55 protein-coding genes are annotated in these 53,452 nt (G+C 72.4%); 17 read left to right on the forward strand and 38 right to left on the reverse strand.

Annotated features, from left to right (window positions below; translation table 11 throughout):
- Positions 1-248: 248 nt before the first annotated feature.
- Entirely contained in the window at positions 249-902 is a 654-nt protein-coding gene (locus ACZ4YL_RS39395; protein WP_468123150.1) for a helix-turn-helix domain-containing protein, read from the reverse strand.
- 278 nt (positions 903-1,180) lie between these two features.
- On the opposite strand from ACZ4YL_RS39395, the gene ACZ4YL_RS39400 reads away from it, so the two are divergent.
- Together ACZ4YL_RS39400 and ACZ4YL_RS39405 are read left to right on the forward strand one after the other, a co-directional pair.
- Positions 1,181-2,035: a hypothetical protein gene (locus tag ACZ4YL_RS39400; RefSeq protein ID WP_468123152.1), complete on the forward strand. Its 855-nt coding sequence runs from the start codon at positions 1,181-1,183 to the stop codon at positions 2,033-2,035.
- The gene (locus ACZ4YL_RS39405; RefSeq protein WP_468123154.1) at positions 2,032-2,370 is read left to right on the forward strand and encodes a hypothetical protein; all 339 of its coding nucleotides are present in this window, start codon (positions 2,032-2,034) and stop codon (positions 2,368-2,370) included. Before ACZ4YL_RS39400 ends, ACZ4YL_RS39405 begins: the two co-directional genes overlap by 4 nt.
- 108 nt (positions 2,371-2,478) lie before the next feature.
- On the opposite strand, the gene ACZ4YL_RS39410 is transcribed toward ACZ4YL_RS39405, so the two are convergent.
- Complete coding sequence (locus ACZ4YL_RS39410; RefSeq protein ID WP_468123156.1) at positions 2,479-3,075, reverse strand: hypothetical protein; 597 nt, start codon at positions 3,073-3,075, stop codon at positions 2,479-2,481.
- Positions 3,075-4,631 (reverse strand): helix-turn-helix domain-containing protein, encoded by a 1,557-nt coding sequence (locus ACZ4YL_RS39415; protein WP_468123158.1) that lies wholly within the window; start codon positions 4,629-4,631, stop codon positions 3,075-3,077. The genes ACZ4YL_RS39410 and ACZ4YL_RS39415 overlap by 1 nt, the downstream gene beginning before the upstream one ends.
- A 357-nt stretch (positions 4,632-4,988) precedes the next feature.
- On the opposite strand from ACZ4YL_RS39415, the gene mauJ reads away from it, so the two are divergent.
- Together mauJ and ACZ4YL_RS39425 are read left to right on the forward strand one after the other, a co-directional pair.
- The gene (mauJ, locus tag ACZ4YL_RS39420) at positions 4,989-5,879 is read left to right on the forward strand and encodes a methylamine utilization protein MauJ (protein WP_468123159.1); all 891 of its coding nucleotides are present in this window, start codon (positions 4,989-4,991) and stop codon (positions 5,877-5,879) included.
- Positions 5,880-6,176: 297 nt separating this feature from the next.
- Entirely contained in the window at positions 6,177-7,067 is an 891-nt protein-coding gene (locus ACZ4YL_RS39425) for a DUF4365 domain-containing protein (RefSeq protein ID WP_468123161.1), read from the forward strand.
- A 21-nt stretch (positions 7,068-7,088) separates the two neighbouring features.
- On the opposite strand, the gene ACZ4YL_RS39430 is transcribed toward ACZ4YL_RS39425, so the two are convergent.
- The 3 genes from ACZ4YL_RS39430 to ACZ4YL_RS39440 all read right to left on the reverse strand — a co-directional run bounded on the left by ACZ4YL_RS39430 (position 7,089) and on the right by ACZ4YL_RS39440 (position 10,085).
- On the reverse strand, positions 7,089-8,489 hold the full coding sequence (locus ACZ4YL_RS39430; RefSeq protein ID WP_468123163.1) for a hypothetical protein: 1,401 nt from the start codon (positions 8,487-8,489) through the stop codon (positions 7,089-7,091).
- Positions 8,490-8,727: 238 nt separating this feature from the next.
- Positions 8,728-8,925 (reverse strand): hypothetical protein, encoded by a 198-nt coding sequence (locus tag ACZ4YL_RS39435; RefSeq protein ID WP_468123165.1) that lies wholly within the window; start codon positions 8,923-8,925, stop codon positions 8,728-8,730.
- Between the two features lie 134 nt (positions 8,926-9,059).
- Positions 9,060-10,085, reverse strand: a complete 1,026-nt coding sequence (locus ACZ4YL_RS39440; RefSeq protein WP_468123167.1) for an ATP-dependent DNA ligase — start codon at positions 10,083-10,085, stop codon at positions 9,060-9,062.
- Between the two features lie 151 nt (positions 10,086-10,236).
- Here ACZ4YL_RS39440 and ACZ4YL_RS39445 point away from each other — a divergent pair, with 151 nt between their 5' ends.
- The 4 genes from ACZ4YL_RS39445 to ACZ4YL_RS39460 all read left to right on the forward strand — a co-directional run bounded on the left by ACZ4YL_RS39445 (position 10,237) and on the right by ACZ4YL_RS39460 (position 12,067).
- Positions 10,237-10,791, forward strand: coding sequence for a hypothetical protein (locus ACZ4YL_RS39445; RefSeq protein WP_468123168.1), 555 nt, complete (start codon positions 10,237-10,239; stop codon positions 10,789-10,791).
- A gap of 50 nt (positions 10,792-10,841) precedes the next feature.
- On the forward strand, positions 10,842-11,099 hold the full coding sequence (locus ACZ4YL_RS39450) for a hypothetical protein (protein WP_390802682.1): 258 nt from the start codon (positions 10,842-10,844) through the stop codon (positions 11,097-11,099).
- A gap of 167 nt (positions 11,100-11,266) precedes the next feature.
- Positions 11,267-11,599: a DUF6233 domain-containing protein gene (locus ACZ4YL_RS39455; RefSeq protein WP_327267190.1), complete on the forward strand. Its 333-nt coding sequence runs from the start codon at positions 11,267-11,269 to the stop codon at positions 11,597-11,599.
- A 276-nt stretch (positions 11,600-11,875) separates the two neighbouring features.
- Positions 11,876-12,067, forward strand: a complete 192-nt coding sequence (locus ACZ4YL_RS39460; protein ID WP_468123169.1) for a hypothetical protein — start codon at positions 11,876-11,878, stop codon at positions 12,065-12,067.
- A gap of 142 nt (positions 12,068-12,209) precedes the next feature.
- On the opposite strand, the gene ACZ4YL_RS39465 is transcribed toward ACZ4YL_RS39460, so the two are convergent.
- The 13 genes from ACZ4YL_RS39465 to ACZ4YL_RS39525 form a co-directional block, all read right to left on the reverse strand.
- The gene (locus tag ACZ4YL_RS39465; protein ID WP_468123170.1) at positions 12,210-12,740 is read right to left on the reverse strand and encodes a hypothetical protein; all 531 of its coding nucleotides are present in this window, start codon (positions 12,738-12,740) and stop codon (positions 12,210-12,212) included.
- A gap of 97 nt (positions 12,741-12,837) precedes the next feature.
- Positions 12,838-13,650, reverse strand: coding sequence for a hypothetical protein (locus tag ACZ4YL_RS39470; protein WP_468123172.1), 813 nt, complete (start codon positions 13,648-13,650; stop codon positions 12,838-12,840).
- Between the two features lie 3 nt (positions 13,651-13,653).
- Positions 13,654-14,823, reverse strand: a complete 1,170-nt coding sequence (locus ACZ4YL_RS39475; RefSeq protein WP_468123174.1) for an NlpC/P60 family protein — start codon at positions 14,821-14,823, stop codon at positions 13,654-13,656.
- Positions 14,824-15,561, reverse strand: coding sequence for a hypothetical protein (locus ACZ4YL_RS39480; RefSeq protein WP_468123176.1), 738 nt, complete (start codon positions 15,559-15,561; stop codon positions 14,824-14,826).
- 18 nt (positions 15,562-15,579) lie between these two features.
- Positions 15,580-17,580: a hypothetical protein gene (locus ACZ4YL_RS39485; RefSeq protein WP_468123177.1), complete on the reverse strand. Its 2,001-nt coding sequence runs from the start codon at positions 17,578-17,580 to the stop codon at positions 15,580-15,582.
- Positions 17,577-18,098, reverse strand: coding sequence for a hypothetical protein (locus tag ACZ4YL_RS39490; RefSeq protein ID WP_468123178.1), 522 nt, complete (start codon positions 18,096-18,098; stop codon positions 17,577-17,579). The genes ACZ4YL_RS39485 and ACZ4YL_RS39490 overlap by 4 nt, the downstream gene beginning before the upstream one ends.
- Positions 18,095-20,620: an ATP-binding protein gene (locus ACZ4YL_RS39495; RefSeq protein WP_468123180.1), complete on the reverse strand. Its 2,526-nt coding sequence runs from the start codon at positions 20,618-20,620 to the stop codon at positions 18,095-18,097. Before ACZ4YL_RS39495 ends, ACZ4YL_RS39490 begins: the two co-directional genes overlap by 4 nt.
- Complete coding sequence (locus ACZ4YL_RS39500; protein ID WP_468123182.1) at positions 20,617-21,171, reverse strand: hypothetical protein; 555 nt, start codon at positions 21,169-21,171, stop codon at positions 20,617-20,619. Before ACZ4YL_RS39500 ends, ACZ4YL_RS39495 begins: the two co-directional genes overlap by 4 nt.
- A gap of 11 nt (positions 21,172-21,182) precedes the next feature.
- Entirely contained in the window at positions 21,183-21,425 is a 243-nt protein-coding gene (locus ACZ4YL_RS39505; protein WP_399492460.1) for a hypothetical protein, read from the reverse strand.
- 20 nt (positions 21,426-21,445) lie between these two features.
- Positions 21,446-22,231 (reverse strand): conjugal transfer protein, encoded by a 786-nt coding sequence (locus ACZ4YL_RS39510; RefSeq protein ID WP_468123183.1) that lies wholly within the window; start codon positions 22,229-22,231, stop codon positions 21,446-21,448.
- 287 nt (positions 22,232-22,518) lie between these two features.
- The gene (locus ACZ4YL_RS39515; protein WP_468123185.1) at positions 22,519-24,618 is read right to left on the reverse strand and encodes a hypothetical protein; all 2,100 of its coding nucleotides are present in this window, start codon (positions 24,616-24,618) and stop codon (positions 22,519-22,521) included.
- A 147-nt stretch (positions 24,619-24,765) separates the two neighbouring features.
- Entirely contained in the window at positions 24,766-25,356 is a 591-nt protein-coding gene (locus ACZ4YL_RS39520) for a flavoprotein (protein ID WP_468123186.1), read from the reverse strand.
- Positions 25,353-26,591: a helix-turn-helix domain-containing protein gene (locus tag ACZ4YL_RS39525; RefSeq protein WP_468123187.1), complete on the reverse strand. Its 1,239-nt coding sequence runs from the start codon at positions 26,589-26,591 to the stop codon at positions 25,353-25,355. The genes ACZ4YL_RS39520 and ACZ4YL_RS39525 overlap by 4 nt, the downstream gene beginning before the upstream one ends.
- Before the next feature lie 79 nt (positions 26,592-26,670).
- On the opposite strand from ACZ4YL_RS39525, the gene ACZ4YL_RS39530 reads away from it, so the two are divergent.
- The 4 genes from ACZ4YL_RS39530 (at position 26,671) to ACZ4YL_RS39545 (ending at position 29,428) form a co-directional block, all read left to right on the forward strand.
- A complete protein-coding gene (locus tag ACZ4YL_RS39530) occupies positions 26,671-27,147 on the forward strand; it encodes a hypothetical protein (RefSeq protein WP_468123188.1) in 477 nt (158 codons plus the stop codon).
- Positions 27,148-27,308: 161 nt separating this feature from the next.
- Positions 27,309-27,737, forward strand: coding sequence for a hypothetical protein (locus tag ACZ4YL_RS39535; protein ID WP_468123190.1), 429 nt, complete (start codon positions 27,309-27,311; stop codon positions 27,735-27,737).
- Between the two features lie 126 nt (positions 27,738-27,863).
- Positions 27,864-28,502 (forward strand): hypothetical protein, encoded by a 639-nt coding sequence (locus ACZ4YL_RS39540; RefSeq protein WP_468123192.1) that lies wholly within the window; start codon positions 27,864-27,866, stop codon positions 28,500-28,502.
- Positions 28,499-29,428, forward strand: a complete 930-nt coding sequence (locus ACZ4YL_RS39545) for a hypothetical protein (RefSeq protein ID WP_468123193.1) — start codon at positions 28,499-28,501, stop codon at positions 29,426-29,428. The genes ACZ4YL_RS39540 and ACZ4YL_RS39545 overlap by 4 nt, the downstream gene beginning before the upstream one ends.
- 191 nt (positions 29,429-29,619) lie before the next feature.
- On the opposite strand, the gene ACZ4YL_RS39550 is transcribed toward ACZ4YL_RS39545, so the two are convergent.
- The 17 genes from ACZ4YL_RS39550 to ACZ4YL_RS39630 form a co-directional block, all read right to left on the reverse strand.
- The gene (locus ACZ4YL_RS39550) at positions 29,620-30,675 is read right to left on the reverse strand and encodes a hypothetical protein (RefSeq protein WP_468123194.1); all 1,056 of its coding nucleotides are present in this window, start codon (positions 30,673-30,675) and stop codon (positions 29,620-29,622) included.
- Between the two features lie 2 nt (positions 30,676-30,677).
- Entirely contained in the window at positions 30,678-30,845 is a 168-nt protein-coding gene (locus ACZ4YL_RS39555) for a hypothetical protein (RefSeq protein WP_468123196.1), read from the reverse strand.
- Between the two features lie 285 nt (positions 30,846-31,130).
- The gene (locus ACZ4YL_RS39560) at positions 31,131-31,550 is read right to left on the reverse strand and encodes a RapZ C-terminal domain-containing protein (protein ID WP_468123197.1); all 420 of its coding nucleotides are present in this window, start codon (positions 31,548-31,550) and stop codon (positions 31,131-31,133) included.
- A gap of 29 nt (positions 31,551-31,579) precedes the next feature.
- On the reverse strand, positions 31,580-32,164 hold the full coding sequence (locus ACZ4YL_RS39565; protein WP_468123199.1) for a hypothetical protein: 585 nt from the start codon (positions 32,162-32,164) through the stop codon (positions 31,580-31,582).
- Positions 32,165-32,250: 86 nt separating this feature from the next.
- The gene (locus ACZ4YL_RS39570; protein ID WP_468123201.1) at positions 32,251-32,673 is read right to left on the reverse strand and encodes a hypothetical protein; all 423 of its coding nucleotides are present in this window, start codon (positions 32,671-32,673) and stop codon (positions 32,251-32,253) included.
- On the reverse strand, positions 32,673-32,942 hold the full coding sequence (locus ACZ4YL_RS39575) for a hypothetical protein (protein WP_453419916.1): 270 nt from the start codon (positions 32,940-32,942) through the stop codon (positions 32,673-32,675). Before ACZ4YL_RS39575 ends, ACZ4YL_RS39570 begins: the two co-directional genes overlap by 1 nt.
- A gap of 97 nt (positions 32,943-33,039) precedes the next feature.
- Positions 33,040-35,352: a hypothetical protein gene (locus ACZ4YL_RS39580; RefSeq protein WP_468123203.1), complete on the reverse strand. Its 2,313-nt coding sequence runs from the start codon at positions 35,350-35,352 to the stop codon at positions 33,040-33,042.
- Positions 35,353-35,458: 106 nt separating this feature from the next.
- A complete protein-coding gene (locus ACZ4YL_RS39585) occupies positions 35,459-35,878 on the reverse strand; it encodes a conjugal transfer protein TraB (protein WP_468123205.1) in 420 nt (139 codons plus the stop codon).
- Positions 35,879-35,883: 5 nt separating this feature from the next.
- Positions 35,884-38,184, reverse strand: a complete 2,301-nt coding sequence (locus ACZ4YL_RS39590; protein WP_468123207.1) for a hypothetical protein — start codon at positions 38,182-38,184, stop codon at positions 35,884-35,886.
- Between the two features lie 589 nt (positions 38,185-38,773).
- On the reverse strand, positions 38,774-39,022 hold the full coding sequence (locus ACZ4YL_RS39595; protein WP_468123208.1) for a hypothetical protein: 249 nt from the start codon (positions 39,020-39,022) through the stop codon (positions 38,774-38,776).
- A gap of 68 nt (positions 39,023-39,090) precedes the next feature.
- Positions 39,091-39,621, reverse strand: coding sequence for a hypothetical protein (locus ACZ4YL_RS39600; protein ID WP_468123210.1), 531 nt, complete (start codon positions 39,619-39,621; stop codon positions 39,091-39,093).
- Between the two features lie 219 nt (positions 39,622-39,840).
- Complete coding sequence (locus ACZ4YL_RS39605; RefSeq protein WP_468123212.1) at positions 39,841-41,418, reverse strand: DUF2637 domain-containing protein; 1,578 nt, start codon at positions 41,416-41,418, stop codon at positions 39,841-39,843.
- 155 nt (positions 41,419-41,573) lie between these two features.
- Positions 41,574-42,113 carry a hypothetical protein gene (locus ACZ4YL_RS39610; protein WP_468123214.1) on the reverse strand — a complete coding sequence of 180 codons (540 nt, stop codon included), beginning with the start codon at positions 42,111-42,113 and terminating at the stop codon, positions 41,574-41,576.
- Between the two features lie 15 nt (positions 42,114-42,128).
- Positions 42,129-42,422: a hypothetical protein gene (locus tag ACZ4YL_RS39615; protein ID WP_468123215.1), complete on the reverse strand. Its 294-nt coding sequence runs from the start codon at positions 42,420-42,422 to the stop codon at positions 42,129-42,131.
- Entirely contained in the window at positions 42,419-42,949 is a 531-nt protein-coding gene (locus ACZ4YL_RS39620) for a hypothetical protein (RefSeq protein WP_468123216.1), read from the reverse strand. Before ACZ4YL_RS39620 ends, ACZ4YL_RS39615 begins: the two co-directional genes overlap by 4 nt.
- A 279-nt stretch (positions 42,950-43,228) precedes the next feature.
- On the reverse strand, positions 43,229-44,635 hold the full coding sequence (locus ACZ4YL_RS39625; protein WP_468123217.1) for a hypothetical protein: 1,407 nt from the start codon (positions 44,633-44,635) through the stop codon (positions 43,229-43,231).
- A gap of 105 nt (positions 44,636-44,740) precedes the next feature.
- The gene (locus ACZ4YL_RS39630; protein WP_468123219.1) at positions 44,741-44,935 is read right to left on the reverse strand and encodes a hypothetical protein; all 195 of its coding nucleotides are present in this window, start codon (positions 44,933-44,935) and stop codon (positions 44,741-44,743) included.
- A 649-nt stretch (positions 44,936-45,584) separates the two neighbouring features.
- On the opposite strand from ACZ4YL_RS39630, the gene ACZ4YL_RS39635 reads away from it, so the two are divergent.
- The 5 genes from ACZ4YL_RS39635 to ACZ4YL_RS39655 all read left to right on the forward strand — a co-directional run bounded on the left by ACZ4YL_RS39635 (position 45,585) and on the right by ACZ4YL_RS39655 (position 50,633).
- Positions 45,585-46,385: a GntR family transcriptional regulator gene (locus ACZ4YL_RS39635; RefSeq protein WP_468123220.1), complete on the forward strand. Its 801-nt coding sequence runs from the start codon at positions 45,585-45,587 to the stop codon at positions 46,383-46,385.
- A 45-nt stretch (positions 46,386-46,430) separates the two neighbouring features.
- Positions 46,431-46,985, forward strand: a complete 555-nt coding sequence (locus tag ACZ4YL_RS39640) for a UTRA domain-containing protein (RefSeq protein ID WP_468123222.1) — start codon at positions 46,431-46,433, stop codon at positions 46,983-46,985.
- A gap of 145 nt (positions 46,986-47,130) precedes the next feature.
- The gene (locus ACZ4YL_RS39645; protein WP_468123224.1) at positions 47,131-47,448 is read left to right on the forward strand and encodes an XRE family transcriptional regulator; all 318 of its coding nucleotides are present in this window, start codon (positions 47,131-47,133) and stop codon (positions 47,446-47,448) included.
- Positions 47,449-47,847: 399 nt separating this feature from the next.
- Positions 47,848-49,620 carry a hypothetical protein gene (locus ACZ4YL_RS39650; protein ID WP_468123225.1) on the forward strand — a complete coding sequence of 591 codons (1,773 nt, stop codon included), beginning with the start codon at positions 47,848-47,850 and terminating at the stop codon, positions 49,618-49,620.
- 785 nt (positions 49,621-50,405) lie between these two features.
- Positions 50,406-50,633: a hypothetical protein gene (locus ACZ4YL_RS39655; protein WP_468123227.1), complete on the forward strand. Its 228-nt coding sequence runs from the start codon at positions 50,406-50,408 to the stop codon at positions 50,631-50,633.
- Positions 50,634-50,711: 78 nt separating this feature from the next.
- Here ACZ4YL_RS39655 and ACZ4YL_RS39660 read toward each other — a convergent pair whose 3' ends face one another.
- Together ACZ4YL_RS39660 and ACZ4YL_RS39665 are read right to left on the reverse strand one after the other, a co-directional pair.
- Complete coding sequence (locus ACZ4YL_RS39660; RefSeq protein ID WP_468123229.1) at positions 50,712-51,101, reverse strand: hypothetical protein; 390 nt, start codon at positions 51,099-51,101, stop codon at positions 50,712-50,714.
- A gap of 61 nt (positions 51,102-51,162) precedes the next feature.
- Positions 51,163-53,301, reverse strand: a complete 2,139-nt coding sequence (locus ACZ4YL_RS39665) for a hypothetical protein (RefSeq protein ID WP_468123230.1) — start codon at positions 53,299-53,301, stop codon at positions 51,163-51,165.
- Between the last annotated feature and the right edge of the window lie 151 nt (positions 53,302-53,452).

The following is a 53,452-nucleotide window of genomic DNA, read 5'->3' on the forward strand; positions in this document are numbered from 1 at the left end:
ATCAGCCCCCGCCGAATACCAAAAATGCACGCCACCTGAACCGTCATCACAAACGATGCCTACACACGGCTGTGCCCCCGGCCTGTTGGGCGGGGGCACAGTTGTAGACAGCGGGAAAAATCAGGCTCCGATAGCGACAGAAGAAACGTATACGGAGTTCCGGGGAGCGGGAATAAGGTCACGTCCGCACAACGAAGGAGTGCGGGCGGGCAATGGCCGTGGGGGCCCGGTGTCGGTTTCTGCACGGTTCATGAGCTGGTGTCCTTCGCCGTGACCCGGTCGCGGGCCAGCCAGGCCAGCCGATAGGCAAGAACAGCAATCTGAAGAAGTGCGGCCGTGGAAGGGAGTTCTACCGGCTGTGCGCGGGACCCCACGTAGTGGTAATGCACCGTGTTCGCGACCGTCCTGGCTCCGGCGGGTAGCAACCCGTCCTGTTCGGCCCGGCCGTAGGTTGCCACGATGTTCGACGACCAGTCGCCCGGGGCGTCACCGTAGTACGCGTTCGAGATCTGCAACGCGCCCACGCGCAAGACCTCCCAGCTCTGGTGCAAGGTCTGCTCCGGGGCTGTCACGGCCACGGCGCACGCTTCTTCGAGCGTCCGCCCGATGACCAGGTCGGGGATGTTGGTGCGTACCGAGGTGAGCCAGTCGGCCACGGGGGCGGCCGCGGCGGGCCGGCCCTTCGCCATTGCCCATTGCTCGCGGACCTCGTCTTTGTCTGCATGGAGCGCTTCGGCGAGCTTCTCGACCAGTGGCCAGGTGGGGAGGCGGCGTCCGGCGAAGGCCTCGCTGATGGTGCTCTTGCCGTAGCCGGTCCGTGTCGACAGCTGGCGCACCGAGGGCGCTCCGGCCTTGGTGTGCAGCTGTTTGAGGTGGTGCGCGAAGTCCTCAACGACGGTCAACAGGGCCTCCGGTGGTGCGGCTTGGACCCGTTCATCGTAGGAGGCTTCTGACCTGCTGTCCGGCGCTGTCCGGTGTCTGTCCGGACATTGCCGCAACGGGTCCGGAGCCCTGTCCGGACACCTTCCGGACACGATTTCGTGTGACTGCCCGCCCTCAATCTTGAAAAGTCGGGCGGGAGTTAGAGAAATCAGCGGGTGCTCTGCATAAGGAGGGCGACCGACGTTAGGACCAGCATCCAGCGTGGACAGTTGCGCGGGGCGGACATACAGGGAAGAGCATGCGTAAGAGTCAGATAGGGGTCCCGGGCACCCAGAACCCGGGCCGCACCGGCCGCACGCGGGAGCTGCCGAGCCACATCCAGGAGGACGTGGACCGCGTCGCCGACGTGGTCGCGGCGGGCTTCCGAAGCCTGGCGTGGCATCAGATGGCGCGGGAGCTGTACCAGTACGCCTTCAGGACGCTGAACGCGGCGATGCGCAGGACCGACCAGCTGATGGAGCTGGTGGCGAAGTCGAACACGCCGCTGGAGCTGAGCGACGAGGACCGGTCGACGCTGCACCGCAACTCCGGGGACCGGGCGGTGATCGCCCTCATGACCATCAACGTGGCCATGGAGGAGTTCCCGAAGGTGCTGATGAGGGGTGGGTACAACCCCGCGGACAACCCGGGCAAGGGCGGCAAGTTCAAGGCGCTGAAGTCGTTCTTCGTCACCCGCTGCGGACTCGTCTTCCCCCGGATCTTCGACAACTGGAAGAAGGAGCGGACGGACCTCTTCCTGCGGCACGCCAAGGTGCACATGGAGGGCTGGCGCCTGGCCCAGGCCCTCGGCCAGTACGACCTCGGGCAGGCTCCCCCGGACATCGTCGCGCTGTGCGACACCGTCACGGGCATGATCGACGCCCTCAGGCCCCGCAACCGGGCCGTGTGGCACATGACCATCGAGGGTTACTCCCCCGGGCAGATAGCCGACGCCCTCGAGATCAAGCTCGGCGACGTCAACAACGCGCTGTACACCTTCCGCACCAAGGTCAAGACGCTGAGGCAGCGGGGCGAGCTGGTCGTCCCGCCCTCGCTCGAGGTCGAGTGGGCGCGGCGTCGTGAGCTGGACGCTCGCATGGCGGTGGCCCGATGACGACTCCGATGCAGCAGCCGGGGGCCTCCCCCGCGCCGAGGTCGCAGAGCGCCGCCCGTAAGGCGGTCGTCATGCTGAGCGCGGGCGCCGCCATCACCGCGCTCGCCCTTGTGGGCGCTCCGTGGTGGGCCGTGGCCGTCGTCGCCGCTCTCGGCATCGTGATGCCGGGCGTGATCCTTCTGGCCCAGGTCGTGCTGCCCGAGGACTCCGAGCACAAGAGGGATCTGTTGATGGCTGCGCTGCGGTACCTGGACCGGCGCGCCATGCGCAAGGTCCAGCAGGGCGAAGCGGCTGCTCTCAAGAAGGGACAGAGCCGCGGCCGGCGCCGGGGATAGGAATGGCGCTGCGGCGTCCGTCGGGCTCGGCCCGCGCCCTGGGGGAGGGGGCGCGGGCCGAGCCCGTTTCGCAGACACTGCGCCCCGGCACGGAAACAGCCGAGGGGGTCAGGCTCCGATGCCGACGGAGGAGACGTAGGCGTAGGCGGCGTAGTCGGAGTCGAGGTCGGTGATGACGTCGTCCCAGATCTCGTCCACCATCGCCTCGTCCCGCGCGGCCCATGCGTGGACGAGGTCGGTCCAGATGTACCGGACGGTGATAGACCGGTCGCTCAGGGGGCGGCTGAACTTGGAGTCGACCTGGCTTTGGTCGACGGGGTAGATCTCCATGCGGCGGCCCTGGCCGTTGTTGTCGAGGTGGCGGGCCAGCCAGCCGGAGCGAATCAGGTTCTCGCGCCGGCGCTCCCAGTACGCGGCGTCGATCCGCTCCCGGCTCGCCGGAGAGGGGTTGGCCTTGCCACGCGTCCAGGAGCGCAGCGTACGGGCCGTGACGCCCTGTTCGGCCAGTGCCGCGCGGCCGGCCGGGCTGTCCAGGTAGCGCAGGCGGGCGGCGAGGCCACGGTGGGAGGTGACGGGCGAGGCGATGCCGGAGGAGTGGACGATCCGGTTGAGCTCCAGGATCAGGGCTTCTCCGCCTTTCATGCCGCGGGCGTCGTGCTTGCGCCAGTCGCCCCAGCGGGCCCACAGGTCCTCGGATCCGGCCATCAGCGCTTACCCCCAAGAATGTAGGTGTTCTTTTCCTTCACCTGATTCAGGTCCCGGCCCTCGGAGAACACCGAACGCCAGTCACCCACGACGTGCAGTTCATCCGTTCCGGAAATCTCCACGACCTGAAGCCCCGCCTTGTGGGCCTTATTTGCCTTCATCCACAGATTCGCGAACGCTTTCGCGCGGATGATGTGCATCCAGTCCGGCCGGCGGAGTTCACGGTTCGCGGTCGATTCGCCCACCGTGGATACCAATTTAGAATACATGGCTTTCACGTAGTTCACGGTCAGTTCGTCGCCTTCGGCAATTGCGGTTTTCCGCGTTTCCGCCAGCGCGCGGCGCAGTTTCTCCAGCAGGCCCTCGGTCGCTCCGGAGACGAGCGAGCGGTGAATGGTCGGGGCGTCGGCGAGGCCCTCGCGGGCGCAGTCGAGGAGGAGGCGGAGGGTGGATTCGCTGACCCACAACTCCCCCGGCTCCATGCGGTTGCCCAACGGGTTGGGCAGATCTGCGTGTTCCCACTCCGCCGGGGTGACGAGGTGGACGCCGGACTTCTTCGGGTCGTGAACACCGCTGGTGTCCTCGCGGAGCTGACCGATCGGCAGCCAGCACTTGAGGGCGGACAGGTAGGCGGCGTTCATGTCCAGGGCCGTGACATCGAACTGCGCGCCGGCCTTCGCCGCCGCCATGGCCGAGGCGTTGCGCCACTTCGGGCGGCCTTCCCAGATCTCGTCCGCGCCCTTCTGGGACCGCTTCCGCAGGATCTCCGCGGTCGGCGGGAACTCGGAGTGCTCGTACCGGCCACCGACCCGGGACGCCTTCAACAGCGCCATCACGTCCGGGATCGCCGCCTTGATCAGTGCGGCCTGCGCGGCGTCGACGTCGCCGGAGTGCTCGGCGAAGACATCGTGGACGCGGCCGGTGATCTGGCCGATCAGGTCGTCCGAGGCGTACGCACGCGGGCTCCGCGGCCTCGCCGGGGCCGGGGCCTCCGGCGCCGGCTCCGCAGGCGCAGCAGGCGGCTGCTCGGGCTGGGGCGGCAGCACGGTCGGAGCCTCCGCCGGGGGCGCCGAGGCAGCAGCAGGGGCGGCAGCGGGGACGGGGTTCGCGGCGGCGACGGCGGCCGCGCATTCCTCGGCACTGAAGTGCTGCGGGAACCCGTCGATCTCGCCCGTGCACGGCTGCCCGCACAGCACACACAACCCCACCGGCGCCGCCACGGCGGCCACAACGGGCTCCACCGGGAACAGGGCGGCGGGAGCCGGCTGTGCGACGGCCGTGGGTGCGACGACATCGGAGGGCCGCAAGCCCGGGATCGCGCCGTGGAGCACGCCGACCGCGTGCGTGGGGCCGGCGAGCAGGTCGAGGACGTGCAGACCGAAGTGCTTGGCGAGCAGGTCGACGTCCTCCAGCGACCAGTGCTGACGCCCCGCCTGTTTACGCGAGACCTGCGCCTGGGACAGGCCGAGCCCTTCCGCGAGGTTGTTCTGGCGCTCACCGGTGCGCGTCATCAGCGCTGCAACCGTGAGCCTGAGGAGTTCCTCAACACCCATCATGATGCAAGTATAGCTCATTCAATACTAATCCCGCATACGGCATGCCTAAATCGACTCACACTGTGGGTGGGGGTGGGAGTGCGCCCGGCCTGCGGGTCGGTGAGCCAGGAGGCCCTGCGCAGCCCGGGCGCTATCGGGGGCCACGGGTCTCCGGTGCGTTCCGGACGTTGTACTGCGTGACCCGTTCGGCGACGTCGGAACAGTCCGCCGGCGGAAAGACGACGTCGGGCATGGGTCGGAGCGCCTCGGTGGCTTTGGCGGTGACTGGTGACTCCACCCGGAAGGCGAGTCCCCTGGCCTGACCCTCCGCGACGGCAGACGGATCCGCGCGGGCGGACCGGGCCTACCATCGGTGCCGTGATCAACTGGGAACGTGCCACATTCGGTATACGCGCTGTAGGCCTGAGCATCGGTGAAGGCTTCACGGCAGACGACCGGTGGGCCATCGTCGAAGACCCCTACGAGCACCTGTTCATGCCCATCCCCCTGTCGGCGGAGGGCCAGTACGAGCGGAACACCGAACACGCCTCCCTGGCACAGACCCTGTTCTTCGCGGACTGCCTCGCGTTCGATCACGACTGCCCCACCACCGTCCTCCCGTACAGGAGCGACACCCCGCCGCCGTATGAGGCGATCGGGCATCGGAGACCGTGGCAGGACCCCGGCCGCTACTACCGCGAGGTCCTCGAATCCGCCATCGAGCACGCGCACACGCTCCGCTACACCGGCACCGGCAGCCTCACCTTGCGATACGCGGTCGAGGGCGACCCCCTCACCCGGTTCGAGGACCGGTTCGAAGGCCGCCAGGAAGCCCTGTCCCTCTACACCGCGGCGATCCGGCAGGTTGACTTTCTCTCCGAGTACCTCGGCCTCTACCGGGTCCTCGAATGGCCGGGCAAGGACAACGGGAAGAAGTTCACCAAGGCCAACCTGGATGAACTCCACGACTACAACTTCGGATCCCTCCTGATGGTCGATCTGGACCCCCCGCTGGGAGAGTCGCGGTACCAGACCGAGGAGCCGATCGATGTGTTCGACACCCTCCGAGAACGGGCACTCGGACGGATCGAAGCGCTCCGGACAGCAGACATCGACGTCCCAGCACACCTCTACGCCCTCCGCAACGGACTGGCCCACGGGAAGCAAGACCTGATCCTTAATGACCTCGGCCCCAGCGTGGACGCGGTGGCCGCCGACCTGCCAGTGGTCAAGCTCCTCGCACGCATGGCCGTGGAAAAGGGGCGGTGACCCGGACCGGCCTCGCGGGCAACGTCCCGCCGGCACGGCCTGATACCGGCAGGCAGGGGTGGAGTCAGAACTCGCCTTCCGGGTGGAGTCACCAGTCACCGTCAAAGCCAGCAACCCGACGCCGCACGCGGCCCCCTGAGCGCCCTTCAGGTGTCCCGCGAGGAAGGGGCTGCGAGGTCCTGCGGGGTGCTCAGGGGGCGTACAGCGGCTAGAACGGGGCAGCTATAAGAGCTTCTCGCAGGAGGCTGGCTACTACGGTGTGCACCGCCTCCCATTCCTACGACACCGGGCGGGACCTTGCCGAACAGACCAGTTCAGCACCGAATTGCCTCGCTAGCCGTCGCCGCAGTACGACGGGAATGGAATCGTGGCGGCCACGCTGTGGACGAAATCCAGGAGGACTATGGCGAGGACTTGCTAGTCCAGATATGCCTAAACGGTCGCATGGACCCGGCCAGAATCTGGGTGCAAGTCAAAGGCACGGAAAGGGACACCGCAAAGAGGCTGCCAACTGTCCCGGTAGCGTCTAACCAGGTTCTTCGGTGGGCGCGGACCGCCGATCTGGTGGTGGTCGTACTTTGGGACGTCAACACGGAAAGCGGTTGGTTCATCCTGCCTCAGGAGCAGTTCGACCAAGCAGACTTGGCGTCGGGCGTGGGCGGCAGCAAGTTGAACCTGAAATTCTCACGGGACGGGAAATTCGATCAAGATTCGGTTGAACGCCTCGCATGGGCCGCACGAATTGAGCATGCAAACAGATCTGTTGTCTACGCTCGCGCGGGCCTTACCGAAGCAGTAGAAATGGACCTAGAATCCAATAAGCATTTCTACAAGGGAATTATTGCCTCAACGGTCTTTGATTTCGCCGTGTCGGCCAAGATGCTCACACCTGCCGGCCGCCTATCTGAGGAATTTATCCTGCTGGTCTGGGAACACTTCAAGAACGAAGACCCAACCGTCATAGAGGAAGCCACAGGCCGAGCCATGATGCTCGCAGTCTTCGAAATGATCGACCGTCATTGTGCAGGGAGTGGTACACCTCTCGGAATCGTGAAGGAAACTTGCGGAGGGCTCTATCCGCTCCTTTTCACTCCCGAGTTGCTAGCCACCCTCGCCGAGGGAGTCGAGAAGTACTATCCGAAGGGTCGGCAGGCGAGGGGTGGCTTCATTTGGCCTGAGGGTGGCTGAACCCCGAGTCGGCGGTGAAACTCACGTCCCGTTCCGTGAATCACGTGCCCGGGACAGGTAGGTGCAGCGGATCCCGCCCCCGGGGTGCCACTCCAACACCGGCCCCACGGCGTCGCCGTGCTCCTGGCACCAGGTGATGGGGACCACGCCGCCGCAGTCGTGGCGCTTGCACACGCACCCCTCACCCGGGCCGACATGGGCGACACCGTGACGGACCAGCCCGCCTCGCGCCCCTGAGGCGGTGGTGCCGCGCAGGCCGGCCGGCCAGGCCAGCGTGAGGCGCAGGCCTCCCGAGCCCGACCGGAACCGGTCGATCACGCGTGCCTCGCCGAGGACGGCCAGGGGCGGGGTCCCGGGCGCGGCCAGGTGCTTGACGGTCAGTCCGAACGTGCCGGCGGACAGGGCCGCGAGGGTGTCGGCGTCTTCGTCGGTGGACCAGCCGGACAGGCGGTCCTCGTCTGCGGCGTCGTCAGCCAGGAGCAGGTGTGGGTCCTCCAGTAGGAACCGGCGCGTCCCGCCGCCTGCTCCGGCGACGACCAGGGCGGCGGACGGTGCTTCCGTGGGGACGGCGATCTTGCCGTGGTCCAGGAGCCAGGCGACGGCCGCGGCCCGGTCGAACTCCGGGCTCGCCTCCGTACCGCCCACCGGCGCCGGGAAGTCGGGGTTTCGGCGGCGCCAGTTCGCCGCCGCGGCCCGGCCCACCCCGGCGATCTGCCCCACCTCCGCCAGCAGCACCCGGTCCTCGCCCGGGACGAGCGGGGTGAGGGCGGCGAGCGGAGAGCGGCGGCCGGTCCGGGCGGTGGCCACGGCCTGCCAGTCCACCAGCGGACGGACGATGGGGAGCAGGGCGACGTCCTGGGCGGAGTAGAGCGGAATCGTGGTCCACCCGCCGTGGGACTTGTAGTCGACGTCCACCGTGCCGATCGGGGAGAGGAACCCGAGCCGCACCGCGGCGTCAAAGTCGGTGCGGCGGACGCCGAGCCGGCGGGCGGCCTGGTCGGGGCCGAGGGGGACGTGCCGGTCGAGCAGGGCGGGCAGGTCCCGGCGGCGCGCCAGCGTGTTGACCTGGTCCGGGTGGACGTCGGGGAACTCGACCTCACCGCCGAGGTAGACGAGGAGCCCGGCACGGACCAGGTGACCGACCGCAGACGCCGTCACGCGCGGCCGGCACCGCGGCAGCGGCACCCCGAGCGCCTCCGTCAGCCGGTCCGCCGCCCACCCCGCCCCCACCGGACCCCGCAGCGCAGCGCGGACCGCTTCCGGGTCGGCGGCCTCCACCACCGCACGCGACCACCGACCCGGCGCGACGTCGCCGGCCGGGACCAGACCCGAACCAGTCGCCCACCGCCACGCCGCGACCGGCACCCGCAGCCGGCCCGCCGCCTGACCCTCGTCGAACACCTCACGCACCGAACGCACCACGAAACCGCACCCCAATCCACACACCGAGGCGGCCCGACGACCGGGCCGCGCCCGAAACATGCCGAAAGATCCTGTTTGCTGTCAATAGGCATGATTTAAGGGCGAGTTGAAGGCGCACCGCACAAGTCGCCTACGCGTACGCGAGGGCGAAAATCACCCCTGCGGGGGGGTGCGGACGGGCTCCGGACAGACGGGAGCGGGGGCCACCATCGCGGCCCCCGCTCCTCCCTCGGACGGCCTACAGGTAGTCGGTCCGCTCCGTGCCGTAGGTGCCCTCGTACGGGCCGTGCAGGCGGGTTTCCGTCAGACGGACCCGCACCATGCGTCCCCCGGGCAGCGGCACGGAGACCACGGTGCCCGGGGGCTCGGAACTGGGGAACGGCTTCGTGTATCCGTCGACGTCTGCGGGGGTGTACCAGCGGGTGATCTTCTTCATGAACCTGTGTCCTTCCGCGGCCAGGACCCCATCGGCCCTGCCTCACCCCTTTGGAGCGCTCACCGCCAGGAACACAGCACCCCTCTTCAAAGTCATCCGAAATTTGCCGTTACGCGAAGGATGTTCGGGGGGGGTCAGCCGGCTGCTGCGGTCGGGTCCGCCCCGAAGCGCGGAACGTCCTGCGTGGTCACGTCCAGGCGCAGCCGTTGGAATCGGAGCGGGTGGCGATAGACGCCGCCATGGTCGATGGCGCGGTCGGCGCTGACCTCGGCGACCAGGGTGGGGTGGACGAGGGTGGTGTCGAGGACGTCGCGGCTCCCCCACGTCGCGGAGAAGCGCACGCCCTCCCATGGGTGCCCGGGCGCGGCCGCGGTGAGGTGCTCGGCGACCTGCCGGGCGGCGTCCGGGCGCAGCGGTACGGTGCGGCCGACCGCGCGCAGCCGACCGTCGGCATCGTGGCGGCCGAGGACGAGGAGCTGCGGGCGGGTCAGGGTGCCGGTGATCGCGCCGACGATCGTCTCTGTGGTGTCCCGCCTTCTGATCTTGGTCCAGCCGCGATATCCGGTCAGATAGCGGCTGTTCAGGGGCTTGATCAGGATCCCCTCCACTCCGGACACGTCCGTCCAGGACTCCAGCCATTCCCGCGCCTTGGACAGGTCCGTCGTCATCGGGCAGAGCGTCCACGGGGCGCTCAGGGCGTGCTCGGAGAACAGTCCTTCCAGCAGTGCGCGCCGCTCGGCGTACGGACGCCTCAAAAGCTCCTGGCCGTCCTGCTGCAAGAGGTCGAAGGCGACGAAGTAGGCCGGCCACCGGGCGGCCAGGCCGGCGGCGCGGGCGCGGGTCGCGGCCCGGCGCTGCAACGCCTCGAAAGACAACCGGCCGGCCTCGGTGTCCCAGACGACCAGTTCGCCATCGAGGACCAGGCCGTGCGGCAACTGCGCCTCGGCGGCCGCCACCAGGTCCGGCCACCGGTCCTGTACCAGCGCCCCGCGGCGGGTCTGCACCAGGACCGTGCCGCCGGGGCCGGCTGCGGTGAACAGCAGTGCCCGGTGACCGTCCAGCTTCTGCTCGTACGCCACCCCCGCCCGCAGTGCCGCCGGGCCCGGCACGGCTTCCGCGGCCTGTGCCAGCATCGGCTCGACCGGCGGTCTGAGCGTCACGGGGCCTCCCTCGCGGCTTGCCTGCCCCTCTTCCAGGGTCCGCCAGACCAGCCGGAGGCGGCTCTGCAGGACGGCCGTCGCATCATCCATCCGAGGGGCGCAGCGGGCCCGTCGGAGGCGCCCTGCGGGGCTTGTGCGGCACGGTGGCGGCATGCGTCGCTGGTCCCTGCCTCTGCTCCTTGTCGCGCTGCTCGCGGCCCCGGGATGCGTCACCGTCCACCCCGCCCCCACCCGGCCCGCCGGGGCCTCGCCCGTCGCGGTAGCGGAGGACCACAAGCACCCCGTCGACCCCCGGCCCGCACGACCGGACACAGGGGCGGGCCTCCCCCTCTCCCCCCTGCCCGAGTCTGCGGCCGCGCCTTCGACCGGCGCCGTTCCCGAGGCCGGCCGTACTCCCGCGCCGGCCCGTCCCGCGCCCGCGGCCAGCGAGGCGTCCGCCGAGACTCGGCCCGCCCGGCGGGCTCCCGACCGCAGGGCCGAAGGCTCGGTACGGCCGCGCCGGACGCCCCCGCCCCGGCCCGCCGTGCGCCCCGCCGCCAAGCCCAAGCCCAGGAAGGCGAAGGGGCCGAGCCGTACGCCCGCACCGCCCCGTCCGGTACGCGCCCCTTGGACGGGGGCCGGGGACATGACGGAGCTGTGCCGCGCCGCGCACGGCGTCACCAGCCCTGCCGTGGCCGCGCTCTGCCACCAGACCTACGGCCGATGACCGGAGCGTGGTGTTCGCGCAGTAAATCGAACACGTGTTTCACTGGGGGTGTGCGACCACCGTTCCGCTTCTCCGAGGACCTGATCACGCTCCAAAGGGCGTGGCAGCAGACGTACGCCGAGCTCGCGCAGGCCCCCGCCGGGGCCGGTACGACCGTGCTGCGGCGCCGGCTGATCGCCCTCTCCGGAACCCTGTGCACCCATCCCTACTGGGCGGCCCCCACCGCCTGGCGGGCCGGCGGCGTCGAGCTGCGGCGCGCCGCCCGCACCCATACCTCCGCTCCGGCGGACGGGGAGGCAGCAGCATGAACGAGCAGACCACCACCAAGCCCCGCCCACAGGTCGTCACCTGGGCGCCCAGCCAGACCGGCCCCTGTGCCCGGTGCCACGCTCCGACGTGCCGGTACGGGGTGGGTGCCAGCCCCTTGTGCGAGGCGTGTAAGGCCGCGCGGCGGGCGCAGTACGGGAGCTGAACCGTGTCCGTCCTGCCGCCCGACCTGCCTCGTCTGCGGACGCTGGTCACCTACTTGCGCGGCGAACTCGGCCGGGCCGAACAGGCCCTTGCCACGGCCGAGGAGCGCGAGGCCCTCGCCTCGTCGCGACGGCCGCCGCCCGAGCTGCCCGCGTGGCTGGTCGAGCGCGGGATCGGAGGCGGCCGGCTTCCAGCCCGCGTGCACACCGGAGGCTGCTGGGACACCGGCAACCGCTGCGCCCCCGCCGCCGCAGATCAGATACGGCGGCTGCTGGCCGAGGGCGTGCCCGCATGTATCCACTGCCGGCCCGACACCGCCCTTGGAGTGCTGGAGTGACCAGCACCGGCAGGTGCGGGAATACGCCCTGACCTGCGGTTGGGTCGTCTATCCGCCCGCCGCCCAGGGCGAGCGCCGCGTCCGCTGCGACGGGGAGATTCTCGCCGCGCCCTCGGTCCCGCCATTACCGATCACTTCAGCAGGCGGGGCAGAAGCTCGCCTGGACCGCGGCGACGACGATGTCTGTCCGAGGGCTGATAGGGCCCTGCCCCTTTGACCGTGCACCCCCACGGTCACACCATGGATACAGGGGACCGAGAAGATCAGGTGAACGTCATGGCTGAAGACAAGATCTACCAGGAGCTTCGCGCCATTCACCAAGAGGTGCACCGGATACACGAAGAGAACGAGCAGGCTCGGCGCGAGGAGAAGGAACGGCAAGAGCGCATCGAGCGAAGCCAAAGGACCGGAGGGCAAGGCACGCGCGCATCCGAACGTGCGCAGAACGCCATTAAGGACTTCCTTTAGATCCAGGGCACGATGTAGACGCTCGACGCACTCGCCCGCCCCGGCACGACGGCGTGCAACGTGTGCGACGCCGCCGAGGCGCTGCTGCCGATCCTCGCCCACGGCCAGGACGGCGTGCCCGCCCCCGGCGGCTGATCACAGGTCAGACGGTCGGAGACCCGGTGTAGTCGTGGCGTTGGTAGCCCCGCCCGTCGCCGTGCCAGTCCAGGAACAGCACCGAGTCCCCCAGCGCTCCGCGGCCGGCCCGGTGGCTGATCGTCGGCGTTCGATAGTGGCCGTCATAGTTCGCGTTGGACGTGCTGTCCTCCAGCCGCTCCTCGAGCCCAGGGAAATCGCGCTCGACCACCACGGGGTCGGTGCCCTCCCGCGATTGCTTGATCTGCAACCGCAGCTTGGCCCCGTCGAAGATCGTCGGGTCGTCCACCTCGCGGAACGCCGGGCCGTCCCACTTCACCTCGGCGTACGCGTACACGGTGCCCCCTGACCGGGCCGCACACGTCCGTACCGTCACCTTCCAGTTGTCCGGCCACGGCCCGTCATAGCCGCTGTCGTCAATGTCCTTCGTGCTGCTGGCGCACTTGTAGGCCGGGGCCGCCGTGGCGGTGGGAGCGGCTGGCGCCGCCACCGCCACCACGGCCACCGCGGCCACCGCCGCGCGCTTGATGGTGCTCATGCCCGGTCAATGCCGGGACCGCGGAAGCGACACGGCCCCGCCCCGAAACCGCCTCGGACGAGCGACCCCGGCGCCCGGGCGTCGATCGCACGTCCGGTCAGCCGGAAGCGGGTACCGCGCCGGTCCAGGCGAGTACGTCGTCGCGGCGGTAGTCCTCGCCGAGAATGGCCAGCATGTCCGCCAGCCGGCCCGCGAGGTCGGCAGCTGCCTTCGGGGATTCCTTGCGGAGCAGGTGCCAGCAGGCATGCGCGTTGCGGGCTGTACGGATCGTGTCGGCCTCGGGGCGGTACCGGGCGGCCTGGCAGCGCAGGGCGGTCGTGATGAGCAGCTCCGTGGTCCCGTGCCAGTCGGTGCGCTGGCAGAGGGTGAGCCAGGCCCGGGCAGTGAGCACGGTGACGGTGGCGGCGTCCTCGCCGAACCAGCCGGCCAGGGCGGTCTCCAGCTTGTAGGCGAGGGCGACCGCGGTGGGCAGGTCCCCTTCCGCGTGCGCGGCCCACACGGCCGCCCACATCTCCCGGTACGCGTCGGATTCGAGGAGCGCGGGCAGGACGGCCGGGGCCGGGGGAGCCGTGGCGACAGCAGGGGTCGGGGGCGCTGGTGGTGCGGGGCGTTCCCTCACGGTGGCGGGTGCTGCGGGGTGCTCGGCGACGTCGACAACGGTCCCGTCCGGGCAAACGATCATGTTCCAGGGGGTGGGGCAGGCCGGCTCAACGGCGCGGGCGCGCACGGGTCGCCCCGCCAGGGCTGCCCGAACACGCAGCTCAGACAGCCCGCCTGCACGCAGTGCCTCGATGTCGGAGCCGGTGGCGATCTCCTCTCCGTCCAGGGTGAGGGCGAGCCCGTGTTCCTCGTCGGATCGGATCATCAGCGCGTACAGCGGTGTCGCGGGGACGGTGCTCGATTTCCGCATCTCTCATGCCCCTTTGGGGAAATAGGGGGGCGCCCAACCGACATAGCGGCCGCCCCATTTGGATTCAATGTCTGATGCCGGGATTACGTCGACGTATCCGGGGCGGGCCACATCGTTACTGATGATCATTCCGTCGCCGAGGTATACCGATACGTGGCCGTGGGGGTTTCTTGTCTCCCAGTACATGAGTGCGCCGGGCGGAACATCTCGGGATCCCGGGTGTTTCATGTGGGCGGGCATGACGTGATAGTGAGTGATTGCCGAGACCACGCCTGCGGCTCGCCATCCGTGGACTCGTGCAGCGAATTCAAGGCAGCGCCGGTACCAGATTTTCTGATTCAGGGCGGGTTGCTCTTTCGCCCATGCGATCGCGGCTTCCGTGCTGCGGCGGTTCTTCACCTCCTGGGGCCAGTCGGAGGCGGCGTCATGGAACGGTGCTCCAGCGGGCGTCTCGCCGGTGGGCGTGCACTCTCCTGGTGCCGTTTCGCCGGGGGCGGTCGGCTGTGCCCACTCCGGGAGCTGACCTGTCACGGATCCGAGCCGTTCCAGGTTGATGCCGGCGTTCCGGGCTACGCCTTCGGCCTGGCTGCGGCGGGTGGCGTAGAGCTGGGGGTAGAGGGAGCGCTGGACGCGTTGCGCCGCCGCGCCTGGCTCCAGCATCGGCCAGGCCGGGATGTCGACCAGGCCGGGCGGCCGGCCCTTGTTCCCGCCAAAGAACAGTCCCGCGGAGACGGGCGGGTTGGTGACCTCGGCCGGGGTTCCCCATCCTTGCGAGGGCCTTTGCTGAAACAGTCCGAGGGAATCCAGATCGCCGTGATTGAGGTTTTGAAGGCCGCTTTCCTGTAGGGCAGTCATGAGTGCAATCAGCGAGGCGCGGCCGGGAAGTCCCCTTTTCTGGGCCACTTCGTCAATGATTTTCGCGTGATAGATCTGCTGGGCGAGGATGGGGGCCGGAACCTTTCCGGGGTTCATATTGGGGAGGCCGGGAGACTCGCACCCGCCGCCGCTGTTCTTTCCGTCGGCCGCCTTCTTCGCTGCTCCTGCAATCAGGGTGGTGGTGCCAAGGCCGAGCATGCCGATCAGGGCGAGGGCCGCGCCGATGCAGCCGGCCTTGGCGAGGAACGGCGCACTCGCGCGGGCGGCAGCGGCCTCGGCGGCGTCGCGGACGTCCACTCAGACCCCCAGCACCCGGGACACCCGCCACCCTGCGGTCGTGCGCGTGAGCTCCACCCGCAACGTGTCCGTGCGCCGGCTGTTCTCGTCCCCGGCCACGTCCACCTCGGCGGCGGCGATCCGCCAGACCTGGGCCGCGTTGTCGGGCGGCAGATCGGGGCCAGCCGGCCGGACGGCGACACCGGTCACGCGGGTGGCCTCCCCGCGGCTGACCTGCTGCCCCCACCCGGCCGGGGTGTGCTCGGTGAGGTTGCGGGTCAGGTCCTCCGTCGCCCACGCGGCGGCCCGGCGGACGCTGGCCCGGTGCGTCTGGTCCTCCAGCGGGTCACGGGTGAGGTAGGCGCGCGTCCATGCCGCGGCGACGTCTTCCGGCTCGGTGTCGGCCGGGACGGACGGGGCCGGCGGCGGGGCGGGGGCGGGCGTCGGCGTGGCCGAGGGGGCAGTGGCGGGTGGGCGGTTGTCGCCACCGTCGGGCCCGCCCCCGCACCGGGCGAGGACGCCGAGGACCAGGACCAGGAGCACGACCAGGAGCAGCGCAGCCGGGTGCACCGGGCGTGCGCGTACGGCCGTGACGGCGGCCGCGCGCTGTCGGCGAGCGGTTCGGCGGCGAGTGCGGCGCCACCGCCGCCGGGACGTGCCCGGGGGCGGTTCATCGTCTGCGTCGGGCAGGGCGGCGAGGAGCGCCCGCCAGTCGGGGGCCGGCCCGTCAGGGTCATGGTCGGGGTGGCGCTTGGCCATGGGGTGTCACTCCTCCCTTCAGGTGTGCGGGGGCGGTTGGGGCAAGGGCGGCTGTGTCCATCCGCGGGGCGGGGGCGGGGGGACGCGGCGGCCGGTGCGCAGCCGTGGGGTACGCGGCTGCGGGGTCTGGGCGCGGCGGCTGCTGGGTGCCGGGGGCTGCGTCGCCTTCCGCGCCTTCTGGGGGCGGTTGGGGGTGCTCCCCGCCGTGGGCGACATCCGCATGGGCCCGCCGGGCAACTGCTGGCTGGCGGGGGTCGTCGGCGCGGGGATGGTCCGGGCCGTCGGCGAGTGCACCGGGGTCTGCTGCCCCTGCCCCTGTCCGGACGGAGGGGGAACGGTCACGGTCCGCGCGGTGGACGAGCGCACCGGGGTCTGCTGTCCCTGGCCGCGCTGCGCTCCGGCCGAGGTGGTGCGGGCGGTGCGGCGGCCGGCCGCGGCCAGGGTGGTGCCTGGTCCGGTGCCGCCCGGTCCGGTGCCGCGCCCGGGGCCCGTTCCCGTGCCGGGGCGGGGCGGGCGGCCGCCTGCCGGCGGGGGTGGGGGCGGCGGGGCGGGCGGGCGGGGCAGGCCGGTCCGCGGCGGAGCGGGGCGCCGGTGGCGGCGTTCCACCGCGTCGCCGAGCCGGCGCGAGAGGCGGCCCGGGGTCCGCAGGACGCGGCCGGCCTGCCGGCTGAGGCTGCGGGTTGCCAGTGCGCCGAGCAGCGCGCCCGCGCCGTTTCCGCCGGCGGGGCCGGCGCCTCCGACAATGCCGGTCAGAATGCCTCGGTACTTGAACGCCGAGATCGCGCCCGCGATGGAGAGGGCCGAGCATCCCAGCCACCCGTACGTCGGCATCGCGAGGGCGGTGACCATCTGAATGATCATTACTGCGCCGGCGGTCAGGGTGGTGATCGCGGATTGCATGACGACCCCGACAAGGGCGTCCGCCCACCGCACGCCCCACTGGCGGGGCCGGCCCGGGATCACCCACAGCGCTGCGAACAGCGGCCCCACCACCAGCAGGAACAGCGCGGCCATCATCGCCGCGATGCTGCCGAAGAGCAGGACGATCAAGAGCAGCCCGAAGAGCAACGCGACGGGGACGGCGATGACCAGGACTCCGGCCCGCTCCAGGGGGCGGTGCCCCTGGCGATAGGACTGCGACTCGGACCCGACGTCGCCGTCGTCCAGGTTCTCCTTCAGGTACTCCTTCCGCTTCTCCAAGTCAGTGCCGAGGTCGAGCACCTTGCGCCCGTGCTCCCGGCAGAGCTGCATCGACCCGAACTCCGCCAGACACCACGGGACGCCGACATAGACCCGCCACACGGTGTCGGTGGCTCGGCGGACCACCCGGTCCGACGCGTCACCGGGGTACGTCGTCGTGTGCCCGAGGGCGAATGGGGTCTTCTCGATCCCGCCGCCGGCCGAGCCGATCCCGGCGTCCGTGGCGGACATGGCCACCTCGGTTCCGAGCATGCGGCCGGAGTTCACCCCGTCCACCCATACCTGGGGAGTCGTGAGCAGGGTCGCCGCGGCCACTGCGGAGACCAGCACCCAGGACAGGTCTGTGAACCCGCCCCCGTCGCCGCGCTGCGCCCGCAGGAACGCCACCAGGCCGCCGACTGCGAGGGCGGAAGGGAACAGTCCGGCCATCACCGCGCCGGCGCTGCCGCTGATCGCCTGCGTCAGGGGGCCCTGCACCTCGGGCAGGTCGGTCATCCCGAAGGTCCAGCCGGCCAGCGTGGAGACGGCGGAGCCGATGGTGACCAGCAGCACGAGGAGGACGTCCGCGATCATGTGCAGGGCGGGGTCCAGGAAGTCGAACTGGCCGTAGTCCTTGTCGAGTCGCCAGGTCAGCAGGTGCGGATAGGTCTCGTACATGGTTCCGCCGCCCGTGGGGGCGAGCGGGGCGGGGAGCAGCCCGCCCACCCCGTCCGGGTCGACGGTTTCGGCGTGCGCGGCCCCGGTCGTGACGGCGAGGGTGGTGAGCACCGCCAGGACGGGGAGGGCGAGGGTCCGGCCGCGCGGCATGTGCCGGCTCATCCGGCCACCCGGCTCAGGGCGGAGGCGGCCGGGTCTGCGGAGTGCGTCAGGTCGGTGTCGGCGACGTCCTCGCGCTGCTCCACCCACCAGGTACCGCTGGCTTCGGTCATGCGCAGGGCCGTGAAGGATGTCCGGGCCGGCTTGCCGGGCCAGGTGACGGTGTGGGTGGTGATCACGCCCCATCCCGCCGGGTGGTCGGACGTCGCCGGTACGCGGGTGGGCGGCCGGTCGAGGAGGACGGGGCCGATCGCCGGGCCGGAAGGGTCCGGGGGTTCGGGGGTGGGGTGCCTGCCGTGGCAGGCGGGGCGGCGGGCGGCCGTCATCAGGTCGCAGGCCGTTGTCCAGTCGTCGGCGACCACGGCCCCCATGTAGGTGCGGGCGCGGTCGGCTGCGGCGGCGGACGGGTCCGCGGCCGGCGTGGGGGCGCTGTTCTTCTCGCTGGTGGTGCCGGAGCAGCCGGCGGCCAGGGCGGCGAGCAGGGCCAGGCCGAGGGCGGCGGTTCGCGGTCGGGCGGTCATACGTGCACTCCGTCGTGGGCGGCCTCGGCGTCCGTGTCCTCGGCGCGGGGGGAGGTGTCGAGCAGGTCGAGGAGTTCGGCCGTGGGCACGTCCCACTGGACGGTTGCGGCGCCGAATCTCTGGTCTCGGGTGATCGAGTGGCCGTGCCGGGTCTCGTCTCCGTGGCCGTCGGCCAGGGACCGGATCCGTTCGCGGGTCTCCTTGCAGACCGGGAGCCCCAGCAGCTCCGCAAGCGCGTCCTGCTGCGGCTGGCTCGTGAGTTGGAACCCGACGACCATGGCCAGCTGCTCGATGACGCCGGGGAGCATCAGCAGGCCTGTTGCGTCCTGCGTGTCGAGCCCGAACCTGACGCCCAGGGCGCGGCCGACCCTGGCGATGTAGTCGAGGAAGTGGCGGCCCTGGACTGTGCCGGTGAGCACGTGCACCTCGGGCACCATGATCACTTTTGCGAGGGTGCGCAGGTCGGGCCGGCCGGCGGTGGTGACCCCGTACGCCAGGAGCGAGTGCATCACCGCGACGGACAGAGCCTGTACGGACGTCCACCGTTCCCGCTCCTCACCGGGGCCGGGCAGGGACAGGCCGGGGAGTTGGACGACCCATACGCCCGGCTGTGTGGTCAGCGGCGGGACGGCGCCGGGCTGCGGGCGCCCCATGAACAGCGCCCCGTGCGGGGTCTGGGACAGCTCGTAGAGCGCTTCACCGGTCGCGGCGGCCACGGGGTCCGCCGAGTCGCGCAGGTGCTGGACGACCTGCCACGTCGCGGGGTTCGGGGAGCTGCTGATCACGGCATTGGTGGCGGCCTGCAGAGCTACCTCCGCGCCGGCAGCCCGCAGGTGTGCCGGGGTCACCAGCGACAGCTGCGCGGGTACTTCGGCGCGGGCGGCGTCGCGGCCGGCCTCGGCCAGGAGCGGGATCAGGTCGGCGGCCCCGGCGTGCGCGCGGCTCATCTGCACCAGCCGGGACGGCAGTCCGTACCGGTCCGCCGCGGCCGCCAGCCCGCCGAGGTCTCCCTTGAAGTCCAGGGCCAGGACCCACGCACCGGAGTGGGCGGCCTCCAGCGCCATCATCATGCCGGCGGTCGTTTTGCCCTTCCCGGACCGGCCGATGTAGGCGACGGTCGTCGCGTCGCGGCCGTCCGCCAGCGGTGGCAGGCGCACCACGCCCGGCGTCGAGCCGGTCAGGTAGCCGATCACGGGACCGTGGTCGGACCCGACCCGGGCCCCGCCCCACCACCAGGCCCCCGCCATGGCGGCCGTGTCGCGGACGTGCCCGAGGTCGGGCACCCGCACCCGGTCCCCGGGCCAGGTCTCCAGCCACAGGGCGGCCTGCTCGTCCACGCCGACCTGCACCGTGATCCCAAGGTCCGCGTAGTGGGCGGACACCGCGTCCACCCGGGCCCGCAGGTCCTCCAGGCCGATCGTGGACGTGACGACCAGCCGGGGGTGGTCCTCGACCAGCGACAGGTGCTCGCGCTCCAGATCGCCGCGCAGCTCCGCCATGGCCTCGCCCGCATCGGTGATGACCTGCCCGGGGTCACCGATGGCGTGCGTGGACGCGCTGCGGGTTTGTTCGCGCACCAGCTTCGCGGTCTCGTCGGTGCGCGCGATGGCCTGCCGTTTGGGCAGGACCCGCAGCCGTACAGACGCCTCCGGGCTCACCGGCGCCAGCCGGCCGACCATGTCGCCCTGGTCCTCGTCGTCGGGCGGAAGGTAGGAGACCTCCGCCAGGATGCGCAACCACTCCCCCGGCCCCGGACTCAGCATCCGCTCCGGGAAAGCAACCATCGGCAGCACCGCCACCCACGCCGCTACGTCGCCGGAGGCGTCGACCATCCGCAGGTGGTCGGGGTAGGGCAGAACGCGGCCGCGGGTCAGCGCGGCCAGAGCGGCACCCGTCACCAGAGATCGGCCGTCCACCGGGGCCGGCACGCCCCGATGCTGCTCCCGGGTGACCATCCAGGCCAGCAGTTCCACCGTGGCGGCCGAGCAGCGCCAGGGCGAGGACTCCAGCCGGCGGCCGAGGCGCCGCGCGGCAGCGTGCCAGGTCGCCAGTTCCCGCGCGGGCACCCCCGAGGACGAGACGCCGGCGGCCTCCGTGATGCGGCGGCCGGCCGGGCGCTGCCGGCCGCCGAGGCGGACGCCGAGCAGGACGTGGCGGATCGGCAGGGCGATCTGATCGAGGCGGGCGGCCCGGTCCTCCGCCCACTCCTCCCAGTTCCCTGCCCGGTACATCTCGGCGGCCTCGGCGCGGTAGTCGTCCGCCGAGTACGGCGACCACAGCACCCGCAGGTGCACGTCCATCCCGGCCAGCACGGACGTGAGCGCGGTCTCGGCGCGGGCCTGCTCGGCGTCGCGCTCGTCCTCGCCCAACAGGTCGGAATTGGACGTCTCGCACGTCCACCAGGCCCACACGTCGGTATCGGTGAGGACCAGGCCGTCAGTGATCCCCTCGTACCGCGGCGGCGGTGCGGACCGCTCCCCGCCGACCCCGAGCAGTGTCGTGATCTTCCCGAGCACGCTCACGTGCGCTTCCCCTTCCGGCCGCGCCCCGCGGCGATTTTGACCATGTGGTCCGGCCCGTACAGGCGGACCGTGTGCGCGAGTTCCACCGCCGGGCCGGCCGGCGGGACAGCCTCCGTGTCCGCCCCGCCTGCCAGCCGGCTCGCCAGCCGCGATCCGAGCGCCCGCGTCAGGATCGGGGCGTGGCGCTCCCACCGGGCGGAGCGCGGGATCCACTCCGACCGGTGCGCGACAACCCGGCCTCCGCAGATCACCGGGCGGTGCCCGTGGACCTGGTAGTACGCGCCGATCACCCACGTCGCCAGAACGGCGCGGCGGTCGCAGCTTTTCGACGGCTGCGCCCCCAGCACCGTGACGACCACGGGCGGGAGCAGGTAGAGGGTGAGCCACTGAACGGACGGGAACCCGATGGAGAGGAACAGCAGCCCGTCCCAGGAGGTGAATACGAGCACGCCGAGCAGCAGGGTCCTGCGGGAAACTCCCTGCCCGAGGTCTACGCCGAAGATTTCATGCTGTTTGGGTTCCAGTCGATTGAAGTAACTGGTGTACGTCATTCCTTGACGCATCAGCTCATGGCCGCCGTGGCGAGATCAGAAACAACTTTCATCGACGTCTCCGGGATGATCACAAAGAATGCGGAGAATGCTGCACCGCCGAAGAAGCTGAGTTTTTTATTGAAGTCGTCATCCCACGAAAGCCGCACCGCTTTGACTGCCAGACTGCACATCAGGACTGCTGCGCAGATAGGCAGCACAGTGCTTTTCAGACCAGCTCCGGTCACCACTGCCAGCACGAATTCCTCAGACACTCGCCTCTCCTCTTCTCTTGTCAGGTCAGGTCGTCGCCGGAGATACCGGCGACCTGCCAGCGGCCGGCGCGCGCACTTTCCACGCGCGTGAGCTGCACCCGGTATGCCTGCGTGATCTCGCCCCCGCCGGTCGCCCAGACCACCCGGGCTACCCCGTGCCGGTCGGATCCCGAGCCGGGGGCGGCCTCCCACCCCTGCACTGCCCGCAGCTCGACTCCGCCCGGGAGGGCCGGCACGACCGTGCCGGGGGCTGCGGCCTGGGCGGCCCCACCCGCCGCCCACGCCCGGAAGAAGCCATCGACTGCACCCCTTGTCGCTGTGGAGAACGCCAGGTCAGAACCCCGCGTCGAGGGTTCCGGGCCGGCGGCGGGTTCCTCGGGGACGCCGAGGAGCGCGGGCGGGCCGCTCACCGCCAGCCGCCCCGCGCCGACCACCACGACGGGGATGTCCAGGGCCACCCACCGGGCCGGCCCGGTCCCCGGGGACACCTGGGCGTCGATCCGGACCCGGGCGCGGCCGTCCTTGCCCACGACGACCGGGCCCGGGACGACCAGGCCGGCCGTCTGCGCTCCTCGCCTGTCCCACCCCAGCTGTGGGTCCACCCCGGAGGCCAGGACGGCCGACAGTTCCCGTGCCCGGTCGGCCGGCTTGGCTTCGTCCCAGGTCAGGTAGGCGCGGGCGGCCCGGACGGCGAGCGCTCGGGCGGCATCGTCCGGGTAGGCGGCCGCGGTCGGTCCGGGCGCGGGTACGGCCTGCGGGGCCGGGTCGTGGGGGGCGAGGATGCTGCGGGTTGCGGCAAAGGCCACCAGGGCGACCGTGCCCCAAAATGCGATGGGGCCGAGGCGGGCGAGGCCGGCGGGCCGCTCCTGAACGATGGCCCACGGCGGCGCGACACTCTTTGTCTGCGAATGCGCTGCTGTTTCTTTCTGAGACTCAGCGACGGATACCCATGGGTTTACCGGAGGTGGCTGCGGAGTCTCCTTCTTTTTCCTGTTCCACATGCTCGCGCAACGACTTAAACCCCCTCCAGGTGTGGCCATTGACGGTTTTCCACTCTTTCGATATGCCCTCGGGACGGTTTTTCGAAAATGAGTTAGGGACGACTCTGAGCGCTGGCCTGCCAACGCTCCAGCCAATACTCGATCTCGTCCCGGGTGTAGTAGGTGACGCGCCCGTCAGGAATCCCGGAAGGGAACTCAATGCCCTTCTTCGCGCTGCGCCCCTTGTAGACCTTGGCCGTGGCGTAGTCCCACGGCAGCAGCCCCGCCCCGCATGCCTCGGCGAGGCTGAACAGCTCCACCGCCGGCTGCGGAGAAGCCCCGCTTGCGCCGGTTACCCCGCCTGTTACCCCAGCCGTTACCGGAACCCCTGTTACCGCCCCTGACCTGGGAGGAACCACCCCAACCGCCCGGTTTGGGCGGAGGGTAACAGCCCCACCCATCACCGGGTGGGCGGGGCCGAGGCGGCCGCCGACGAGGAAGTCCGGGATCGCCAGCGACTCGGCCGTCTTCAGCGTCTCGGCAGTGATCCACGGGGCCCGCTCGCCGGCGTCGAACCAGGCCGGCGCAGAGGGTGCCCTATCAAGCCGGGTCGAAACTTCCGGAACGATGTATGCAGGCTGGAATTCACGCGCCCATAGTCCGTTTGTCTCCGGGTTGATTCGCCCATCCGCAAAAACCCCTCGCCCGGGAACGGTGGTGTCTGGGGACACCATGGGAGTGGACGCACCAAACGCGACAGCCCATGACGGGGAATCACAGAACCCGAGCTGAGCTTTCCATCCGATCTGCGCGCGCTCCATTGTCCCCCCGAAGTAGGCATTGGCCCACTGCTGCGCTCCGACGCCGAATCGGTGATCGGCCGAGCGCCCCTGGAGAAGCCCGATGGAGAACCACTCTGCGAACGGAGGGATCCCCCGGCCTTTGATCTGATATTTCCACCAGATCAGGGCCATTTTCATCATGGTGGGCAACTCGTCCGCCACCATGAGCCGAGGCACGAGCAATTGTCTTAGGGCGGGATCGCCGGTTTTACCGATGGCGGTTTCGGCGGCCATCATCGACATCAGATATTCGCCGAGCGCCGCCACACATTCGGCGGGAGTCTTGTGAACACGAACGCCGCTCATGCCCTCGGCTTCCGCCATGGAATTTTGCTTGGTATCCAAGATGTCCACCAACACCCCGTTTTCCCGAGCGTGTACCACCCCGAGGTAGAGCACCGTGGACTTACCCGATCCGGTCAAGCCGCCCACACCGAAATGCGGTGTCGCGGACTTGGTCCGGATTACCACATCCTCCAGGTCATAGCCCCGAACCGCTTGACCCACATACACCTGAAACGGGTCCCTGCTGGCCTTCCACTCCACCGATTCCGGAAGTGTCGGAACCTTCCGCGGAGGCTCCTTACGGATCCACTCAGCGAAAGGCGCGGAGTCCGCCCGGTGCCACTTTTCCGACCATTCACCGGGGAGCCGATCGGTCACCGCGGCGGTAATCGCTCGCTTACCGGCCTCTCCCCCGGGCCACCCCGCCGGCAGCCGCAGCACCACCCTGGCCCCGGGCACCGAGACGTCGTCGGACAGCACCAGCCACCGCTCCCGGCGCTGTGACTCGTCCACCCCCAGCGCGGGACGCAGGGCCGCCCACATCCCCGGACCGTGAACCAGGTCCGCGCCGGCCGGCCGCGGACGCCACCACCCGAGGACCGCCGGGCCCGTCACCGCGGCCGCGACCCCGGCGGCGGACAGGACACCGGTCCCGGCGGCCGCCACCGACCACCAGCCGCTCCAGCCCGCCACCACGGCCGCGGGGACGACCAGCCGAACCGATGCACGGGCAACACCCGGCCAGCAGGACCACCGTCCGGCGCCGGCCGCGATGGTGCGCAGCACCGTGTGCTGCTGCTTCCCAGGCTCCGCCGGGGCCCCCGCGGCGAGGTCGGCGGCCGTACGGTCCCGCACCACCTCCTCCCCCGCGCACCACCAGCTGGCCGACGAGGAGGGGTCACCTGGCTTGATGTCTCGGCCGGCCAGAAAGCGCACCAGCACCGTGTCCCCGGCCCGCCGCGGCGCCGACGCGTCGGACCGTCCAGAGCGGGCCCGGTCCTTCTGCCGCTGCTGCGCCAGCGCACCCGCCGCCGGAATGCCGATCATCACGGCCGCCGCTGCCGCCTTCGCCGGTTCCTCGGCCACCCACGCCCATAGATCCCCGTACAACCCACACACTCCTGAATCAGGACACACCAGCCCTCACCCAGACCAACGAGGCACCCGGCAGACGGAAACCCTCCTGCGTGGGACGCGGGAGGGCTCCGTGGAGGTATGCGGGCGGCGTGCGGGCTATCCCCGAAGGCCCGGTGCCGGGCAGTCCGTGAAGCCGTCCAGGACATCGAGGGCGAGGCCCCACGGGTAGGCCCCGACCCGGCCGTGCTTCGGGGGGTGCGGGGTGAACCCGCCGTCGTCCTGGCCGTCATCGAGGAGGTAGCGGACTCCGGCCTTGCGGAGGGTGGCCACGGCGGGGGCGAGGGCGGGGTGCTGGGCTTGGGCGGAGTTGATGTACGGCAGGGCGACCACGGGAAGCGGGAGTCCGAGGGCTTCCGTGATCAGGCCGAGGGCGAGCGTGTCCGCGTGACCGGCCGCCCACTTGGTCGTGGTGTTGAGGGTGGCGGGGGCGACGAGGAGGGCGTCCGGCGGGGGCAGGACGTCGCTCTGCGTGGGCAGCTTGTAGGTGTGGCGGACCGGGTGACCGGTCAGCTCGCGCAGCTCCTCAAGCTCGCGTTCGCCGCCGGCTTCTTCAACAGACCAGCGGTGTGCAGCGGGAGTCAGGACGAGGGCGACGTCCCAGCCCCGGGCCTGGGCGGCGCGAATGCCGGTGGTGACGAAGCGGGCGGGCGGAGCGGCGCAGGAGATCACGTACAGGGTCTTGGTCACCCGGGCAGTCCACAGCGCTCTGCCAGCGCCCGCAACCTCCCCTCGGCAGTTCCGGCCCCCAGCAGGCGCAGGTCCTCGACCAGTTGATGCGTCCGGGGCCGTCTTCGCACTTCCTCCTCCGCCTCCCGTTCTGCGTCCAGGAGTGCGTCCACCGCCTGCTCGCGGCTGCCGGCCTGCATGTGGGCATGGGCGAGGTCGGTCAGCAGGTGCGCGCGGCGCTCGCGCGGCAGGGCGGCGCGGGCCTCGGCGGTGACCGCCTGGGCGACGGCGACGCCGGCCGCGCCCTCGTACAGCTTCACGTGGGCGGCCAGGCGGTACAGCTCGACGTTCGTCGGCCCGAACGCGGTGAACACGTGGTTTGTCTCGTTCCCGTCGAGCCGTACGGCGTGCTCGCCGGCTTCGTCCAGGAGCCCGGGAACGGCGCGGGCCGCGGAGACGGCCCGGCGGTCGTCCAGGCCTGCGGCGGTCGCCTGCGCCATGGCCGCCTTCAGGTAGAGCATCCCGAGCACGCTCAGGCCGGCCGGCCCCCGTCGAGCAAGGTCGACGCCGAGGCGGTCCGCGGCGGTGACCGCGAACTCCGCGGCCGCGTGGGGCTGACCGTCGGCCGTCATCGCGTCTGCCAGGTGCCGGGCCGCGCTCGCCATGACGACCGGATCGCCGGAACGCTCGGCGGCGATGACCGCGCGGTGCCCGGCCAGGGATGCGAGATCGGGCGCCCCGGCCTTGATGGCGAGTGCCTCGGTGAGCTGGAGCGCCATCGACAGCGACCGGTACGCCGTCAGCTGGTCGTCACCGTCGTACCGGGCGGCTGCTCGGGTTGCGTCGGTGAGCAGCTCGGGGACGAGCCGGCCGAGGGACGCAAACGCGCTGGACTGGAACCGCTGCCAGCCGTAGAAGACCCTGCGGCGCAGCGTCTCGGCGTCGAGCGGTTCCGTCGAGTCGGCGGGCATGCCCGTGATCACGTCGTGCCGTTGGAGGGTGGCCCGGATGAGATCCATCTCGGTCTCGTCCAGCTCGGCGGCGGGGGCCTCGGCGAGTAACTCCGCCAGGCCCACGGACAGGACGCAGGCGGCATCCTCGAGGACGGACAGGCGCGGGTCGGACTGGCGTGCACCGGACTCCAGGTCCTGGACCCAGCGCTTCGACTTCCCCATCAGGGCGCCGAAGGCGGTCTGTGTGAGGCGGCGTCGCTCGCGCCAGTAGGCCACGTTCCGCCCGATCCGCCGGCTGTCCATCTCCGCTGCTCCAACACCCTGGGACAAGGCACGCACAGTGCGTGCCTACTGGCTGTTTTACTCCCCTTACGGTCCGGATATGGCCAACTCCTTGGACAGCACCCCGACATGGACCGACCGCCTCGACCCGCCGTTGGAGCACCTCGAACGGCTGCGGCACGGGCACGCCGTACTGGAGCCCTGCGGTGTGGGGTGGGACGCCGTGGTCGTGGCTCCCCTTCGACGCGGCCTCGAAGCCCTCGACGCCATGGAGCTCCCCGCAGATGAGGGCTACGCCGTGATCGCGGACTACAACCGTGAGGAGCTGATCACGTACGTGACGCTCGGCACCGCCGAGGGCCTCGCCCACGTACGGGGTGTCCGCGTCCTCCCCCGCCGCACGTGGCTGCTGACCCCGGCGGGAGAGACCGGAACCCTTTCAGCTGCCTGGCTCAGCCGGCCCGCCGCCCTCTCGGCCCGCTACGTTGACGCCGAGGCCCTGCGGGACGCTCTCCTCGCCACCGACGCGGAACGCCACGACCGGGCCGACCGAATCGAGCACGCCCGCGCCCATTGACCCGTGCCGGCCCTCCCCCCTCCTGGGGGCCGTGCACTCCCCGGCCCTCGGAGCCCCGCCCGGCTCCGAGGGCCTCCCCGTGCGCCGGCACCCGTCCTCCCCGCACAAGGCACGCACTGTGCGTGCCACCCCTGAACAGCCACGGCCCTACCGTCCGAGCCATGACGAACACCACGCCACGCACTGCCAGCAATCCGGGACCCGCGGGTCTCCCCGCCACCACGCCGACCACGGACGCGCTCCTCGACCTGCGCGCCCCGGCCGGCCCGTCCTTCGGCATGAACCTGGTCAACACGCTTCACCACGCCGGGAAGGCCGTGCACTCCGCCGCGCTCAGTGAAGCCGACGTGGCGGTCAGCGCGTTCGCCGCCCTGGTCTGCACCGGCGATACCCCCGCCGCCACTCTGGAGGCCGCAGCCGCAGCCGCTCGGCAGGCTCCGCAGCTGGAAATCCACTCCGCGGCCTGGGCGCGCGTCCCCGGACCGCGGGAAGGAACCAGCGAGTTCCAGCTCACCCTGACCATCACGGCAGCTGACCCGGAAACCGGGGAGCACGGAGGCTCCACCCATCACTCCGCCTCACGGCGATAGCCGCCGCTGGCCCGGTGCCACCGGGCCAGCCCTCGTACGCCGCCTGGGGGGCCGGTCCGGTGCTGTGGGCAACCCCTCACGGCGGGACTCGGCCGGCGCCGAAGGGCCGCGCAGTAGGGTGCGGGCATGTTCATTACTGCTGTCTCACCCCGGTCCACCGGCAAGACCACGGTCATCTGGTGGTTGCTTCACGCCCTGCATGCCCGGGGCTACGACGTCACGGGGTTCGACGCGGACGAGTCGAAGCAGCTCCACCGGTGGTGGGAGGCATCCGACCAGCCGTTCGAGGTCCAGCAGTTGGCCGACACCCGGTTCCACGAGCAGGCGCCGGGCAAGCTACCGGACGGGCACATCGGCGCGGTCGACTGCGGCCACCTGGAGAACCACGCCGGCATCGGGTACTCCGTGCTGCGCGTCTCGGACCTGGTCATCGTCGTGTGCGCGGCGACCAACGGCGACGTCGAACGCATGGAGGAGCTCCCGATGGATGGGTTCCTCGATTTGGCGTGGGCCAAGCTGAGGAATCCGGACGCCCCCAAGCCGAAGCGGTGGGTGCTCCTGGTCCGCGTGCAGCCCGGGACCATCACGGCCCCCAAGGACATCCGCAAGGGCCTGGAAGCGGACGGGTGGAACGTCCTCACGACGATGATCCCCTCGGTGCAGCGGTACGCGAGCACCGGCGAGGGCCTGCCGATCTCGGCCGTCGGCTCGCACTTCGATGAGCTCGTGACGGAGCTGGAGCAGCGGGGGCTGATCAGCAAGTGAGCAAGGGACGACCCACACCCGAGGAACTGCGTGCGCTGCGACAGGAACGGCGGCGCAAGGCGCAGGAGCAGGAGGCGAACGGCGGCGAAGTCGCGCTGCGCGAGGAGGACGTGGCCCAGGGCCGGGCGCAGCCGATGATCCGGTTCGAGGAGCTGCCGGCCGCGGTGGACGCGCCCAACGCCCAGGGACCGCTCACCGCTCAGGAAGAAGAGACCTGGGAGCTGTGCCGACGCTCCTTCGCCCAGTACCGCGACGCGTGGTTCGTCGCGGCCAGCGCGCTGGACATCTCGCTGCGGGGCCGGCTTTGGAGGCGGGACTACGACACCGCCGAGGCCTTCATCCGGGACGTGGCGGACATGTCGACGTCCAACGCGTACCGGCAGATCGCAGGGGCGACCATCGCGGCACTTCTGGCCGAGCCGCCGCGCCTCGAACTGGAATCGAACGATCTGTCCCGCATGCGGGACTCAGACAACGTGCGGTCCTACGTGATCAGCCAGCGCGCAGCCGAGAGCCTGACCCCCATCCGCGAGGACTACGGGGCGGACGCCGCCGCCGACGCGTACCGGACGGTTGCCGAGGCGACAGGGCGGGACACCCTCAGCGGCAAAACCATCACCGCCGTCGTCAAGCAATTCCCCCGCAAGGCCGCGGAAGAGCTGGACACCGAGCAGCGCCGCAAGCGCATCCACGAACTCGCCGTACAGCAGGCCGCCGCCGAGGCGGCCGCCAAGGTGAAGCCGACCGGCCCGGTAGCCGCGTTCGCGGCCTACGTGGCCACCGCCGCGGCGTTCGCGGGCAAGACGTCCGGCCTGGCTGCCGCATACGAGGCGGCCGCCGCGGCAGACCCCGCAGAGGCCACTCGACTGGCGGTCCAGCTGCGGGACCACCTGACGGTGCTGGTCGACAACCTGCCGGACGTCTAGGACGACGCCCTCGTTCGATTTCATTCGAACGATCTGTCCCGCATGCGGGACTCACGCCGAAACGCAAAAGGCCCCCGAGGCCGCCCGGTGAGGGCGGCCCCGGGGGCCTGGTCGTGCTGGTGGCGGTCAGCTCTGGAGTGCGGGGCGGGGTTACTGACCCCGCCGGAAAGGCCGGCTCGGCCCCGCAGCACTCAGACCTCCATCCCGCCTCCGGGGGTGCCCGGGTGCTCGGGGTAGGCGACATCCAAGGCGTGCATGAGGGAGATGTACCGGACCAATTCCGCGGCCCAGTCAGGCTCGATCAGGTACTGGACCGTGTTGAGGGCGACGGCAGCCAAGCCAGGGGCCCCCTCCGGGGTGATGCCACCGACAACGGCCCACCGCTGCCACATCACATCCCCGGTCAGCCGGGCGAGGATCTCCGGCTCGCCCGAGGAGCGCCGCATCAGATCGTGAAGGGCGCCGGTCGCCAACGTGCAGGTGTGCACGGCGCGGCACAGGTCCCGGTCGTCGGCCGTCTCGACCGTGCGCACCATGCCGGGAATGCCCTGAGCCCACGGGGACTGTGCCAACAGGTCGGTACCGGCGAGTTCGGCCTGCCGGTGTTCCTCACGCAAGTTCTCGATCATCTCGGTGTGGTCCGGCATGGCCCGTTCCAGCGCTTCCAGCAGCTCCTCGATCCCGACGTCGGCGGCGCCGCCGAGCTGCAGCCGGGCGCCGGGGTCCATCAGGGCCCGGTGGAAGACGTTCGGCAGGGCGCCGGGCGAGCGGGGCAGTTCGAGCCCGGCTTCGGCAGCGTGGGCACGCAGAGTCGCGTCCAGGTCCCGCCGCGGCGAACGGCGGTTCCTCAGCATCTTCCCAGCCGCGGCCCGTCGGGCCTGGAACGCCCGGTTGGAGTTCCCGGTGGGGATCTTGTCGACGCCCGCCCGCGTCAGCGGCCGTTTCAGAGTCGCGACCAGGGCCGTCCGTAGCCGCCGAGCGTTGTCGGGGGTGGCGTCGGAGGCCCACAGGTGCCACCCGGTCCACCCGATGCCGCGGCCCTGCCGCACGGTAAGCGCCACCATCAGGGCCCGGTGCAGGATGTGCGGCTGGACGGTGGGGGAGCCGGGCACGCACCAGGTCGAGGACTTGGGAAGCCAGCCCTCCTGTTGCCAACGCTGCACCTGCGTCGGGCTGGACTTGCACCCGCGCTCCTTGAGGGCTCGGACCAGGGCAAGGTGGGCGGCGGTCGGCTTCGTGCGGGCCATGGTCAATTCCTCCGGTCCTGGCTGCCGATGGTCAGGACGGAGTACAGGGTGACCGCAGTTCCCACCGCACTCGCCCATGCCTCACTCTGCGCGGCTGCAACGGCGGCGACCGCCACCAGGAGCAGCACGGACAGGCGCGGGCCGGCGCCTCCGCCGGGGGTGATGTTCACGTACGTGGTCCCTTTCGTGAGGTCCTGCTGCCGGGTGTTCCCGGCAGTGCAGCCCGACCGCGTGGATCCGGGGCGGTGCCGCACCCCTAGGAGTTCACGACGTCTGTCGCGAAGTGCAGGAAACTTCGCGGGGTTGGCGTCCGTCACGGTGCTGCCGCTCCCCCGTGTAGGCCTTTGACCAGGGGTGAAGCCGGTCAGGCCGAAGTGCTCCAGAAACGCAAAAAGGCCCCCGGGGCCGCCCCTCGATAGGGGCGGCCCCGGGGGCCTGGTCGTGCTGGTGGGTGGTCAGCTCTGGGGCGCGGGGCGGCTGATCACGGGGCGGTCGGCGTGGAGGTGGACCACGGCGGGGTCGAGGTCGGCGAGCAGGGTCCCGAGGGCAGAGGCCACGACGTACGAACGGTGCCGGCCTCCGACGCACCCCGCCGCGATGTGCAACGGCCCGACGGACGGCCCGCCGAGGAACGCTCGGGCCGCCTGGACGGTGGCGGCGATCAGGGCCGGGATCCCCGGGGTGCTGAGCACCGCCGTGATCACCTCCTGGTCCCGGCCGGTCAGTTCCCGCAGGGCGGGGTCCACGTGCGGATCGCGGAAGTGCTGCCGGAGGTCGAGGGTCAGGTGCGCGGCCGGGGCGACCCCGCCGGGCTGGTGGCCGTACCCGAAGGACGTGATCGTGAGCGCGGGGCCGGTCTGGTCGGTGCTGGTCATCTGCTGCTCCTGGTCGTGGTCGAGGGCGGTCAGCGGCTGATGTTGATTCGGTCGATGTGGACCCCGGCGCCGCCACGGGAGCCCCACCGGCCGCCCTGCCCGCCGGTCCCGGTCACGTTGACCGTGACGGGCGCCGGGGCGGGCGCGGCCGTGGCCTGCTCCCCGGAGGCACGGGACAGGGCGCCGGTGAAGCGGAGGACGACCCACCCGACTGCGGCGGTCCCGAGGAACGCGGCCGCGCCGATCGCGAGTTCGGCGGCGGCGGCGAGGGCGGCGGGTCCGGCCGTGGCGAGGGCTCCCCCGGTGCAGAGGGTCAGGGCGCAGATGCTCCCGACGAGGGTGACGGCGGTCCGCTCGAAGGGCGTGAGGCCCCGGCGGGCGGGGGCGGCCTCGGGGGCGGCGGCCACGATGACCGGTGGCGCGGCCGGTACGTACGCGGCGACCCACGAGCCGTCATCGAGCTGGACGAGGGCGCGGCGCTCGGCGGCCGGCGCGGGGAGCAGCACCGCGTGCTGCTCCCCGTACGGGCGCGGCTGGTGGACGAGGGGCGCGGCGGGGGCCGGGACGAGGTAGGCCGGGGCGGGTGCGGTGTAGCGGGCGGGCTGCTCGTGCATGCTGGGGTGCTCCTTCACGGGGCGGGTCAGCGGCGGGGGTCGGCGGCGGTGCCGGCCCCCGCCGTGCTGTCCGGGCTCGGCGGCGGTCAGGTCCAGGGGGCGGCGTCGTAGCACTCGCGGACGTACGCGCGCAGCTCCTCGTGCGGCGCCTCGACGCCGGGGGGCGTCAGCCCGGCCGGGACGAGCCAGGGGTGCGCGCGGTCGAGGTCGGTGAGGAGCCGGAACGACTCCGCGGCCTGCGCCCGTGACGCCGCCTCGCCGAACATGCCGCCGGCCTCCACCCGGTCCGACTGGGCGGCGCGGCGCAGCAGGTAGGCGCGGAGGGCCTCGGGGTCGTTCTGCTCGCCACCGAGGGTCTGCGCCAGGAACTGGGAGGAGAGGGTCAGGAGTTCGTGGGCCTCGATCAGGAGGTCGGGGGCGTAGCGGTAGACGCGTGCGGGGTCGAGGCGGGAGAGGTCGGGCACGGGGTGCTCCTCGTGGGCGGGTTCGGGGTGGCGGGTGGTGGTCATCAGGACCGGCCGTCCTGCTGGCGGTCGATCTCGGCGCCGAGGCCGGCCGCGAGGTCGTCGGCGGCCGCGGCGATCCAGCGGCCGAGTTCGGCGGTGCGGGCGTACTGGGCGAGGCGCAGCTGATCGGGGGCGCTCGGCGCGGCAAGCTCGGGGGCGAGGGCGCCGAGTACCGCGATGACCGCGGCGAGGTCCAGGGCGGTGGCGTCGCCCGGGAAGGGGAGCGCGGCGCCGTCGGGGACGCGGTGGAGGTTGTGGCGGTCGTGGCTCACGGGCTGCTCCTGGTGGTCGCGTACGAGGGAGGGCGGGCCCGTGGTGCCGGGCCCGCCCTCGGGGTCGGGGTGCTGCGGTGTGCGGTGTGCGGTGCGGTCAGTCCTGCGGGGTGGAGCCGGGGAGCGCCCACGTGCCGTGGGTGGCGCCCTTGACGATCCGGCCCTCGGCGGAGAGGCGGCTCATGGTGGTCTCGACGGTCGCGGCGGACGGGCCGCCGGAGGTGCCGACACCGACCGCGGCCCGGATGTCCCGGGTACGCATCGGCCCGGCGCCGAGGGCGTCCACGACCCGGTCGCCGAGGGTCTGCGCCTTGACCGGGGCGCCGACCGGGGCGCCCGCGCCGCTCCTCCCGTGGTGGGCGTCGAGGGCCTCCACCACGGTCTCCAGCTCGGCGTTCAGGGCCTCGCGGTCGAGGCCGCCGGTGCCCTGCAACATGTCCTCCGCGTACCGGAGGGCGTGCTCGTACGCGGCGTGGAACACCTGCTCTTCCTCGGGAGTCAGGCCGGGCATCGGCGCGGACTCCATGAGACGGATCAGGTGCGGGTACGTCTTGCGCTCCTTGACGGCCCGCCAGACCCGCATCAGGCCGATGGTGCCGCCGCTGATGTGCCAGGCCATGCCCGCCGTGACCGGGCCGGTGGGGGCCTCCTCCCCGGCCCACGCCGCCTCGACCTCCGCGCCGTCGCCGCCGCCGAAATAGGGCGGGATCGGCGTCACCTCGACGCTGCTGACCTTCATGGAGGAGGCCATGCGCTGCGTCATCTCGCTGTCGACGCGGCCGAGCCAGACACTGCCCCGGCGGGCACCAGCCCGGATCTTGTCGCTGTCGCCGAGGTCGGCGAGGTGGATGGACTGACCGGCGATCCGCAGGCCCATGCCGAGCTTCCGGTACGTCGTCAGGGCCCGGGCGACCATGGCGACGACCCACTTGCGGAAGTCGTCGGTTACCTCGGCGTCCTCGGCCAACACCTGGTTGATCTCGTCAAGGCTGATGTTCACCAGGGACCACGGTTCGCCCCGGGTGAAGGAGCCCCAGCCGTTCGCGGCGCTGATGCCCTCGCGGTACCGGGCGACGGCGTCGGCCCCGGCGAGCGTCGCGGCCAGCGCCGCCTTACCGGCCCCGAAGTGGGCCACTCGGCCGCGCGCCTCCGGCAGGCTCATCCCGTCCTGCGCGTCCGCGACGATGCTGACGATCCCCGACAGCCGCTCGGCGGCGAGGATCGTCAGCATGGTGACCGACTTCCCGGAGCCGGGGGCGCCCACGAGGATGTCGGCGAGGCCGCCCAACTCGGGGTCGTACAGCTTCATGCGGGACGGCCGGCCGTCGTGGCGCAGCCCGAGGGCGAACGTGCCGTCGGCCCGCATGGTCAGGTCCTCGGCCGTCGCCTCCCGGATGTGCAGGAGCGGGTGCTCCCGGTAGACCGTGACCACGGCGGTGGACAGTCGGCCGGCCTCGACCATGAGCAGGTCGGGGTCCTCGACGCCGAGCGCCCGCGCGAGCGGAAGCCGCGGAATGGAGATCAGCCGGTCGTCGTCCGACTCGACGCGGAACACCGCCTTCCCGTCCTCCAGGCGGTAGTCGGCGAGGTTCATCCCCGGGGCGATGCCGCCGGGCCCTGACACCTTCTCGGCCCACAGCTGGCGGACCGGGTCGCCCTCGCGGGCGGCCTGCTCTTCGGCCCGGGCGGGGTCCACGAGGAGCGCCAGGCGGCCGGGCCCGGAACCCGGGATCGCGTTCAGGACCACGGCCGCCACGGGCACGTCGAAGATCGCGGCGACCGCTCGTTCGTCGAGGCGGGACGACACCGCCTCGCCGGGTGCGGCCAGGATCACCGCGGTGAACGCCGGGCGGTACGGCTCGGGCTGGTGCAGCGCCGTCAGCTCGGTCCCCTTCGCGGAGGCGGCGGCCGCCCACAGGGCCCGCACCCCCGACAGGTAGTCACCGGCGTCCGGCTCGGCGGCGTCCGCGAGGGCGGGCAGGGTGTTGACGGCCCGGTTGATCCCGGCGGCCCGGGTCAGCGGAACGGCGAGGCCGGAGGCGGCGGCCGCGGCGACGGGGGCGGCGATCTCCCACCAGGAGCAGCCCGGCGCGATCAGCGCGGCCGCGTACGTACCGGACAGGCCGAGCACCGGAAGGGCCCGGGTGCAGGCGAGGAGGAGGCCCGCGCCCCCGACACGGGTGCGCCGCCACAGCACGGCGAGGGTGCCGGCCCCGGCGGCGAGCGCAGCGACGTGCAGGCCGGTGACGTCGGTCTGCGGTCCCACCGCGGCGAGGATGCCGCCCGCCCCGTACAGGACGCGTTCGGCGATGGCGAGGCGCCGGGCGGCCGTCGGGTGGAGGCCGGGGTGCGCGGTGGTCGGTTCGGCCGGTGCGGCCGGGGCGGCGGGCGGGAGCGCTGCGGTGGTCACGGGGGCCTCCAGGGCGTGCTGTGCGGGTGCGTGGACTCGGGGAAAGGGCGAGGGGGCCCGGCCGTGGCGCCGGGCCCCCTCGGGGCCGTACGGAGGTGATGCGCTGTCAGCGGGTGACCCGGTAGAACCCGGGCCTCGCCTGCGGGGGGCCGAGCCGCGACGTCTCGTAGATGCCGCCGTACTCGGCCCGGTGCTCGCCGTTCAGGTCGTCGGCGGCCGTGCTCATGTCGGACGCCGTCCGCGCCACGTCGGCCGCGGCCTTCGCGACGTCGCGCAGCGCGGTGGCCCCCTCCCGGACCAGCCCGGTGAAGTGGGGGGCCACCTCGGCCTGCGTGCACAGGTCGGCGAGGAGGTCGGCGTGGTTGGCGTCCCGCTCCATCTGGCGGCGCAGGTTCCACAGCCCCTCGGCGAGGTGCGCGGCGGACGCGGCCAGCTTGGCCACGCGGCCCGCCAGGGCGAGGAACCCGGGGGTCTGACCGCCCCGGCCGGTCGGAAGGTTCGGGGTGTACGGAACGAGTTCGCTCATGGTGGTCAGTCCTCGTTGTGGGCGCGGGCGGAGGGCGTGGACAGGCCGGCGTCGGCGGTCGCCTGCTGGAGCGGCCGGTACCCGTCGCGCATCTCGTCGTGGGCGGTCTCCATCGACTCCGCCGCGTGCAACGACTTGGTCTGCATGGCGTCCGCGCGGCGGGCGAGAAGGTCCATGAACTCCGACAGGCGGCCCATCGCTGCGCCCGTCCTCCGGCCGATCACGTTGTGGTGGTTGGCGAGGTCGTCGGACAGGTCGGCGAGCGCGTCCCGCAGTTTGCGGGCGTTCTCGGCGAGGACGCTGCACTCGTCGTACGTGGCGAGGCAACGCCGCACCGACCTCCCGAGGCCGGTCAGGACGTCGTCCAGGGTCACCTCGGTCATGTGCTGGGCGGCGGCCTGCGTCGGCCGGGTGTAGGCGGGCACCGACCCGGCGGTGGACCGGGTGGGGGCGGAGGACTTCACGGGCGGCTCCTTCGTAGCGGTGCGGGCGGTGCCGGCCGCGGGGAGCGAACCGGCAGGCATGCGGGGCGGGCGGGCCGGCCGGGCGAGCCACTCGTACGTGACCGTCACTCGCTCCTGCTCGTCCATGACGTGCTGCGCGGAGTCGGCGGCGGAGCGGCGGGTGCGGCCGCCCCGGGGCGGGGCGGTGGTGCCGTGCCCGTGGCCGTATGTGCTCCAGGGGCCGCCCGTCGGCGGGGGCGTGGTCTGCCCGCCCGGGGGGCGCCTCCACGTCCGCCTGCGGTTGCGGGGGCCGGTCTGGCCTGGCCCCTGCCCGGGCGGCTGTGTGTGACCCTGCGGACCGCCGGGCGGGGCCTGCGGGCCACCGCTCGGCGGGGGCTGCTGCGGGCCGTTCTGCGGGCCCTGGGGGCCGTTCTGCGGGGGCTGTTGCTGTCCGCCCTGCGGCGTCCCGGTCGGGGGCGTCGGGGGCTGCTGCGGCTGCCCCGGCGGGGGCGGGGTCTGCGGCTGACCGTTCGTCGGCGGCTGCGTCGGCCTCGGCGGATAGGTCGGCCGGGGCGGGTACAGCGGCCGGGTCCGGTCCGCCTTCACGCACCGGCGGCACCGGCACTCGTGGACGTCGTAGCCCTCCAGGGTGCCGTGCTCGATGCCCGGAATTTTCCGGACCGGCTTGACGCCCCTGCGCTTCCGCAGGCTCCACCGCCGCCGCCTCCCCTGAGGGGTCGGGCCGGTCGGCTGCTGCTGGGGTCCGGGGCCGGGCCCCTGCCCGGGCTGCTGCGGGGTCTGCGGGGTCTGGGGCTGTGTCTGGCCGGGCTGCTGCTGGCGCTTCCGCCTGATGATCCGGCGGCGCCGGTTCTTCGGTGTCGTGGGGGCCGTGCCGGGCGGCTGCTGAGTGCCCGGTCCCTGCGGCCCCTGGCCCTGCTGCTGACCCCGCCCCGGCTGCTGCGGGGTCTGCGGCCGGCCGGGGCGCGGCTTCCGGGTCCGCCGGTTCTTCCGGCCGTTCCCGGTGGGCGACGGCCCGGGGCCGGTGCCGCCTCCAGTGCCGGTGCCGGTCGGCCCGCCGGAGGGTTGCGTGCCGCCCTTCCCCTGCGGCTTGCCGGTGCCGGATCCCCCAGCCCCGGACGACCCGGTACCGGTGCCTCCGCCCGACCCGCCGCCGCCCTTGTTCTTGCGGTCGCGGATCTTCTGGAGCGGGCCGGTACCGCCGCCCCCGCCGGGTGACTTGCCCCGGCTCGGTGACTGGACGCCCGCCGAGGGCTTCCCGCCGCCCGAGCCGGTGCCCGTTCCCGAGGGTCCGGTGCCGCCCGGCTTGACGTTCCCGCCGCCCGGCTTCCCGTTCCCGTTGTACGGCTTGGCGTTCCCGCCGCCCGGCTTGGTGTTCCCGCCGCCTCCGGTGCCGCCGTTGCCGGTACGGCCGCCCTGGGGGCCGGCTTTCCCGCCGCTGTTCCCCGAGCCGGTGCCGCCACCGCGGCCGCCGGCGGGCGATGTCCCGCCGCCCGTACCGCCGTTCTTGCGAGTGCCCCCGCCGCCGGATCCTCCGCCCGAGGGGGAGCGGCCGCCACCGCCGGCGGATCCTCCGCCGGCTGCGGCCTTCCCGAACTCGGCTGTTGTCGGGACCTTCGTGAGGCGGGCCCGGGCGTCCTCCTCGGCGGCCTTGCGCTTGATCTGTGCTTCCCGCCAGACGGTCTCTTCGGCGGCGCGTTCCAGGCGGCGCTGGTGCCAGTCGTGCACCACCGTGACCGTGCCGCGGAGCGCGGCGAGCGCGATGGCGAGGACCGCCGAGAACGAGAGGACTCCGAGGCCGTCGCCGCCGCTGTCGACGCCTTCCGATCGGAAGGTGGCTGGCACCGCCGGCGCGGGGGGCGGGCCCGGGCTGACGGCGGCGAGCGAGGCGGCCGCCGACCGCCGGGGCCGGGAGGGCCCGACCGGCGGAGACAACGGCGCCCCCGCCGGGGTGGGCGGGGGCGGGGTTGCCGGGGTGGCCGCGGGGGGCGCCGGAGCCGGGGCGGGCGGTGCTGCCGGAGAGGCTGCCGGAGGCGCGGCGGGCAGTGCCGCCGGGAGCGCCGCCGGAGGTGCGGCGGGCAGTCCCGCGGGGGGTGCCGCCGGGGGCGCGGCGGGCGGCCCCGGCGGCGGTTCGGCGGGGGGTGCGGGAGGTGTTGCCGGGGGTCGGTTCCTCGGCGGCGGCAGGCCGGGCGAGGCCGGCCGCCCGGGGAACTGGACCACGGTTCCACCGCCGGGCGGCGGGGTCGGGCCGGACGAATTGCTCATGATCGGCTCCTGTCGGGAGTTGACACAGGGTCACGGAGTGCCTTACGCGCGCGGGCGTCCGCGCGTCCGCGGGTCCGTGCGTCGCGCGTCCGCATTACGCGCGAGGCCGGGGGCCGGTCCGGGGCGTTGTTGTTGTGGTGGTTGACCCCGCCCCGGACCGGCCGCCCTGTCACCGTCCGTAGCGCTTGACGAAGTTGGCGAGGGTGGTCGCGAGGTCGTTCCAAGCGGCGTCCGCGTCGTCCGTCCCGGCCCGGTTCCTCTCCCACTCGCGGGCCACGGCCCGGGCCTCGTCGGCCCACGCGAAGGCGATCCCGGCCGGCCCGCGGGCGGCGGCGTTCGCCATGCGCTGCTCCCGGTGCACGGCCTGGTTGTGGGCCCGGCGCTGGGCTGCGGTCATCGGCTCGGTGGCGGTGTCCATGTCCGTCCTTCCTGGGGGTGGGCCGCGCACCGGGACGTCCCGGTGCGCGGCGGTGGGGTGAGGCGGGGTCAGGCGCCGCGGCGGTCCCACAGCTCGGTGATCCCGCGGACCTGCGCACCCTGCTGGTGCGGCTGCTCCGCGAAGGCCGGCACCGGGGCCGGGGCCGGGGCGGTCGCCGACTTGTGCAGGGCCTTGGCGGCGGCCGCGCCGACCGAGGCGCGCCGATCGGCCCGGCGGGCCGCCTTGGCCTCGCGCTGACCGGGCAGGGCGGTGACGTGGTGGACGTGCGCCGCGAAGACTTTCCGCAGGTCACGGAACCCTTCCGCCTGCATCTGCGCGCCCTTGATCACCCGCTTGAGGGGCTTGGTGGCCCGACGGGTGCGCAGCGCGGCCGACCAGCGTCCGTCACCGGGCACGACCTCGGCGCCCAGGGCGCCCTCCATCGCGGCGAGGAACAGCGCGTACTCGTGGGCGTCTCCGGCGTGCGTGGCCTCGCGGTCGGCGGTGTAGGCGGTCATTGCGGGGACGGTCAGGAGGCGGGTGTACGCCTCCACGGAGGAGTTGGTGCTGGTGTTGGCGGGGGCGGGCGTACGGTCCACGGCGTGCTCCTCGTGCTCGGGGGGAGTGGTCGGGCGGGCTGGTGGTCACGCAGCGGGACCCGGCGGGGTGCCGGGGCCGGCAGGGCGAGCGCCAGAGATGCGCAGCGGGGGCGGTCCGGGATGTCCGGTCCGCCCCCGCTGGGGTCGTGTGCGCTGTACGGTCAGCAGAAGGCCGCCCCCGCTTCCTTCGGGGGCGGCCGTTCCGTGTGCCGGGTCGGATCAGATGCCGTCGGGCCGGTAGCCCTCGGCGATCTTCTCGGCGGCCCACTTGCGGTAGTTCGACGCGGTGGTGGTCGATACGTCGAAGACGGCGGCAACGGTCTCCAGCGGGATGGCGTCGACCTCGCCGCCGTGCTCCAGGATCGCCATGCGGGCCAGGCGCAGGACGTTGCGGTCCTTCTGGTTCAGCCGGGCCTCGTCCTCGACTTCCGCCGCGCGTCCCTCGATTTCCGCGATGCGCAGCCGCGTTTCCGCCGCACGTGCCGCGGCTTCCGCCGCACGCTCCGCGTCCTCCTCGCGCCGCCGGCGGGCCGCCTCCGCAGAGGCCTCCGCGGCGGCTGCCTGGGCGTCGATTTCCGCCGCGCGGCGCCGCGCTTCCGCCGCGCGCTCGGCCGTTCCCGCCGCGCGGTCCTCGATTTCCGCTGCGGCCTCACGGGCTTCCGCCGCGCTCTTCTCGGCCTCCGCGCGGCGGGCGTCCGCCTCGGCGGCCGCGACGGATTCCAGGGCGGTCACTTCGGCCTCGGCGGCCCGCTCCGCGGCCGTCAACTCCGCCCGGGCGGCGATCGCGGCCTGTGTGGTCACCACCTCCACCTCGTGCTCCGCGGCCTTGACCCGGCCATGGGTCCGCAGCCGGGCAATCTTGGCGTCGGCTTCCCGGTCAGCGGCCCGCGTCTCCGCGGCGACCCGCTCGGCCTCCTGCGCCTCCTTCAAGACCGCCTCGCGCTCCGCGGCCTGCCTGGGCAGGTCCAGGGCCTCCTCGATCGTCAGCCCGTACGGCGCCATGGTCAGAGGCAGCCGCAGGTCAGCCGGCGCCTTGCGCCGCCAGCCGCGGCCGTACCGACGTTCCAGGTGGACGCGGTACACGTGGATCGACTGCGCCCGCTCCACGGCCTCGAAGTAGTCCGTGTCCCACAGCTTCATGGAGCGCCACAGCATGAACGTGCGGGCGGGCGAGAGGACCCAGCGGGAGGCGGGGACACCGGTCTGCTCCTGGTCGTCCGCGGCGGGGCGCACGGCCCGGTTGATGGCCGTCTTCGCAACTTCCACGATGACGATGAACAGGAAGGCGACCACGGTGTGCGCGAACACGGCCACGTAATCCGTGCCGGTCCAGGCCTCGCCCGGCGCCGGTGCGGCCGAGGCGCCGTTGAGGACGATCGTCGCGCCGGTCAGCAGCCACACGGGGAAGCGGACCCAGCCAATCGGCCGGCGCAGCCACGCCATCACGAGGTCGATGGCGATGAGCACCAGGATCCCGAGGTCCACGCCGAGCGTGAACAACTGCGCTTTGCCGAGCGTCTGGAAGCGCAGCCGCTCGTGCGCGAACGCGGCAACGTGTTCGAAGGAGAGGTACAGGCCGGTTCCGGCGAGGAGCACGGAGGCGAAGACGATCGCCCCAATGGAGATCCTCTGGGGGCGGCTGAGCGTCCCGACGATCTCGCCGAGCCGGGCGGGCGGAAGGATCCCTTCCGGCGCGGCGGGAACGGGATCGTGTGCGACGGGAACGGGGGCGTGCGCGGCGGGAATGGACGGCCGCGCGTCGGGAACGGGGCGTGCGCCGCCGTCAGTGCGTGGCATCGCGGCAATAGCCACGGGGAGACCTCCGGGTGTTGTGCGGTGGTGGACAGGGACGGCGGCCCACGTGCCGGGAACGCGTCCTCGCAGAGCGGGAACGCGTCCTCGTGCAGCGGGTACGGGCCGCCGTCGCCCGTGAGTGAGGATCGCTGACGGGTCTACCGGGCGTCGCACAGGGGGAGCGGCTGCACACGCCACACGACCTCGCAGGCCGGCGGAAGTGCCGCGCCGGGAACCGTAGCGGTCCACCCGTCGCGGGGTGCGCCCTCGGCCTCGGCGGCGGCCTCGGCCCCCTCGACGGTGGTGTGGACGCTGTGGAACCGGCCCCGGTGGAACAGGACATACACGCGGTCCGTGGCGGCGGCCTGCCTGCGCGCGGTGCGCAGCAGCGCCCGCAGCGCCACCCGGTCCTCGGCGTCGAGGAGGACCTGGTCTCGGGCCTCCTCCACCTCGGCACGGAAGGCGTCGCGCTCGGCGCGGGCCTCGTCCCGCTCGGCGGTCGCCTGCCGAAGGATGGCGCGCATCCCCTCGAACTCCGCGTCGGCGTCGTGCTTCGCCTGGCGGAGCTGTTCCGCCAGGCACTCGGCGGTGCCCTCGGCGCGGATCGCGGAATCGTTGGCGGTCTCGGCTTCGAAGCGGGCCTGCGCGAGCTCGGCGCGATCGGCGAGTAAGGCGGTCGTGCGGACGATGCGGTACACGGCGGGTCTCCTCGGTCAGGTGAACAGGTCGAGTTGGGCGGCGGCGAGGGCGGCCGCGGCGGCCGCCTCGCGGATCCGGCGGCCGGCCTGGTCCGCGTCGGCGGCGTGCGGGGCGCAGACGGCCGTCAGGTCCTCGGCGGGGAGGCGGACCGCCTCGACCAGCCGCACGGCCGGGTCGGCCGGGGTCAGGACGGTCGCGAGTTCCCAGCACCCGGCGGTGCGGCACAGGCGGCCGTCCCGCCGGGTGACCGCCCGGAACACAGCGTGCGCCGCGGCCGGGGCGGTCGAGGCCGGGTGGGGAGTCGTCACCGGGGGTCCGGGGCGGTGGCCTGCCACCGGTCGAACCCCTCTACTCGGGCGTGAAGCCACAGCAGGCGGCCGCGGCCGATGATGACCTCGGCCCACGTCTTCGCCGCTTCCACATCCCGGGCGAAGTCGTCCGGGTGGAACTCGCCGTGAGTGCCGTAGTGGTCGCCCTCCAGCTCCCACCCCCACACGTCGACGTCGATGTGGCAGGCCGTCAGAGTCCAGCGGCTCACGGCCGGACCCTCCGGGGTCTCGGTCGGGGCGGTCAGGGCGGGCCGGCCGCCCGAGGTCCACGGCGGCGTCGGGCGGTCGGGCTGGTCGCCGAGGCGGGCGGCGGCGCACGTGGCGGTCAGGCCCACGGCGGTGAGCAGCGCGGCCGTCCCGTCGAGGGGGTCACCGGCGAGGAACGCCCACCCGGCGATCACGCCGACGAACGCGGCGGTGACGGGGGAGGTGAGCGTGCCGGTGACGGCGTCCTCGGTGCGGGCGGTCGCCGTGTGAATGCCGGCCCGGATGCGATCCAGGTTCATGGGGTGTCTCCCGGGTGCAGGCCGGCCCGGGACCGTCGCGGTGACGGTCCCGGGCCGGGGGTGTCGGGTCAGGGGAGGAGCGGGAGCCGGGTCACTTCCCGGACCGGACGCGGCGCAGCGCCTCGTCCATGTCGGCGTCGGAGTCGGTGGGGGCCAGGGCGAGCGTGGTCTGGTGCATGGCGTTGTCCTCCGGTGATGTCGGTAGAGACGTGCGGGAACGGCCCCTTCCTGTGCAGGCGTCGGTAGCGCCTCCGGTGGGGGCCGGCTGCTGTGCAGAGGTCAGGCGGCGAGCGCGACGGCCGGCACCGGCACCACGAGGGCTCGGTAGGTCACCACCGCGTCCAGGTGCGAGTGCTCGGGCGTCTCGACGGCGGCCTGGTGCTCGGTGGCGACGTCGGCGGCGAGGGCCCACGGGTCGATGGGGGCGGCGGCCCAGACCTCGGCGGCCACGGCATCGACCTGGTCCCACAGGGCCGCCCGCAGGTCCGTCCCGGACGGGTGCGGGGCACCGGTCCTCATGAACCCGGCGAGTCGGGCCAGTACCGCCGAGCGGAACGTCCGCGCCCGGGCTCGCAGGGTTGTCGGGGTTTCGGCGTCCAGGTGGCCGCCCAGGACGGTCATCAAGGAACGGCGCCACGCCCCGAACTGCCGGGCGGCGCGGGTCGCCAGACGCTCCAGGCCCGCCAGCACCTGGGGGAGCGCCCGGAGGTAGCGGGTCATCTGCCGTTCGGCGCCGGCCACCAGCAGTACGCGGGTCTCCTCGCGTCCCTCGGGGCGGCCGTCGGCCAGCATCCGACGCGGCGTCGAAACGGCCAGCCCGAACAGGGACGCCACCTCGGCGGCAATGCCCTTGTGCTCGGCGGCCCGCCAGGCCCGCCGGGCGGGGAACATCAAGCGGGCCTCGGTCCGGCCGCCGGCCATGAACGGGCGAACGGTGACGTACCCGGTGGCGGTCCGCGGCTCCACCGGCCCGGCGGCGTGCTCGGTCTCGTGCAGCTCCTCGGCGGCCGCCGGAACGGGCGGGGCGAGCGGAGCGTCCTGGCAGAGCCTGCAACGGGCCTCCACCGGCGAGACGTCGGCGCACTGCCCGCACCCGCGCAGCTCCAGTTCGAGGGCGGCCGCGCGCTCGGCCTCCCGGCGGGCTGCCTCAGCCCGGTCCTTGGCCTCGCTGCGCGCCCGGATCGCCTCAACCTCGGCGCGGCGGACAGCGGCCTGCCGGTCCCACTCCGCGCGCCGCTCCCGCGCCGCCTGCTTCCGGCGGGCGTCCTCGAGCCCGCCGGGCAGACACGGCAGGACCCTGCCGCGCGCGGCCGTGGGGGAGAGGGACTGGTTCGCGCGGAGCACGCGGTGGGCCCGTGCGGCGAAGTCGGCATCGGTCATCAGCGCGCCGGGCACCATCCGGATCCGGCGGACCGCCTCCACGCCGTCGGCGGTGGCCCGCACGCAGCCGTTCGTCGCGGCCGTCAGGAACCCGGCCTCGGTCAGGCCCGCGATCCGGTCGGCGGCGATCCGGCGGCCGCCGGCCGCGCGCCGGTAGGCGCCCGCCTCGGCCACGATCCCCGGGCCGGCGGCGTGCTCCACGACGTCCAGGTGGCGGGCCGTCCAGTACAGGCTCGGCGCGGTCGTCTCCGCCAGGTACTGCTCACGCCACGCGTCGGCGTCGAACTCTTCGTCGGTATCGTTCATGTCGTGCGCTCCTTCCGGTGATGTCGGTAGGGGAAGTGCTGGGACGGCCCCTCCGGGTACAGGCGTCGGTAGCGCCTCCGGTGGGGCCGTCTGCTGTTCAGAGGGTCAGGCGGTGCGGTGCTGCGGGCACCGGCACGGCGGGTACTGCAGCGTGTACATGGGCACCGGCACCTCCTCGGTGCGGACCTCCACGTGCGGGCCGTACGTGCGGCCTCCGTCCCGACTCACGCGCATCGTCATCCGAGGCGGTTCGTCGGCGGCCTTCGGGGCCGGCAGGTTCTGGCGGGCGCAGTCGTTCACAGTGACCTCCTGGTGCATGCGCTGACGTGCGTAGACCCCGGCGGCGTCGGTAGCGGCGTCCGGGGCCTTGGGTGGCCGAGGGGCCGCCGACCGGCACCCGCCGCGGTGTGCGGGGGATGCCGGACGGCGACGGCTCGGCGCCGTCGTCAAAGTGGTGGGTCGCGATCTTTGCCTCGCACCGCCCAGGGCGGCGGGGGCCGGCTTGTCGCCGTTGCCGTTTCTCGTGCACGCCTTCCCCCCTACGTTCCTCACGTCCACGCGCCTCATGGCGAGTGATGCCGCGACCGGTAAGGCCGGGTGTGGGCTGGGCTGCACGCATATGGAGTTCTCAAAGAACGGCCGCTTCCTTCCGTCCACCCCGCTGTCGCGCGGCTTCCGTCCGGGCTTGCGACCAAGACCCGTCTAAACCCCCAGATACAGGGATCTTCCGGCCCTCACTCAACTAGTTGAGTGGCGGTCACGGGTCGATTAACCCACCCTTCACAGCCCCTGTCAACCCAACTAGTTAGGTGTGTTGCAAGGGCTTGTCTCAACTGGGAATCCACGCGGCAAAACACCGATTGACGGCCCCAACTTTCGATGCTCAACTAGCTATGCGATGCTGTCCCGGACAGGGACCACAACAGCGACGAATGAGAGGCGGACGGCCGTGGCCAAGCGAGAACCGGGCAAAGTCGAGACGATCGCGGCCGATCTGCGGGCCAAGATCGAACGCGGCGCGGACGGCTTCGGGCCAGGCGAGAAGCTGCCTTCGGTGGCGGATCTCCAGGCGGCCCACGGAATCGCGTTCCAGACCGCGAGGGATGTATTCCGCGCGCTGGAGCGGGACGGCCTCGCCTTCACGCAGCAGGGCAAGGGTTCGTTCGTGTCGCCGTTCATCGGGAAGATCACGAGGGACGGCGTCGGCCGGTACCAGCCTTCCGCCCGCGCCGAGGGCGGCGCGCGCGGTGCGTTCGAGGCCGAGCTGAACCGGCTCGGCCTGGTCTACAAGTCGTCCCCGACGGACATCGGCCGGGCCCGCCCGCCGAAGGAAGTCGCCGCCGCGTTCGGGCTGCACCACTCCGCGAAGGCGGTCTACCGGTCCCGCGCTATGCGGGCCGGCCGGGACGCTGCACCCTCCGACGAGGGGTTCGTGGTCCAGCTCGCGACGTCGTGGTTCCCACTCGACATCGCCGGGGAAACGCAGCTGGAGCAGCAGGACACCGGCCCCGGCGGTAGCAAGTCCCGGCTTGCCGACCTCGGTTTCGCCCAGCGGCGCATCCGGGAGTCGATCGAGGTCAGGTTCCCGACCGCGGCCGAGGCGGAGGCCCTGAGCATCCCGGCCGACAGGCAGGTGTACGAGCTGGTGCACCACGCCGCTACGGCAGACGGACGTGTTGTCGAGGTCGCCGTGCACGTCATGCCCGCGAACATCTGGCGGTTCTCGTACACGTGGGAACTGGACGCTTAGCGCCCATCCCGGACATCACCCATCACCAGCAAGGAGCACGCACAGATGCCCAGCAACACCATCGACGCTGACGGGACGATCACCCGGGACGCGCGGAGCCGCTACCGGCAGCGCGCCGAGGGTGGCGCCCACGGCGCTTTCGAGGCCGAGACCAAGAGGGCCGGGGGGAGCCCCCGCGCCGACGTCGAGGTGACGCGGGGCGCGGCCCCGGCCGACGTCGCCGCCATCCTCGGCGATGGAGCGGACACCGTGATCCGCAGCCGCCGCATGTATGACGGGGAGCGCCTGGTGCAGCTCTGCGACACATACATCCCGGCGTTCGTCGCGGAGGCCGCGCCGGCCGTCGCGCAGCTCGACACGGGCGCAGGCGGGATCATCTCCCGCATGGCGGACGCGGGTCTGGCGCAGGCGGAGGTCGTAGAGGACGTCACCCTGGCCAAGGCGACCGCGGAGCAGGCCGAGGCCCTCGGGGTGGAGGCGGGCGCGGCCCTGCTCACCATCACGCACGTGGGGCGCACGGAGGATGGCCGGACCGTCGAGGTCTCCCGGCACATCCTCGGCCCGGGCTGGACGCTGCGGTACGGCGTCCCGCTGAGCTGACGGAAGCGGGCCGCCGACGGGCGGCCCGAGGCGGGGTACGAACGGGTGAATAGCCCGGTGAGCCCCGCCTTTTCCAACTCAGATCATCCGTACCTGTGGTACGAATACGGCACTTGCCGTGATCACCTCTGACGGAGAATCCGACATGAAGCACCCGAAGTACGCCCCTCACCCGGTCGAGGCCCAGGTGAGGGCATGTATCGCCGCCGTGCTGAACATGACCGGCGAGACGTACACCAGCCTCGGCAAACTGCTGAACGTCACGGACGTGATGATCGGGCGTCGTCAGCGCGGTCTGGCCCCCTGGTCCATGGCCGACCTCGGCAGGCTGGCGGACCACTGGGGGATGTCCCCCTGGCACCTGGTGGCCGGCCCCAGCGAGGCCCTGGCCGAGCTGTCTCCCGCCCGGGTGGATGAGCTGCGAGCAGCCCGCGGCCTTCGCCTGTTCAGCGCTGCTCATTGATCTTGTCCCTGCCGCGCGGCTAGCTGCCACGGCCAGGACACCGTGGAGAGACTCCACCCCAGACATGCCAAGGGCCGCCCCGTCGGGACGGCCCAGGACAACAGAGAACCCGCCCCCCGAAGTCTTTTGCGGGAACAAGGGGGACGGGTCCGGTGAACCCGCTCGCGCGGGTCGTTGCTTTGATCGTACGGGCAATGCCGAGCTAGATCTAGGCGGCTCGTCGGCGATCGGGTGCAGCGGCGGCGCACGCGGGTCAGGAAGGGCGCCCCAGATGCACCGTGACCAGCGAGGTCACTTCCCCCCTACACCCCGTGTGGGGGGAACCACAACCCCCACCGCTGCCGCACCACACCCCCCTACCGCCGCGCACGCCGACCTTCTGGCCGCCGGAGGTGCCCGATGAGCGAGGCGCACGCCGCTGAACAGCTCGCCGAGCTGCACGGCCCTGACCACAACCCGTTTTATGGGACGTACGTCCGCGACTGGATCGGCCTGTGCGACGACCTGCGGGACGCCGACGTGCGCGGGTACCTGATCCTGCGCTCCCTCGTGTTCGAGGGGAAGGGCGTCAAGAACCGCGTCCGGGTGCTGACCCTTGCCGAGCTGTGCCAGCTCATCCCCGGCCCGAACGGGAAGCCTTCGAGCCTCAGCCGGATCCGGGAGCTGCTGCGGTGCCTGTCGGCGGTCGGGCTGATCACCACCCCCGAGGGTGGTCCGGTCACCACGTCCTCCGGGGGGAAGGCCCAGGGCCGCCCACTGCGAATCAAGATCCATGACCAGCCCGCGAACGCCTTCAAACCGCGGTGGCCCAACACGGAGGAGAAGCTCGCTTCCATCCGGCCAAAGGCCGAGCAGGCGGCCCTCGAAGCGGCGGAGCAGGACGCCTCCCGTGCGGCCGCCAAGGCTGCTGGTCGGAATTCCGACCAGCAGGACGCTGGTCGGAATTCCGACCAGCCCGGTCGGAATTCTGACCAGGCTGGTCGGAATTCCGACCGCGACTCTGGTGATGACCTGGGAGAACGGGCGCCGCAGTCCTGCTCTTGTGCTTCTCCTTCTTCTACTCCTGCACAACCGGGGGGGTCGGCCGGAGGCCACAGTGCGGGGGGTTTTACGCGTGCGGGTGCGCGTGACGGCGCGGCGCCTGAAAGTCCGACCGCTGCGGGCGGCTCCGCCGCCGACTCCTCGGAGTCAGCAGCAACGGAGGAGGGGGAGGAGGCCGGCGCCGCGGCGGCGAAGCCGAAGAAGCGGGCAGCGAAGGGCCCTCTTCAGGTCTCGGAGCTGAAGCCGGTGGCCGGTGAGGATGAGGTGTACGCGATGCTCGACGACCTCGGGGTGCTGACTTCCCCGGCCGCCCGCATCTCCACCCTGCGCCGCGCGGTGCGGGAGTTCCTGGGGCACTACGCGGACGCCCGCTCGGGGCCGTACGCGATGTACCCGCGCCGCCCCGAGCACGCCGCGCTCCGGCTGAGCATCGGGTGGCATCAGGCCGGGGGCCCTCTCCGTTCAAGCGCTGGCTACAAGGACGGGGATCGGATCGCCCGGCCGGTCGGCTATCTCGCCGCGCTGCTCACCACCCACGAGTGCGACCACCCGAACTGTGAGGCCGGCGTGTTCCTCAACACCGGCGAGGAGTGCAACACCTGCCAGTACCGAGCCGCGGAGCGGATCGCCCATGCGAAGGGCGCGCAGCTCCTCGCCGAGCAGCAGGTTCGCGCTGCGGCCGCGGCAGACCTCCGGGCCCGGCAGTTGGCGGACGAACGGGAGCAGGCGCACGGGGAGGCCCTGGAGGAGAACTCGCGCCGCGAGGAGGCCGCCGCCCGCCGTGCCGCCCGGGAGGCTGCCGCGGCCGCCGAGGCTGAGGAAACCGCCCGCCTCCGCGCCGAACTCACCGAGCAGTTCGCCGCACTGGACGCCGGCGCGGCCCGGCCGGTTGTCCCTGCCCCCCTCTACGCCGCCCACGACCAGGACCCCGCCGACCCCGAGGCCGACGCCTTCCCGGCCGAGGAGGACCCGTTCGCCCCCGGCCACTTCGAGAACCAACCCGTTCTTGAGGCCCCCGTGCCGGACGTCACCGCCGACGTTCAGGAGCAGCAGGCGGCCGCTCCGGCCCCGTGGTCGCTGTCGCACCCGAACGCCCTTTACGAGGCGGCGAAGGCCGCCCTGGCTTCCTAGGCCCCGTTCAAGACCCGCCCGGTGCCCGTTCAGGTGCCGGGCGGGCCCATGTCTGTGACTGCCCGCACGCAGCCCTGTGCGCCCCGTACGGCGATCAACGCCACCCCCCGAGATATCCGCGCCGCTTGACCGCCCGTCAGGCCAGCACAGGGCCGTACAGGACCACACGCCGACGGGCGAGCGAGGGAGCGTCACCCATGACGGGGCTGCGGGCCGGCCCGGTTAGGGTCGGCAGCAGCCCGCGCCGATATGGCGTGCGTGGGTGAGGCCCGGTGCCCGGGATTCCGGGGGCAGTACCACCGGGCCGCCCCCATGCCAGGCGCGAACTGGTCAGTGGTGCGTGGGACCTTCGCCGAGTGAGCGGCGGCCGGGTACGGACTGGGGCTCGGGGGCGGACTCTGCCGGGGGAGCCGGCTCGGTGCCCTCGGCGGCAAGGCGGGCCCTGCGGGATCCGGCGGAGGTAGCGGAGGCGCGGGGGCCTGTGCCCAGGGCGCGTCGAGTGTTCACCAGGACAGTGTCCTGCGCAGGGCTCAAGGGCAGTTGGCCGGGGCCGCCTCGCGCGCGGCCGCGCGCGAGGACGTCTGCGCGGAGGTCTGCCGGTCGGCCGGCCCGCCGACTCATCGAACGAACTCCACGGCCGCGCACAGGTGGGGTTGCGCGGCTAACCCCCGCGTTCCGCACTGTGCTGTCTGCCCCTCACCGGAGTGCGCAGACTGCAACCCCCGGAGAGGTGTGCAGCGCCATGTCCGTGGACCATCCGCGGACACCTATCGGGAGGGAACCTCATGTCCACCGCTACCGACCCGCAGCAGCAGCCCCCGCGGCCGCCGCAGCCGGCCACGGACCCGCTCCTGACGCTGTGCCTGGTCATCGTCGGCGTCCTGGTCCTCGCAACGGCCGGCTACATGTGCGTCGCCCACCCGTCGCTCACCGGGCCGATTGCGACGGTGGCGACGGTGGCCGGGGCTCTGGCCGCGGCGGTCGGCGTCGCGTTCGCCGTCCGCCGGCGCTGACCGCGGCCCGGCAACGGGCCTGCTCGTGAACGACAAACGCCCCGCCCGGACTCCGGGCGGGGCGTGCGCGTTTGCAGGTCAGGGCCTGTCCTCGGCGTCGAGGATGTCGAGTGCGCGCGGGACGCCGTCCCCGCTGCTCCAACTGGGGTGCGGGAAGGCGGGAGGGGCTTCTTCCGTCCACGCGCCGGCGCCGGGTACGGCTGCAGGGTCCTCGCCGGCGGCGAGCGCGTCGAGCTGGGCGGTGATGGCGTCGAGGTTGAGGAGGCCGGCGGCGTAGGCCTCGAGGAACAGGCCGACGGCGTGGGAGATCGAGACCTCGTCCTGACCAGCGCGTTTCTTGCCCGCCTCCCACACGGTGCCGGCCACGTTCACCGTGCGGACGACCTTCTCGTCGGTGAGTGTCCGGTCGGTGGGCCTGCCGGTACCGGCGGGATAGACCTTGGGGACCTGGCGGGGTGCGGTGGCCATGCGGGCGTCGCCTCTCGTCTCGGGCGCGGACCGTATCAGGCCCGCGCCCCCACCCTACCCCTTAACTTATATAACTTCTCGGTTTTGACGTCCTTCGGAAATGAGGGGCGAGGCCGGGTGGCCAGGGCCGGCGCCAGGGCGGCGACGCCCCCACCCCTGCCGAGGTGTCCGGCGAGGGCGAACACGGGGCGAACGCACTTGTATAACTTCTCGGTTTTTTGGGGACCGGTCGCAGGAGCGGGGGCGTGGCCAGCGCCTCGGCCTCGGCGGCGGCCTGCTCGCACGCGTCCGCCAGGACGGCGGCCCGGTGGGCGAGTTCCGCCGCGCGACGGGCCGGAAGGGCCCCGCCGGCCTCTGCCGCGTCGCTCGCCTCCCACCCGATGCGCATCCACAGCTCCTGCGCCACCGCGCCCCGCCGCAGGGCGGTCCGGGCGAGGTCCCGGATCCGGGGGAGCACCGGCGCGGCCCACCCGGGGACGGCGGTGTCGGGGGTGTCGGTCCACCGGACGGCCGGCCCCTCAAGCGAGGCTCGCGCGGCCTGGACGGCCCGTCCGGCGCGCACGGCACGCAACGCGTGTCCGTCCGCTACGTCCTTCCACTCGGCGACGGTCTGGCCCTGGTGACGGTCCGGGACCGTCACGGGCGCGATGCCGACCGCGCACGGTGCCGCGGGTACCGGGTCGGGACGGTGGGCGGCGGACGCGGCGCGCTCGGCTCGGACGCGGTGGCGAGTCTCGGTAGCGCGCTGGTCGGCGCACCGTACGAGGTGGGCGGCCGCGGAATCCCGGTCCGCGTGCTCGGTGGGCCGAGCATCCCGTCCAGGGGTGATCGCGTACCAGTGGCGCCCCGACTCGCGTACGCGGCCGGCCATGTGTCCGTCGACGTGTACCGCGCGGCCGCCGAGTTCACCGGTGGGCAGACCGAAGCTGTACCGGTCACTCGCTCCGGTCGTCGTGGCCACGGCGACCGGAGCGACCAGCACCGACTCCTCCTCCGCGCGCACCGCTTCCTCCGCGGCGTGGTCAGCGGCCGCATAGGCGACCGTGGCGTGTGCGGTGTGCAGCCGCTCCAGAGCCTCGCGCATGCCGGTCCGTCCGCTGTAGCGCTGCGCGGAGACGTGCAGGGCCTGCGCGGTCGCCAGCTGTCCGCGCGCGGCCTCCAGCCGCACCTCGGCCTGCTGCACCCGGTCGACCGGGCCCGTGACCGCCCACGCGTGGACGGGGTCCGCAGCGTGGCCGGTGGTGTGCAGCCACGCGACGTACGCCGCGGCGTAGTCGTCGCCGTGCCAGTTCTTCTCCGCCCACCCCTCGAACGCGTGCGAGATCGTACGGCCGTCCCGCTCGCGCGCCTCCGCCCACTCCTCGGCACCTCGCAGCACCCGATGCTGACGGGCGTCCTCGATGCAGTCCGCAGCGTGCTGGCGGTCCTCGGCGTCCATTTCGAGTACGGGCAGCGCGCTGACCGGGACTCCGGCGCGCTCCGCGGCGTGTTCGGCGCACATGAGCCGACCGTCCCGACGGGTGCCCACGAGGTACAGGCGGACCCCGTATGCCTCGCAGTAGCCGTTGAAGCCGGCCGCCACCTGCACGTTGCAGTCGCCGACCGTGAACGGCTCGGGAAGTCCGGGGATGACCGCCCGCCGGACCTCGGCGGGGATCACGTCCGCCAGCGTGAGCTCCACCTGACCCTCGACCGGTTCCACCCGGAGGCTGTACTGGCCACCGGTACCCCCGTCCTCGCCCCAACCGGCGAGATCACCGTTCCGGGTTACCTCCGAGCCCCAACCGAACCGCGCGTCGAACCGGTCCGGGCAGTACGCGTGCTCGATGCACACCCGCGGGTTGTCGACCTCTTCCGGGTCCTCACACCCGCACTCGCCGTACTCGAACGGGTCCGTGACCTCGGCCTCCTCCACCAGCTTCGTCACGGCCTTGAACTGCATGTCCGTCAGCTGCACACCGTCCTGCACGCCCTTGCTCTCCTTGGCCACGTACCGGAAGCCCTTGGGACCGCGCTCCCAGTACAGAAGCAGGGACACCTCTCCCGCGGTGGTGTACGCCTCCAGCCCCACGACCCACGCGTCCGCGGTCCGGCCCTTCGCGCCGGCCGCGCCGAACACGGCGGAGGCCTGCCAGTCGTTCTCCTCGGCCGTCCGGATCAGCCGCGCCGCACTGCTGGGGATGGAAGTCAGAGCAGACATTTCGAACCCTCCAAGGGAGACCGACCGGCGACCTACCGGCCGCCCTGTTGAGAACAACCCTAGCTGAAGTTATATAACTCCGAGGGGTCCGCAGCCCCCAATTCACCCGTTTGAGCTTTTGGTATGTGGGCGGTCTCGGCGGGGGGTTGAG

The sequence above is a fragment of the Streptomyces sp. NPDC030021 genome, assembly GCF_055574035.1.

What these genes read in the sequence shown, in the direction of transcription:
- ACZ4YL_RS39400 (WP_468123152.1), top strand. Translation starts at nt 1,181, where the DNA reads ATGCGTAAGAGTCAGATAGGGGTCCCGGGCACCCAGAACCCGGGCCGC.
- ACZ4YL_RS39405 (WP_468123154.1), top strand. Translation starts at nt 2,032, where the DNA reads ATGACGACTCCGATGCAGCAGCCGGGGGCCTCCCCCGCGCCGAGGTCG.
- ACZ4YL_RS39410 (WP_468123156.1), bottom strand. Translation starts at nt 3,075, where the DNA reads ATGGCCGGATCCGAGGACCTGTGGGCCCGCTGGGGCGACTGGCGCAAG.
- ACZ4YL_RS39415 (WP_468123158.1), bottom strand. Translation starts at nt 4,631, where the DNA reads ATGATGGGTGTTGAGGAACTCCTCAGGCTCACGGTTGCAGCGCTGATG.
- ACZ4YL_RS39435 (WP_468123165.1), bottom strand. Translation starts at nt 8,925, where the DNA reads ATGAAGAAGATCACCCGCTGGTACACCCCCGCAGACGTCGACGGATAC.
- ACZ4YL_RS39445 (WP_468123168.1), top strand. Translation starts at nt 10,237, where the DNA reads ATGCGTCGCTGGTCCCTGCCTCTGCTCCTTGTCGCGCTGCTCGCGGCC.
- ACZ4YL_RS39460 (WP_468123169.1), top strand. Translation starts at nt 11,876, where the DNA reads ATGGCTGAAGACAAGATCTACCAGGAGCTTCGCGCCATTCACCAAGAG.
- ACZ4YL_RS39465 (WP_468123170.1), bottom strand. Translation starts at nt 12,740, where the DNA reads ATGAGCACCATCAAGCGCGCGGCGGTGGCCGCGGTGGCCGTGGTGGCG.
- ACZ4YL_RS39470 (WP_468123172.1), bottom strand. Translation starts at nt 13,650, where the DNA reads ATGCGGAAATCGAGCACCGTCCCCGCGACACCGCTGTACGCGCTGATG.
- ACZ4YL_RS39480 (WP_468123176.1), bottom strand. Translation starts at nt 15,561, where the DNA reads ATGGCCAAGCGCCACCCCGACCATGACCCTGACGGGCCGGCCCCCGAC.
- ACZ4YL_RS39485 (WP_468123177.1), bottom strand. Translation starts at nt 17,580, where the DNA reads ATGAGCCGGCACATGCCGCGCGGCCGGACCCTCGCCCTCCCCGTCCTG.
- ACZ4YL_RS39490 (WP_468123178.1), bottom strand. Translation starts at nt 18,098, where the DNA reads ATGACCGCCCGACCGCGAACCGCCGCCCTCGGCCTGGCCCTGCTCGCC.
- ACZ4YL_RS39500 (WP_468123182.1), bottom strand. Translation starts at nt 21,171, where the DNA reads ATGACGTACACCAGTTACTTCAATCGACTGGAACCCAAACAGCATGAA.
- ACZ4YL_RS39525 (WP_468123187.1), bottom strand. Translation starts at nt 26,591, where the DNA reads ATGGACAGCCGGCGGATCGGGCGGAACGTGGCCTACTGGCGCGAGCGA.
- ACZ4YL_RS39530 (WP_468123188.1), top strand. Translation starts at nt 26,671, where the DNA reads ATGGCCAACTCCTTGGACAGCACCCCGACATGGACCGACCGCCTCGAC.
- ACZ4YL_RS39535 (WP_468123190.1), top strand. Translation starts at nt 27,309, where the DNA reads ATGACGAACACCACGCCACGCACTGCCAGCAATCCGGGACCCGCGGGT.
- ACZ4YL_RS39540 (WP_468123192.1), top strand. Translation starts at nt 27,864, where the DNA reads ATGTTCATTACTGCTGTCTCACCCCGGTCCACCGGCAAGACCACGGTC.
- ACZ4YL_RS39550 (WP_468123194.1), bottom strand. Translation starts at nt 30,675, where the DNA reads ATGGCCCGCACGAAGCCGACCGCCGCCCACCTTGCCCTGGTCCGAGCC.
- ACZ4YL_RS39560 (WP_468123197.1), bottom strand. Translation starts at nt 31,550, where the DNA reads ATGACCAGCACCGACCAGACCGGCCCCGCGCTCACGATCACGTCCTTC.
- ACZ4YL_RS39565 (WP_468123199.1), bottom strand. Translation starts at nt 32,164, where the DNA reads ATGCACGAGCAGCCCGCCCGCTACACCGCACCCGCCCCGGCCTACCTC.
- ACZ4YL_RS39570 (WP_468123201.1), bottom strand. Translation starts at nt 32,673, where the DNA reads ATGACCACCACCCGCCACCCCGAACCCGCCCACGAGGAGCACCCCGTG.
- ACZ4YL_RS39585 (WP_468123205.1), bottom strand. Translation starts at nt 35,878, where the DNA reads ATGAGCGAACTCGTTCCGTACACCCCGAACCTTCCGACCGGCCGGGGC.
- ACZ4YL_RS39595 (WP_468123208.1), bottom strand. Translation starts at nt 39,022, where the DNA reads ATGGACACCGCCACCGAGCCGATGACCGCAGCCCAGCGCCGGGCCCAC.
- ACZ4YL_RS39605 (WP_468123212.1), bottom strand. Translation starts at nt 41,418, where the DNA reads ATGCCACGCACTGACGGCGGCGCACGCCCCGTTCCCGACGCGCGGCCG.
- ACZ4YL_RS39620 (WP_468123216.1), bottom strand. Translation starts at nt 42,949, where the DNA reads ATGAACCTGGATCGCATCCGGGCCGGCATTCACACGGCGACCGCCCGC.
- ACZ4YL_RS39625 (WP_468123217.1), bottom strand. Translation starts at nt 44,635, where the DNA reads ATGAACGATACCGACGAAGAGTTCGACGCCGACGCGTGGCGTGAGCAG.
- ACZ4YL_RS39640 (WP_468123222.1), top strand. Translation starts at nt 46,431, where the DNA reads ATGCCCAGCAACACCATCGACGCTGACGGGACGATCACCCGGGACGCG.
- ACZ4YL_RS39645 (WP_468123224.1), top strand. Translation starts at nt 47,131, where the DNA reads ATGAAGCACCCGAAGTACGCCCCTCACCCGGTCGAGGCCCAGGTGAGG.
- ACZ4YL_RS39650 (WP_468123225.1), top strand. Translation starts at nt 47,848, where the DNA reads ATGAGCGAGGCGCACGCCGCTGAACAGCTCGCCGAGCTGCACGGCCCT.
- ACZ4YL_RS39655 (WP_468123227.1), top strand. Translation starts at nt 50,406, where the DNA reads ATGTCCACCGCTACCGACCCGCAGCAGCAGCCCCCGCGGCCGCCGCAG.
- ACZ4YL_RS39660 (WP_468123229.1), bottom strand. Translation starts at nt 51,101, where the DNA reads ATGGCCACCGCACCCCGCCAGGTCCCCAAGGTCTATCCCGCCGGTACC.
- ACZ4YL_RS39665 (WP_468123230.1), bottom strand. Translation starts at nt 53,301, where the DNA reads ATGTCTGCTCTGACTTCCATCCCCAGCAGTGCGGCGCGGCTGATCCGG.